This window comes from Gardnerella sp. DNF00497B (assembly GCF_049262725.1).
Classification (GTDB): Bacteria; Actinomycetota; Actinomycetes; order Actinomycetales; family Bifidobacteriaceae; genus Bifidobacterium; species Bifidobacterium leopoldii.
Genome location: NZ_CP058400.1, coordinates 1,440,461 through 1,498,131, shown reverse-complemented (window position 1 = coordinate 1,498,131; position 57,671 = coordinate 1,440,461). Strand labels below are relative to the sequence as shown.

The 57,671-nt window shown below is 42.2% G+C and carries 53 protein-coding genes and 1 tRNA gene (2 of these 54 running past the window's edge); 48 read left to right on the top strand and 6 right to left on the bottom strand.

The window, feature by feature from the left end; genetic code table 11:
• The 5 genes from rmuC to HXT26_RS05915 form a co-directional block, all read left to right on the top strand.
• Positions 1–803 carry the 3' portion of a DNA recombination protein RmuC gene (gene rmuC, locus HXT26_RS05935; RefSeq protein ID WP_004105862.1) on the top strand. Its footprint begins 538 nt before the window's first position, so the window shows 803 of its 1,341 coding nt (coding positions 539–1,341); its start codon lies off the left edge, out of view; the stop codon is at positions 801–803.
• 57 nt (positions 804–860) lie between these two features.
• On the top strand, positions 861–1,790 hold the full coding sequence (locus HXT26_RS05930; protein WP_422111985.1) for a hypothetical protein: 930 nt from the start codon (positions 861–863) through the stop codon (positions 1,788–1,790).
• A 57-nt stretch (positions 1,791–1,847) separates the two neighbouring features.
• Positions 1,848–2,654 carry a TrmH family RNA methyltransferase gene (locus tag HXT26_RS05925; RefSeq protein WP_116971232.1) on the top strand — a complete coding sequence of 269 codons (807 nt, stop codon included), beginning with the start codon at positions 1,848–1,850 and terminating at the stop codon, positions 2,652–2,654.
• Between the two features lie 147 nt (positions 2,655–2,801).
• Positions 2,802–3,794: an ABC transporter ATP-binding protein gene (locus tag HXT26_RS05920; RefSeq protein ID WP_004105867.1), complete on the top strand. Its 993-nt coding sequence runs from the start codon at positions 2,802–2,804 to the stop codon at positions 3,792–3,794.
• Positions 3,791–4,765 carry an ABC transporter permease subunit gene (locus HXT26_RS05915; protein WP_004574206.1) on the top strand — a complete coding sequence of 325 codons (975 nt, stop codon included), beginning with the start codon at positions 3,791–3,793 and terminating at the stop codon, positions 4,763–4,765. The genes HXT26_RS05920 and HXT26_RS05915 overlap by 4 nt, the downstream gene beginning before the upstream one ends.
• A 196-nt stretch (positions 4,766–4,961) precedes the next feature.
• Here the strand turns inward: HXT26_RS05915 and HXT26_RS05910 are convergent, their stop codons facing one another.
• Together HXT26_RS05910 and vly are read right to left on the bottom strand one after the other, a co-directional pair.
• Positions 4,962–7,070, bottom strand: coding sequence for an ATP-binding cassette domain-containing protein (locus tag HXT26_RS05910; protein ID WP_422111984.1), 2,109 nt, complete (start codon positions 7,068–7,070; stop codon positions 4,962–4,964).
• Between the two features lie 138 nt (positions 7,071–7,208).
• Entirely contained in the window at positions 7,209–8,759 is a 1,551-nt protein-coding gene (vly, locus tag HXT26_RS05905) for a cholesterol-dependent cytolysin vaginolysin (protein WP_004574203.1), read from the bottom strand.
• A 500-nt stretch (positions 8,760–9,259) separates the two neighbouring features.
• Here vly and gatC point away from each other — a divergent pair, with 500 nt between their 5' ends.
• The 7 genes from gatC to rho all read left to right on the top strand — a co-directional run bounded on the left by gatC (position 9,260) and on the right by rho (position 18,134).
• Positions 9,260–9,556 (top strand): Asp-tRNA(Asn)/Glu-tRNA(Gln) amidotransferase subunit GatC, encoded by a 297-nt coding sequence (gene gatC / locus HXT26_RS05900; RefSeq protein ID WP_004105888.1) that lies wholly within the window; start codon positions 9,260–9,262, stop codon positions 9,554–9,556.
• Between the two features lie 3 nt (positions 9,557–9,559).
• The gene (gatA, locus tag HXT26_RS05895; RefSeq protein WP_004105890.1) at positions 9,560–11,101 is read left to right on the top strand and encodes an Asp-tRNA(Asn)/Glu-tRNA(Gln) amidotransferase subunit GatA; all 1,542 of its coding nucleotides are present in this window, start codon (positions 9,560–9,562) and stop codon (positions 11,099–11,101) included.
• Between the two features lie 33 nt (positions 11,102–11,134).
• Positions 11,135–12,634: an Asp-tRNA(Asn)/Glu-tRNA(Gln) amidotransferase subunit GatB gene (gene gatB, locus HXT26_RS05890; protein WP_064340578.1), complete on the top strand. Its 1,500-nt coding sequence runs from the start codon at positions 11,135–11,137 to the stop codon at positions 12,632–12,634.
• Between the two features lie 256 nt (positions 12,635–12,890).
• Positions 12,891–13,799, top strand: coding sequence for a GNAT family N-acetyltransferase (locus HXT26_RS05885; RefSeq protein WP_064340577.1), 909 nt, complete (start codon positions 12,891–12,893; stop codon positions 13,797–13,799).
• Positions 13,799–14,113, top strand: coding sequence for a DUF2469 domain-containing protein (locus HXT26_RS05880; protein WP_004105898.1), 315 nt, complete (start codon positions 13,799–13,801; stop codon positions 14,111–14,113). The genes HXT26_RS05885 and HXT26_RS05880 overlap by 1 nt, the downstream gene beginning before the upstream one ends.
• A gap of 91 nt (positions 14,114–14,204) precedes the next feature.
• Entirely contained in the window at positions 14,205–15,824 is a 1,620-nt protein-coding gene (locus tag HXT26_RS05875; protein ID WP_032835339.1) for an NAD(P)/FAD-dependent oxidoreductase, read from the top strand.
• A gap of 339 nt (positions 15,825–16,163) precedes the next feature.
• Complete coding sequence (rho, locus tag HXT26_RS05870; protein WP_004574201.1) at positions 16,164–18,134, top strand: transcription termination factor Rho; 1,971 nt, start codon at positions 16,164–16,166, stop codon at positions 18,132–18,134.
• A 96-nt stretch (positions 18,135–18,230) separates the two neighbouring features.
• Here rho and HXT26_RS05865 read toward each other — a convergent pair whose 3' ends face one another.
• Positions 18,231–19,436 (bottom strand): pyridoxal phosphate-dependent aminotransferase, encoded by a 1,206-nt coding sequence (locus tag HXT26_RS05865; protein ID WP_421789088.1) that lies wholly within the window; start codon positions 19,434–19,436, stop codon positions 18,231–18,233.
• Between the two features lie 282 nt (positions 19,437–19,718).
• Here HXT26_RS05865 and HXT26_RS05860 point away from each other — a divergent pair, with 282 nt between their 5' ends.
• The 24 genes from HXT26_RS05860 (at position 19,719) to nucS (ending at position 42,867) form a co-directional block, all read left to right on the top strand.
• Complete coding sequence (locus HXT26_RS05860) at positions 19,719–20,180, top strand: Lrp/AsnC family transcriptional regulator (RefSeq protein WP_004105907.1); 462 nt, start codon at positions 19,719–19,721, stop codon at positions 20,178–20,180.
• Between the two features lie 5 nt (positions 20,181–20,185).
• The gene (locus HXT26_RS05855) at positions 20,186–20,527 is read left to right on the top strand and encodes a chorismate mutase (protein ID WP_004574199.1); all 342 of its coding nucleotides are present in this window, start codon (positions 20,186–20,188) and stop codon (positions 20,525–20,527) included.
• A gap of 147 nt (positions 20,528–20,674) precedes the next feature.
• A complete protein-coding gene (gene fbaA, locus HXT26_RS05850; RefSeq protein WP_422111983.1) occupies positions 20,675–21,730 on the top strand; it encodes a class II fructose-bisphosphate aldolase in 1,056 nt (351 codons plus the stop codon).
• A 116-nt stretch (positions 21,731–21,846) separates the two neighbouring features.
• On the top strand, positions 21,847–23,148 hold the full coding sequence (locus HXT26_RS05845) for an adenylosuccinate synthase (RefSeq protein ID WP_012913739.1): 1,302 nt from the start codon (positions 21,847–21,849) through the stop codon (positions 23,146–23,148).
• A 179-nt stretch (positions 23,149–23,327) separates the two neighbouring features.
• A complete protein-coding gene (locus HXT26_RS05840; protein ID WP_012913740.1) occupies positions 23,328–23,747 on the top strand; it encodes a fluoride efflux transporter FluC in 420 nt (139 codons plus the stop codon).
• Positions 23,747–24,157, top strand: coding sequence for a fluoride efflux transporter FluC (locus tag HXT26_RS05835; RefSeq protein WP_004574195.1), 411 nt, complete (start codon positions 23,747–23,749; stop codon positions 24,155–24,157). Before HXT26_RS05840 ends, HXT26_RS05835 begins: the two co-directional genes overlap by 1 nt.
• A gap of 39 nt (positions 24,158–24,196) precedes the next feature.
• The gene (locus HXT26_RS05830) at positions 24,197–25,564 is read left to right on the top strand and encodes a ClC family H(+)/Cl(-) exchange transporter (protein WP_012913741.1); all 1,368 of its coding nucleotides are present in this window, start codon (positions 24,197–24,199) and stop codon (positions 25,562–25,564) included.
• A gap of 123 nt (positions 25,565–25,687) precedes the next feature.
• Positions 25,688–26,863 carry an ATPase gene (locus HXT26_RS05825; protein WP_422111982.1) on the top strand — a complete coding sequence of 392 codons (1,176 nt, stop codon included), beginning with the start codon at positions 25,688–25,690 and terminating at the stop codon, positions 26,861–26,863.
• A complete protein-coding gene (locus HXT26_RS05820) occupies positions 26,850–27,926 on the top strand; it encodes a CpaF family protein (RefSeq protein WP_112928849.1) in 1,077 nt (358 codons plus the stop codon). Before HXT26_RS05825 ends, HXT26_RS05820 begins: the two co-directional genes overlap by 14 nt.
• A 29-nt stretch (positions 27,927–27,955) precedes the next feature.
• Complete coding sequence (locus tag HXT26_RS05815; RefSeq protein ID WP_101885838.1) at positions 27,956–28,531, top strand: type II secretion system F family protein; 576 nt, start codon at positions 27,956–27,958, stop codon at positions 28,529–28,531.
• 3 nt (positions 28,532–28,534) lie between these two features.
• A complete protein-coding gene (locus HXT26_RS05810) occupies positions 28,535–29,182 on the top strand; it encodes a type II secretion system F family protein (RefSeq protein WP_064340586.1) in 648 nt (215 codons plus the stop codon).
• A gap of 138 nt (positions 29,183–29,320) precedes the next feature.
• Entirely contained in the window at positions 29,321–29,596 is a 276-nt protein-coding gene (locus HXT26_RS05805) for a DUF4244 domain-containing protein (protein ID WP_004574189.1), read from the top strand.
• 29 nt (positions 29,597–29,625) lie between these two features.
• Positions 29,626–30,006 (top strand): TadE/TadG family type IV pilus assembly protein, encoded by a 381-nt coding sequence (locus HXT26_RS05800; protein ID WP_032835337.1) that lies wholly within the window; start codon positions 29,626–29,628, stop codon positions 30,004–30,006.
• A complete protein-coding gene (locus HXT26_RS05795; protein ID WP_422111981.1) occupies positions 30,003–30,407 on the top strand; it encodes an Rv3654c family TadE-like protein in 405 nt (134 codons plus the stop codon). The genes HXT26_RS05800 and HXT26_RS05795 overlap by 4 nt, the downstream gene beginning before the upstream one ends.
• Positions 30,408–30,513: 106 nt before the next feature.
• Positions 30,514–32,919: a DNA polymerase III subunit gamma and tau gene (locus HXT26_RS05790; protein WP_004574186.1), complete on the top strand. Its 2,406-nt coding sequence runs from the start codon at positions 30,514–30,516 to the stop codon at positions 32,917–32,919.
• Between the two features lie 6 nt (positions 32,920–32,925).
• Positions 32,926–33,534, top strand: a complete 609-nt coding sequence (gene recR, locus HXT26_RS05785; RefSeq protein WP_004105782.1) for a recombination mediator RecR — start codon at positions 32,926–32,928, stop codon at positions 33,532–33,534.
• A 129-nt stretch (positions 33,535–33,663) separates the two neighbouring features.
• The gene (locus HXT26_RS05780; protein ID WP_422111980.1) at positions 33,664–34,428 is read left to right on the top strand and encodes an aspartate kinase; all 765 of its coding nucleotides are present in this window, start codon (positions 33,664–33,666) and stop codon (positions 34,426–34,428) included.
• Positions 34,429–34,491: 63 nt separating this feature from the next.
• Entirely contained in the window at positions 34,492–35,061 is a 570-nt protein-coding gene (locus tag HXT26_RS05775) for an ACT domain-containing protein (RefSeq protein WP_004105778.1), read from the top strand.
• 84 nt (positions 35,062–35,145) lie between these two features.
• Positions 35,146–36,213 (top strand): aspartate-semialdehyde dehydrogenase, encoded by a 1,068-nt coding sequence (locus HXT26_RS05770; protein ID WP_012913747.1) that lies wholly within the window; start codon positions 35,146–35,148, stop codon positions 36,211–36,213.
• Between the two features lie 52 nt (positions 36,214–36,265).
• A complete protein-coding gene (locus HXT26_RS05765; RefSeq protein ID WP_004105772.1) occupies positions 36,266–36,886 on the top strand; it encodes a DUF5701 family protein in 621 nt (206 codons plus the stop codon).
• A 109-nt stretch (positions 36,887–36,995) separates the two neighbouring features.
• Positions 36,996–37,697 carry an ABC transporter ATP-binding protein gene (locus tag HXT26_RS05760; protein WP_004105770.1) on the top strand — a complete coding sequence of 234 codons (702 nt, stop codon included), beginning with the start codon at positions 36,996–36,998 and terminating at the stop codon, positions 37,695–37,697.
• Positions 37,698–37,782: 85 nt separating this feature from the next.
• Positions 37,783–40,464 (top strand): ABC transporter permease, encoded by a 2,682-nt coding sequence (locus HXT26_RS05755; RefSeq protein ID WP_241760345.1) that lies wholly within the window; start codon positions 37,783–37,785, stop codon positions 40,462–40,464.
• Positions 40,465–40,689: 225 nt separating this feature from the next.
• A complete protein-coding gene (locus tag HXT26_RS05750) occupies positions 40,690–42,123 on the top strand; it encodes an amino acid permease (RefSeq protein WP_100066591.1) in 1,434 nt (477 codons plus the stop codon).
• A 36-nt stretch (positions 42,124–42,159) separates the two neighbouring features.
• Positions 42,160–42,867 (top strand): endonuclease NucS, encoded by a 708-nt coding sequence (nucS, locus tag HXT26_RS05745; protein WP_004105764.1) that lies wholly within the window; start codon positions 42,160–42,162, stop codon positions 42,865–42,867.
• 97 nt (positions 42,868–42,964) lie between these two features.
• Here nucS and HXT26_RS05740 read toward each other — a convergent pair whose 3' ends face one another.
• A complete protein-coding gene (locus HXT26_RS05740) occupies positions 42,965–43,951 on the bottom strand; it encodes an FKBP-type peptidyl-prolyl cis-trans isomerase (protein WP_116442573.1) in 987 nt (328 codons plus the stop codon).
• A gap of 79 nt (positions 43,952–44,030) precedes the next feature.
• On the opposite strand from HXT26_RS05740, the gene HXT26_RS05735 reads away from it, so the two are divergent.
• The 3 genes from HXT26_RS05735 to HXT26_RS05725 are packed head-to-tail and all read left to right on the top strand — an operon-like array spanning position 44,031 to position 47,951.
• Positions 44,031–45,827, top strand: coding sequence for a hypothetical protein (locus HXT26_RS05735; protein ID WP_422111979.1), 1,797 nt, complete (start codon positions 44,031–44,033; stop codon positions 45,825–45,827).
• Positions 45,820–46,884, top strand: a complete 1,065-nt coding sequence (locus HXT26_RS05730; RefSeq protein WP_004574176.1) for a hypothetical protein — start codon at positions 45,820–45,822, stop codon at positions 46,882–46,884. The genes HXT26_RS05735 and HXT26_RS05730 overlap by 8 nt, the downstream gene beginning before the upstream one ends.
• A gap of 41 nt (positions 46,885–46,925) precedes the next feature.
• Complete coding sequence (locus HXT26_RS05725; protein ID WP_004574175.1) at positions 46,926–47,951, top strand: tetratricopeptide repeat protein; 1,026 nt, start codon at positions 46,926–46,928, stop codon at positions 47,949–47,951.
• Between the two features lie 99 nt (positions 47,952–48,050).
• On the opposite strand, the gene HXT26_RS05720 is transcribed toward HXT26_RS05725, so the two are convergent.
• Positions 48,051–48,124 (bottom strand) — tRNA-Met (locus HXT26_RS05720).
• A 155-nt stretch (positions 48,125–48,279) separates the two neighbouring features.
• On the opposite strand from HXT26_RS05720, the gene HXT26_RS05715 reads away from it, so the two are divergent.
• The 9 genes from HXT26_RS05715 to HXT26_RS05675 all read left to right on the top strand — a co-directional run bounded on the left by HXT26_RS05715 (position 48,280) and on the right by HXT26_RS05675 (position 56,479).
• Complete coding sequence (locus tag HXT26_RS05715; protein WP_032842366.1) at positions 48,280–49,311, top strand: homoserine O-succinyltransferase; 1,032 nt, start codon at positions 48,280–48,282, stop codon at positions 49,309–49,311.
• Between the two features lie 199 nt (positions 49,312–49,510).
• Complete coding sequence (gene atpB / locus HXT26_RS05710; protein WP_004105753.1) at positions 49,511–50,365, top strand: F0F1 ATP synthase subunit A; 855 nt, start codon at positions 49,511–49,513, stop codon at positions 50,363–50,365.
• A 100-nt stretch (positions 50,366–50,465) separates the two neighbouring features.
• On the top strand, positions 50,466–50,699 hold the full coding sequence (gene atpE, locus HXT26_RS05705; protein ID WP_101885843.1) for an ATP synthase F0 subunit C: 234 nt from the start codon (positions 50,466–50,468) through the stop codon (positions 50,697–50,699).
• A 60-nt stretch (positions 50,700–50,759) separates the two neighbouring features.
• A complete protein-coding gene (locus HXT26_RS05700; RefSeq protein WP_101885844.1) occupies positions 50,760–51,302 on the top strand; it encodes a F0F1 ATP synthase subunit B in 543 nt (180 codons plus the stop codon).
• 98 nt (positions 51,303–51,400) lie between these two features.
• A complete protein-coding gene (locus HXT26_RS05695) occupies positions 51,401–51,982 on the top strand; it encodes a F0F1 ATP synthase subunit delta (RefSeq protein ID WP_004105743.1) in 582 nt (193 codons plus the stop codon).
• Positions 51,983–51,998: 16 nt separating this feature from the next.
• A complete protein-coding gene (atpA, locus tag HXT26_RS05690) occupies positions 51,999–53,660 on the top strand; it encodes a F0F1 ATP synthase subunit alpha (RefSeq protein WP_415707394.1) in 1,662 nt (553 codons plus the stop codon).
• Between the two features lie 3 nt (positions 53,661–53,663).
• Positions 53,664–54,668: a F0F1 ATP synthase subunit gamma gene (locus HXT26_RS05685; protein WP_004574170.1), complete on the top strand. Its 1,005-nt coding sequence runs from the start codon at positions 53,664–53,666 to the stop codon at positions 54,666–54,668.
• A 6-nt stretch (positions 54,669–54,674) separates the two neighbouring features.
• Positions 54,675–56,162, top strand: coding sequence for a F0F1 ATP synthase subunit beta (gene atpD / locus HXT26_RS05680; protein WP_004105740.1), 1,488 nt, complete (start codon positions 54,675–54,677; stop codon positions 56,160–56,162).
• A 2-nt stretch (positions 56,163–56,164) separates the two neighbouring features.
• The gene (locus HXT26_RS05675) at positions 56,165–56,479 is read left to right on the top strand and encodes a F0F1 ATP synthase subunit epsilon (protein WP_032835331.1); all 315 of its coding nucleotides are present in this window, start codon (positions 56,165–56,167) and stop codon (positions 56,477–56,479) included.
• A 567-nt stretch (positions 56,480–57,046) separates the two neighbouring features.
• Here HXT26_RS05675 and HXT26_RS05670 read toward each other — a convergent pair.
• On the bottom strand, positions 57,047–57,671 hold the 3' portion of the coding sequence (locus tag HXT26_RS05670) for an ATP-binding protein (RefSeq protein ID WP_422111978.1). Its footprint extends 659 nt past the window's final position; the window shows 625 of its 1,284 coding nt (coding positions 660–1,284); its start codon lies off the right edge, out of view; it ends in the stop codon at positions 57,047–57,049.

The window sequence follows — 57,671 nt, the reverse complement described above, 5'->3', positions numbered from 1 at the left end:
CATTGCGAAATAATAAGGTTCGCGGAGCTTGGGGTGAGGCTCAACTAAAGAATATTGTGGAATCTGCAGGTTTGCTTGAGCATGTTGATTTTGATACGCAGGTTGTTGTAACGGGAGTAAATGGCGAGCAGCAGAGGCCAGATATGGTTGTGCATCTGCCAGGAGGCAAAACAATTCCAGTTGATGCAAAAGTTCCGTATGCGGATTATCAGCGCGCTTGCGAAATACCAGATAATGCAAGTGACGAAGAATTAGCTAGAAGGAGCGAGCTTCTAAAAGCGCATGCTAAGGCTTTGCGAGAGCATGTTAGAGTATTAGGAGCTAAAGCGTATTGGCAGGCTTTTGAAACAGCACCAGACTTTGTAGTTGCATTTATTCCAAACGAAGCATTGCTTCAGGCGGCTCTTGAAGCGGATCCAACGCTTATGGATGATGCTTTTGCACAAAAAGTAGCACTCACTTCACCAGTTACTTTGTGGGCCGTGCTTAAGTCTGTTGCGTACGCATGGCAGCAGCAAAGTCTTACAGATGATGCAAAAGAACTTTTCGATTTATCTAGAGAATTGTACGATCGCTTTGCGGTTCTTGGAGAAAATGCTTCAAAACTTGGCGTATCTTTGGCAAGAACAGTTGCAGCTTACAATAAGTTTGCTTCCTCACTTGAGTCTAGAGTGTTGGTAACAGCGCGTAAACTTCAGAAGTTAGATCAAAGTAAGGTTATTGCTTCAATAGATCTTATAGATTCCGATAAAGCTGATGTTAAAGAGCTGAGCGCTCCGGAAGTATCAGTAGAAGATCGTTAAACATAAAAACATTAAAGCATCAAAAATTGAAGAACTCTAACGCTAAGGAGTGCAAAAATGGCAGAATTACAAGAGGAACGCGCTGAGCTTAAACGCATGCTTTGTGCAGATATGATTGCGAAACCATTTAGTGAACTGTTTTCTGTTACATTTGCTCAGCGTGGCTCTAAGCTGGTTGGAGATGTTCTTTTTGACGCAATTGAGAAAGCTGGGTATTCGTTAGAACGCGATGTTGACGCTGTTGGCGCGTTAACTGCTGCTGCGGTGCCGATGGTTTTTGCGCTTATTCATGCTGCAGAACGTAAAGGAATTGCACTCGACGGCTTTGTTATGGATTTTGTTTTTCCTGCAACAAAAGGCCCGTCAGTTAAAGGCAAGCGAGTGCTGTTGCTTGACTCTTGGCTTTCTGAAAAATCGTATGTTCAAACTTCTTCGCTTGTTACTTTACGACACGGCAATGAATTAAGTCTTGATTTTGGCATTGTTCATCAGCAAGGCGCGCAAATTCTTGCTATAGTTGCATTAATTGGTGGTGTTGACGCCGACGAACAAGGCATGAGGCATCTTCAATTAGTAAATCCAATAAGTGAGGAGAGTACTAAAATGGCATTTGTTCAAGCTTTCGGTGAAGAAGAATTACGTGCAGATGCAGATCACGAAGATTGCTGCAACGACAATTGCTGTGGCGGCCATTGTGAGGTTAAATGCACGGGAGATTGTGCTAACGATGGTTGCACTGAGCCTTGCTGTGAAGATAACTGCTGCGGTGGCCATTGCAAAGTAGAGTGCACGGGTGATTGCGCTCATGACGGTTGCACTGAGCCTTGCTGTGAAGATAACTGCTGCGGTGGCCATTGCAAAGTAGAGTGCACGGGAGATTGCGCTCATGACGGTTGCACTGAGCCTTGCTGCGAAGACGATTGCTGTGGCGGTCATTGCAAGTCAGGTTGCACAGGCGATTGCGCAACTGACGGCTGCCAAGACTAGTTGTAATTACTAGCTGCCAATACTAAGCAAAAGTATTAAACGGAGCAAAACTCACACATGCACGAACCGAATCCAATTACTTTGGCTGCAAAAGCTTCCGATGAACCAGAATTTCGACCTATAGGAGTTGGCCCGTGGGAAGAAGAGCATCCAGGTGAGCCTCGTCCAGATAATCCAGAATCGCCAAATTACGATGCGCGGTTTAGCGCTGAATTACTAGACGAAGGTGACCAGCGCAACGTCCTAGACCGCTACCGATACTGGAAAGTAGAAGCTATAAAAGCGGATCTCGATTCTAAAGGACGCCACGAGTTTGAAGTAGCTGTAGAAAATTGGACTCACGATTTCAACATAGGCTCTATGGTTCGCACTGCAAATGCGTTTACAGCGAAAAAAGTGTATATTGTAGGGCCTCATAAATGGAATCGTAAAGGCTCGTTAATGACTGAGCTTTACCAATACGTTGAGTGCTGCCCAACTATTGAAACTCTAGTAACTAATTGGCGCGAAAATATAGTACGAGAAGCAGAAGAAGCGCATCAACTTTTGCTTAAAGCACAAGCAGAAGGCAACAAAGAAGCTGAAAAAATCGCAAATATAAAGGAACACGACGCTAAAAACGCGCGCGTTATAGCGCTCGATATTATTCCAGGTGCTGTTGCTATGGAAAACTACAAGTTTCCTAAACGTTGCCTTATGCTTTTTGGTGCAGAAGGTCCGGGTCTTTCTAAAAAAGCGTTAGAAATGGCGGATGACGTTGTTTATATTTCGCAATTTGGCTCTGTTCGCTCGCTAAACGCAGGAGCAGCTGCGGCTGTTTCCATGCACGCATGGATTGCGCAACATGCAGCACCAAATTGCTGAATCTTAATAAAATATTAATTAGAATTTCGGTAGCAGAATTTTGTCAGCAGAATCTCATCAGCAATATTAGTTAAAACGCAGTAGCTTGTACTCATAAACGCTTACATTTGATGTTTATTTTTTTTTTATTTGTGATATTGTTAATTTATGTTAGAATTTCAACATATTACAAAGCGTTTTGGTGCAAAGACAGCGCTTAACGATGTTTCTTTCGTCGCCGAAGACGGTAAAGTCACGGGCTTTTTAGGACCTAATGGCGCTGGTAAATCTACAACCATGCGTTGCGCGTTAAATCTTATTCATGCAAATAGTGGCACTTCTCTTATTGACGGCAAACCTTACGCAAAAATTGCATCCCCAATGACGGAAGTTGGCGCAGTTCTTGATGCAAAGTCTGCTCACAGAGGTCGAACGGCTTACAATCACCTGTATTCATTGGCTTTAACTCACGGAATATCAAAGAAACGTGTCGATGAAGTCATTGATATTACTGGTTTAACTAGCGTAAAAAATCGCAAGGCAGGTTCATTCTCGCTTGGCATGGGTCAGCGTCTTTCCATTGCTGCGGCTCTTTTAGCAGATCCACATAATCTCATACTTGACGAACCGGTTAATGGTTTGGATCCGGAAGGTGTTAAGTGGGTTCGCGAATTATGCAAGTATTATGCAAGCCAAGGTCGTGCAATACTACTTAGTTCTCACTTAATGAGCGAAGTCGCGCTTACTGCAGATAATCTTGTGATTATTGCGCACGGAGAAATTTTGGCGCGCACAACAGTACAAGATTTTGTTAATGCACATTCTCAGCATGCTATACGTTTAGTGACACCTGAAGGCGAAAAACTAAAGTCTGTGCTCACTCAGAATCATCCGGAATGTAAGATTTTGTCTGATAATCGCACACCTCAAGATGTTCAAGAGGGCGAACTTTTTAAGGTAACAGGTTGTGAGCTTAATCAACTTGCTCGCGAAATTGCAGATAATCAAATTATGGTTTACCAGCTAAATCAAGAGCATGCATCGCTTGAGGAAGCATATTTGGCTCTTACGCACGGCCAAGAGCAGTACGTAACAAAAGCATTGCCAAATGCTACTGCTGCGACTGGAACGCAATATGCGGATGGAGGAAATGCAAAATGAGTGAGCAAATTAATCAATCTGTTGATCAATCTGTTAATCAAGAAACAAGCAACTCTTACAAAACCGGCAGAAGCATGAACGCTCAGCATCTACGTCTTACATTTATGCACTCGCTTAAATCTGAGATGGTTAAGTTGCGTGGACTTGCATCAACCTGGTGGTGTATGGCATTGGCCATTGTTTTGCCTGTAATTTTCAGCTTTATTATTGCGATTGTGCAAAAAACAATATCTAAAGTTGACTTTACTAAACATGGTGCGTCTGCTGGCAAATCAAGCGGTGTAGTCACCATGGGGCCGAGCGATAAAAGCAGCCTCATTTCTTCTCAAGAAGGTATTTTCAACTTAGTTATTAGTTTTGCCTCTATATCTTTGATTATTATTGCGATTTTTGCAGTGCTTGCTATAACAGCTGAGCATTCCACAACTTCAATTCAAGCTTCGCTTACGTCTGTACCACGCAGGGGTATGTTCTTTACTGCTAAGTTTGTTGCAATCACAATCTACGTTTTTGTTGTGCAACTTATTGCAATGGCAGTTTCGTTAGTTGCTGCAGAATTAGCATTTATGGGTGAGAATATCTCAGGCTTGTCTGGAAGTAGAACATGGCAATTACCTCTTACTCTGTTCCTTGGCTCACCTGTAATTATGGTTGTTGTGGCAGCAATGGCGTACGGTTTCGGCATGATTTGCAAGTCAACTGCTGGCGGAATTATGTGCGTTATTGGAGCCGTGATGATTTTGCCTACTTTTGTTAGCATTATTATGATTACGAGCAATTTCGCGAAGTGGACTTCAATACTTATGCAGCTTTTGCCAGCCAAGGCTGTGAGCCGATTCTTAGGAACGGGCGAACAACTTCCGCCAGACGCAACTGCTTTCGAATGGTGGCAGTCCGGTTTAGTGGTTCTCGCTTGGGCTGTAGTCATGTACGCAATTGGCTACGTTATTGAAAAGCATCGCGATATTTAAACATAGTAAGTATAAATAAAAAATAAGCCCCGTTCGATTGCAATCATTACTGAGCAAACGAGCGGGGTTTATTTATTGCAACTTTTGCCGATACTAGTTTTAATTCTTTTTGCTAGAAGTAAAGCGCCCACTGCAAATAGCATAACGCCCCGAGCAACCATAGCAATAATAGATGGCACTAATTCTGGCACTAAGCTCATTGTGCATTTTCTTGAGAATCCTGATCGTTTTGTTTCTTTTTAGCAAATTGAGGATGAGCATACTCTGGCCCAATATATGAAGTATCAGGCAATGGTAGCTCGGTAGTAGGCTTAGCATACTGAGGTTGCGCATACTGCTGTTCACAATGCTGTGGTTCAGGATACTGATCTTGTTGCGCATACTGCTGCTCATAGTATGGTTGCTGACTGTATTGCGGATTGTAATATTGTGGCTGCGCGTACGGCTGTTGTCCGTACGGCTGTTGTGCATACGGCTGACCGTATTGGATTTGTTGCGGTTGCTCATATTGTTGTTGCGCATACTGATTTTGTTGCGCGTATGATTGTTGTGCGTACGGCTGCTGTGCGTACGGTTGTTGAGCGTACTGTTGTTGAGCGTACTGCTGTTGAGCGTACTGCTGATCGTATTGTATTTGTTGTGGCTGTTGAGCGTACGGTTGTTGCTCATATTGCTGTTGAGCATACGGTTGCTGTGCGTACGGCTGCTGAGCATACTGATTTTGTAAGTATTGTGGAGTCTCCTGCTGCGGTTGAATAGGTTGTGCCTTTTGAGCTGGCAAGTCAGTTTGAGAGGCTTCCTCTATTACGTTGGCGTGTAGCACAGGTGCAGGTTGTGGTTCAGTCTCAGGCTTGGCTTGAGGCTCAGGCTTGGCTTGTGGTTCAGGTTCAGGTTCAGGTTCAGGTTGTGGCTCAGGTGTTACTTGCACAGCAGGCTCAGGCGCTACCTTTGTTTCATGCTCTGTCATTTGCTGCGTATCAAGCTCAGGAAATACCTGTGCTTCAGGCTCAGTAGTCACATGCGTTTCAACCGCAATTGTTGCCTGAGGTTCAACTGCCTTAGGTTCTGCAACTGCTTGAGGTTCTTCCGCCAGCTGAGGCTTTACTTCTTCCTTTACCGCTGTCTTTACTTCTTCCTTTACTGCTGTCTCTACTTCTGCCTCCACAGTTGTATTCTCTGTTGTTAGTTGAGGTTCAGGAGTCAATTGTGGCTCAGGCTCATTTAACAATTGAGTATCTACTGCCGCATCTTGCGTTAATTGTTGTATTGAATTTAGCTGAGTCGTTTCATTGTTGACATTATTAGGGATGTGTTCCTGAGCATATGCTTCTGTAGAATTTTGGTATTTTTGTACATTGTTATAAACATATGGAGGTTTGGACACATATGCTGCGTTGTCTCCTATTGCCGCCATATACGCATCTTCGAGTGAAACGCATTCTTTACTCAACTGATATGTAAGTAATTGTTTATCGTTAAAGAATTGCGCCAAATCTGCAATATTTGCATTATTTATAACGAAAGCTGCGCCTTCCTGCACGTCTTCGTTTTTGTGCTCAACTTGCATAATAGAGCATTCACTATGCTGCGATTGCATAATGTCAAATAGCTTTTCTGGCTCAGGAGTAATAACTCGTACAGTGTTCTGAGAATATGCAGTAAGCAAATCTGTCACGCTTGTTTTTTGTAGAATTTTACCATGCGCAATAATAACAAGATCGTCTGCAATAAGAGAAAGCTCACTAATGTTATTAGTGCTGATAAGTACCGCACCACCGCGTTCTGCATAGTATTTGCAGATATCGCGCATCCATCTAACTCCTTCAACGTCTAAGCCATAGAATGGATTATCGAGAATAAGATTATGAGGATCTGCGAGAAGTGCTGCAGCAATCTCAAGTCGTTTGCGCATGCCGGTTGACATTTCTTTAATTTTCATATTTTGTATAGAGCTGATTCCGGCAATATCCATAATCTCCGATACGCGCGTTTTTGGAATTTTGCAATACTTCGCGACGAATGTGAGCTTTTTTATAGCACTAGTATTTCTATAATTAGCTTTTAAATCTAATACTGTGCCGACTGTTTCTATTGGGGAATTAAGTTTTTTGTATGGGACGCCGTCGAATAATGCTTCACCTCCATTGGCTTTTATGAGTCCCAATGCGCAATATAGTGCAGTTGATTTTCCGGAACTGTTAGGTCCAACAAAACCTGTAACTTTACCATCTTCTGCTACAAAAGAAATATTATTTAGTACTTGCTGTTTTTTATAGTACTTAGATATATTTTGTATCTCTAACATAACTAAATCCTACTGCTAAAAATGTAATAAAAAAATCCTATTTGTGTAAAAAATTAAGGACTTCATCTCATAACTGGCTATAAGATAAAGTCCTTAATTTTTCAGTTTTATTTATTTATGCTCAATTGCAATATGAGTTCAGTCATTCTTTACAGTTTCAGCAACGCGAGGCCACAAGGTTGTGCCCCAGTTCTTGATTGTGCGCTGGCGAACCAACGGCAAATCAGTACGGTTGTACACTGTACGCCATGGTTCCCATACTAAGCCGGTCTTTTCTTCCAACTTAATGCGAAGATTGCGCACATTGCCCTTGAACTGAATCGTTGTGCTGAAGTGAGCGGTACGATACTTGCCGTTTCCTTCCCAAGCGCGAGAACGTACGTATGGAGTTCCGTCGATATCAGTGCCGTACTCATCCCAGTAGACGTAGTAGCGAGCTACATAAGCCCCACGATGATCCAAGGTCAAATAACCGTCACGGTAAGCAGAAACCTTAGTCTCAACATAATCGCTGTTGCTCTGGAGAGTTGCTACTTCGTTATCTTTTACGAAGGAAGTAGTGTAAGCGATTGGAACAGCTGGGCTAGAGGTGCTCAAATTTGCACCTTCCTGAATCAAAGCCTTTAGCGTATCGATATTGCCGGTAATAACCTTTGCTGCACCGTTAGCGCTGCCGCCGAGAATCACTGCAGTAACAGAAGTATTCTGGAGAATGCGATGGAATTCGGTGTTTGGCTTGATTTCTACGCCCTTAATTGCTGCTTCTACTGCAGCCTGGAAATCAGTGCTCTTGCTGGTGGTATCGAACTTTACGTACATTGAGCGACCATAAGCTACGTTTGACACGTAAACTGGTGGACGTTTGCTGTCAACGCCACGGTTCTTCAAGCTTTCTGGCGTGGTGCATGGAGCAAAGAAATCTGCTGGGCTATCTGGAGCGTCGACGCTTACTGTGTAGTAAGTTTGCTTGAAGTTCACAATTTGAGTCTGCTTCTCACCCTTGTGTACCGCATCGAAATCAATCTTCAGCGGTACGCCAATCTTTGCAAAATCAGCACCAAACTTAGCCTTGAGCTGGTTCATGCTTTGTGCGCTTGCGGAATCATACTGCATACGAGCTGCTACATGATGGCTTGCTGCATATTGTGCATTCCATTTAGAAACTAAACCGTTAACTGCTGAAGTAACGGAGCTCTTGGTTGGATGTTGCACAGTTACAGCACTCTCGCCGCCGTGGAAGCCTGGCAAATCAATGCTCAAAGTTAATGGTGCGCGATTTGCTGAAATCAAGCTTGGCATGTTATCCATCAAATTCTGGTCAGCGCGGAATAATGCACCAGGATACACGCGATCATTGTTGGCCGAAGTTACCGACAAGTTTGACGTTGTATTGGTGATGTTCTTCTTCTGATGCTCAACAACAACGAATTCGCCGTTCTTGTTGAAGCTGTCGCTGGAGAATTTATTGTTAATTGTTTCGCCGTGACGTGCGAGAATATTTGTTTTATCGTAATGCAAATCCCACAAGTAGTTGTTCAGCGAGTCCTTGCTAGCTGCGCAAGATGCAGCTGGTGCAGAAGGCTTTGTGGAAGAATCTGCCATTGCTGGAACTGCTAAGCATTGTGGAATAATAGTCGCGCCCGCGAGCAACAACATTGCTGCATTACGGTAGAACTTTGTGCTCTTCATATGTATCCTTCGATTTTTATTAGATTTTATTTCAAATTATTTTTCAGTGAGATGCCGCAAAATACGTGCTTCAGTGCATATATATGCTTCAGTGCATCAGCTTCAGCTTCTCACATCACATGATTATTACACACTTTTTATTTATGCGATAATTGTTTAAAATAATTTTTTTAAGTTTCAAACAAAAGTTTAAATAATGCTGAAATACCAACACTTTTTGGTTACGTCAGTTTTGTTGTTTCGGCGTGTTGACAGATAAAACGAGCGGATTTTACGTATTTTGATTCGTGATAATTTTGTGAAAATATATGCAAAATATTTGTGCAAGTATTATTTAGTGTTACGCATGCGCAATTTTTAATTGCTTCAGTCTTAAAAAATTAATTTGTAGTACTTTCTCAATAAAACAAAAATAATCAACAAATAACTCTCGTAAAGCTTTTATCCACATTGCTTTTTTCTACTAACGAAGGTCACGTATCACACATATAGTTGAGGTTATGCCTACATTCACACGCGAAGAAATTGAGCATTTGGGCGTTTTGTCCCAGATTGCTTTAAGCGACGAAGAAATCAGTCGCTTGCAAGGCGAATTAAACGTCATTGCAGAATCTATTAATAAAGTGCAGGAAGTTGCTGGCGAAGATGTGCCACCTACTGCAAATCCAGTGCCTTTGGAAGCTTATTTGCGTCCAGATGAGCCTGCTACACCTTTGACTCAAGAAGAAGCTCTTTCGGATGCTCCTAGAAGTGAGTCTGGCATGTTTGTAGCGCCTCGAATTTTGGGGGAGGAATAAAACATGACTAATACTCAAGATTTGGTAAAACTTTCTGCTGCCGATATGGCAAAGGCTGTAAAAGCTAAAGAAGTTTCTAGCCGTGAACTTGTTGAAGCTCACTTGGCAGTCATTGAATCTGCAGAGCCAGAAATTAAGGCATTTTTGCATGTTTCTGCAGATATTGCTCTCGAGCAGGCAGATGCTTTTGATGCTAAGAACGCTAAGGGTGAGACTGAAGGATTGCCTGAGTTGGCTGGTGTGCCAATTGCCATTAAAGACATGATTGTCACTAAGGGCATTCCTACTACTGCAGCATCGAAGATCCTCGAAGGCTGGGTTCCACCTTACGATGCTACTGTTATTGAAAAGCTCAAAGCAGCTGGCATGCCAATTCTCGGCAAGACTAATTTGGATGAGTTTGCTCAAGGTTCTTCTACAGAACATTCTGCTTATCAAACTACTTGCAATCCTTGGGATACTGAGCGTGTTCCTGGTGGTTCCGGCGGCGGTTCAGCTGCAGCTGTTGCTGCATTCGAAGCTCCTATTGCTTTGGGTACAGATACTGGTGGTTCTATTCGCCAGCCAGGTGCTTTAACTGGTACAGTCGGCGCAAAGCCAACTTACGGTGGTGTTAGCCGTTTTGGTGCAATCGCTATGGCAAGCTCTCTCGACCAGATTGGACCTGTTTCTCGTACCGTTCTTGATTCTGCGCTTTTGCAGGAAATTATCGGCGGTAACGATAGGCGCGATTCTACTTCTATTCCAGCTCCTGTTCCTCCAATGGCTCAAGCTGCTCGTGAGGGCGCTCGCCGTGATTTGAAGGGCTTGAAGGTTGGTTTAGTTAAGGAGCTTAGCGGTGAAGGCTTCCAGCCAGGCGTTGAAGCACGCTTTAATGAAGCTGTGCAATTGCTTAAGGATATGGGCGCAGAGGTTACGGAAGTTTCTTGCCCTCACTTCCCTTACTCTTTGGCTGCTTATTACATTATTATGCCTTCAGAAGTTAGCTCTAATTTGGCTCGCTACGACGGTATGCGCTACGGTTTGCGCGTCATGCCACCAGCAGACAAGCCTCAGACTGCTGCAAATATGATGGCTGCAACTCGTGAAGCTGGCTTTGGCGACGAAGTAAAGCGTCGTATTATTCTCGGCACTTACGCACTTTCCGCTGGCTACTACGATGCTTGGTATGGCTCTGCACAAAAAGTTCGTACGCTTATTATTCGCGATTTTGAAGAAGCGTTTAAGAAAGTAGATGTTCTTGTTTCTCCAACAAGCCCTACAACGGCATTTAAGTTTGGCGAGAAGATGGATGATCCACTTTCTATGTACATGAACGATATTGCTACAATTCCTGCAAACATGGCTGGAGTTCCTGCTTTGAGCCTCCCAGCTGGCTTAAGCGACGACGGTTTGCCTGTTGGCATTCAGATTATTGCTCCGCAATGCCACGATGAAAAGATGTACAAGCCTGCAGCAGCGTTGGAAGCAGCGCTCGAAGAGCAGTGGGGCGGTCCAATTTGGAAGTCGCTTAAAGCTGGTTGGCTCGATTCATTGGCTAAGTAAAGTGAAGTAAAGCTTAAGTAAGAAGGATATCTAATGGCTGAAAAACTTATGAAATATGCCGATGCTGTTGAGCAATTCGATCCAGTATTCGGTTTGGAAACTCACGTTGAGCTTTGCACTCGTACGAAGCTGTTCTGCCCAGCAGAAGTATCTTTTGGCGGTGAGCCAAATACTCAGCTAACTCCTGTAAGCCTTGGTTTGCCAGGCTCTTTGCCAGTTGTAAACAAGACTGCAGTTGATTATGCAATTAAGCTTGGTTTGGCTTTACATTGCGAAATTGCTGAGTGGAGCCAGTTCGCTCGTAAGAACTACTTCTACCCAGATATGCCTCGCGATTATCAGATCTCCCAGTACGATAAGCCTACTAATGGCAACGGTTACTTGGATGTTGAGCTGGAAGACGGCACCGTGTTCCGTGTGCCGATTGAACGTGCTCACATTGAGGATGATGCTGGTAAGAATACTCACGTTGGCGGCGCTGACGGCCGTATTGAAGGCGCAAATCACTCTTTGGTTGATTACAATCGTGCAGGTGTGCCTTTAATCGAGATTGTAACTAAGCCAATCGAAGGTGCAGGTAGCCGCGCTCCAGAAATTGCTGGTGCTTATATGCGTGCTATTCGCGATATTGTTCGCGCTCTCAACATCTCTCACGCTCGTATGGAGCAGGGCAATATGCGTGCTGACGTGAACGTTTCGCTCCGTCGCAAGCCAACCGATCCATTTGGTACGCGTTCAGAAACTAAGAATGTGAACACATTCCGCGGTATTGAAAAGACGCTGCAATATGAGATTCGTCGTCAGGCTGCTATTTTGAGCGAAGGCGGCGAGATTTTGCAGGAAACTCGTCACTGGGATGAGGCAACTCAGACCACTGCTGGTGGTCGTGTGAAGTCGGATGCTGACGATTATCGCTACTTCCCAGATCCTGATTTGGTTATGCTTCACATCACTAAAGAGCATATTGAGCGAATGAAGGCGCAAATGCCGGAAATGCCTCGTGAGCGCCGTAACCGTTTGCAAAGCGAATGGGGTATTAGCGATCTTGAAATGCGCGATATTTTGAACGCAGATGCTCTTGATTTGGTTGAAGAAACCGTTAAGGCTGGCGCAAGTGCGGCAGGTGCTAAGAAGTGGTGGCTTGGTGAGCTTGCTCGCGAAGCAAACACTCGTGGCGTGACTTTGGAAGAATTGCCTATTACTCCGCAAGATGTGGCTGAAGTTGAAAAGCTAATTGCAGACGGCAATCTTAACGATAAGCTCGCTAAGCAAACTGTTGCATGCGTTTTGGCTGGCGAGGGTAAGCCTGATGAAGTTGTTAAGAAGCACGGATTTAAGGTTATGAACGACGACGGTGCTTTGGAAGCTGCTGTTGACGCTGCTCTTGCTGCTGATCCTGAAGTTGCAGAAAAGCTTAAGGCTGGAAATATGAAGCCGATGGGTGCAATTATTGGTGCTGTTATGCGTGCAACTAAAGGTCAGGCTGATGCTAAGGCTGTTACTAAGATTGTGATGGCAAAAATCAAAGGCTGAAAAGTGCCGTAAAGGCTGAAAAATTTAATATTTGATAACGCTAATGTATAAACGTAAAAGCGTAATCAATATTCAAAAGTAAGTGCTGCGTACTTGCTGCATACTCAAATCAGATTTGTTTGTGTAGCAGGTGCGCAGAATTTACTATTTATCAACATTGCGAGGCATTTTTCGTCTTCTGGATTATCATATATTATGCGATGTGAGAATTATGCGAAGGGCTTAATTTTCAAAGGCACAATACAAGTAGGTGACTATGCAACAAACCAATGATGGTGTTATTAACTCTCGCGAGTTACCAAAATCTATAGTAATTCCTCAAATTCGTGGAGAGATGGCGCACCTTCGTCCAGCTACGTGCGATGATTTTCAAAGAATGGATGATTTGTGCGCATTTGATGGTGCTGCAGTTATTACTGGAAAGGATGCTAATTCAGAGCGTTCTATGGTTCATTCGTGGGTTGAAAGCTCTATGCAATGGACTAAAGATAGTCTTATTGGCGAAAATCCTTCTGAATCTTGTCGTTTTGCTGGCGATGTTCAGTTGCGTCACACTATTGCGTGGGCGATTGTTCCTGATGTTTTGGATGATTCAAATAACGCTTCCGGCGATATTATCGGCATGATTTTCCTTATAGATATTGACGGATGGTCTCGCAGTGCTCGAATTCAAGTTGTTTTAGGCAAAAATTATCGAGGAAGAGGCTATTCGCGCGACGCAATGCCTAGGGTTATGACTTATGCTTTTGCATCAGAGCCGACTGGTCTAGGGTTGCATAGAATTTGGGTAGGAGTTCCGGCAACTAATACTCGCTCACTTTCTGTATATCAATCTCTTGGATTTGTAAAAACCGGCACTGCGCGCGACGCATTATGGGATGCTCAAAATCAAAAATATCAAGATTTTGTTGTAATGGACACTCTTGTAGATGAATATGATGCCATTCGTTCGCTGGATGCGTTTGGTCTACACGTTATTGAAGAAAATCCTGGTGTAATCGAAGCTTTGAGCGCGCATGAACATTCTGTGGCTATACCTGTGCATCGTGATAATCTTGATGAAGCATGGCCGTACAATGCAAACGTCTCTGAAGGAAGTTCATCAAAAAAAGCTTGGTGGCGCATTATAGGTCGTGGACGCAAACGTAATACGGAAGGTAAGTAATGAGCGCCGAAGATCTCGACAACTATGAAACCGATGCAGAACTTGCGTTATATAAAGAATACCGTGATGTTATTAAGCTTTTTACTTATGTCGTAGAAACAGAGCGACGATTTTATTTAGCCAATAAAGTCGATTTTAATGTGCGTTCAGCAGGTCAGGATGTTTATTTTGATGTTCAACTTACAGACGCTTGGGTATGGGATGTTTACCGCCCTTCGCGTTTTGTTAAAAATGTCCGAATAGTAACTTTTAAAGATGTAAATGTTGAAGAAGTACAGAAAACAGACATTGACATTCCTGAATCTATCGCGTGATGCGCGTATGCTCAATAAGGATATATAGAAATTGCTTACCTAGCACGCAAAGTGTTTTCGTAAAAATTTGATGTATTAAGATGGAGGACAAGTGACGGATACACAATCCCCAAAGGAATCTGTGGTAATTATTGGTGGCGGTCCGGCAGGGTTGACGGCAGCCTGGGAACTCGTTAAGGATGGTGGATCTAGCCGCTACGACGTAACAGTGCTCGAAGCCACGCGTGAATTTGGCGGTATTTCGCGTACTGTGAAGTATAACGGCAATCGTATGGACATCGGCGGTCATCGTTTCTTCTCAAAAGATGACCGTATTATGCAATGGTGGCGTGAAATGCTGCCTCTCCAGGGTGCGCCTTCATATGATGATAAAAAGCTTGGTCGTCATCACGATTTGGAAGCAGGTGGACCTGATCCTGAAGTTGAAGATGAAGTGATGTTGAAGCGTCATCGCGTTTCTCGTATTTTCTGGAATCATCATTTCTTTGATTATCCAATTTCTCTTTCTGCAGCAACCTTGCGCTCTATGGGCTTTATTTTGACAATGAAAGTTGGCTTCAGCTATTTGTGGTCTATGATTCACAAATTGCCAGAAACTAATCTTGAGAATTTCTACATTAATCGTTTCGGCAAGAAACTTTATTCCATGTTCTTTGAGGGCTATACAGAGAAGCTTTGGGGTAGGCATCCAAGCCAGATTTCTGCCGATTGGGGTGCTCAGCGCGTTAAGGGTTTGAGCATTGTGGAAGTGTTGAAGAATGCTTTTTCCAAGCTTTTCCCTAAGAAAAAAGGCAAGAAGAAGGAAGTAGAGACCTCATTAATTGAGGAATTCTGGTATCCAAAGCTTGGTCCTGGTCAGTTATGGGAAACAGTTGAGCGCCGTTGCCGCGAAAACGGTGCTACTGTGCGCACAGACGCAAAGGTAGTTGCTATTAAGCAAGCAGACGGAAAGATTTCCAGTGTTGTAGTTGAAGATGCAAATGGAGAGCGTTCAGAATTGCACGCCGACCAGTTTATATCTTCTATGCCAATTAAGGATTTGGTAGCTGCTCTTGAGCAGGGTGCAGATGGTGACGAAAAGGCTGAAGTTCCAGCAGAAATGCAACGCGTTGCCAAGGGTTTGCCTTATCGCGATTTTGTGACTGTAGGCTTGCTTGTTAAGCGCGTGCGTCTGCGTAATACTACCACTATTCCAACGCTTGGTAATCCTCCTATTGTTCCTGATTGCTGGATTTACGTGCAGGATCCTGGATATAAAGTCGGACGTTTGCAAATCTTCAACAACTGGAGCCCATATCTCGTTAAGGATGTTGATAACACTGTTTGGATCGGTCTTGAGTACTTCTGCGAAGAAGGCGACGACTTCTGGAATATGAGTGATGATGATGCTCGTAAGATGGCTATTGACGAGTTGACTCGTATGCAGGTTATCAATGGTGAGGAAGACGTTCTTGATTCTCATCGTGAGCGAGTGCCAAAGGCATATCCTGCTTACTTTGACACATACGCTCAGATGCCTGAATTGATTGATTATCTTGATGGCTTCGGTAATTTGTATTGTGTTGGTCGCAATGGACAGCATCGTTATAATAACCAAGATCATTCAATGGCAACTGCTATTGAGGCTGTAGAAGATATCCGAACTGGAGAAACTTCTAAGAAGAACGTGTGGTCTGTTAACACTGAAAAGTCGTATCACGAAAAGAAGTAGTAATTAATTCTCGTATAAATTTGAGCGTTTGATTTTAAAGCGCAAATAATTTAGCGATATAGCGTCAATAATACTGGGTGTTACCCATATTATTGGCGCTTTTTGTTTATTCTAATATCGCTTTAAAAGCTTTATAAAAATTGTAATAAAAAATACTAAATACTATGGCGCGTCGCGTTGTACAGCGTCGTATAGCTGTAGTAGCATACATAATGTTCGTTGTTATGTACATATGAATTGTTATGAAATGGCAGCGAGTTCGTGACGGATTTTTCCGTAATCTTCCATGTAAAGACTTGCCGGGGCTCTATTCCGTGTGAGTTAAGGAAAGGTAAAATTGTGGCAACAGGCCAGAATCTTGAAAAAATGAAGCTTTCAGAATTGAAAGATCTTGCAAAACAGATGGGTTTGCGCGGAACATCTACAATGCGTAAGCCTGAGTTGGTGGCTACACTGACGGCTGCTCGTAATGGGGGAGAAGCGCCTGCAGGTGTAAGTGTTCGTGTTCCTCGTGATGTTGTAAATCCTAATAAAACTGCAGATACTAGTACAGATATAGAAGATGCTGGATCATCGAAAGACAATAGTGATTTAGAAGCATTAGAAGTTTTGGTTCCCAATGCTACTTCAGATCGTCGCTATAGAGACGAAGAAGATTTTGGGAATAAAAATTATCGACGCGATGCGAATCGTAATAATACATTCCAGCGTCGTCGTTCCTCAGAAGATCGTAATGATAATCGTGATCGTAGAGAAGATGGTATGGACTCGCATGAGTTGGATCAAATTTTGGCAACATTGCCTGGTGAAGATTCTCATGCAGAGGGTGAGCCGCGTCGTCAGCGTGTAGCTTCTCGTGACTTTGATAGAGAAGAACAACAAAATCGTGCTGATCGTTTCCAGCGTCGTATGCGCGGTCGTGCACGTGATTACGATGAGTCTCGTTCAGATTATTCAGATCGGCAGAATCGTTCAGAACGCATGGATCGAGTAGAACGTGAAGATCGTGATGAACGTCGTGCTGAGCGTGGAGAACGTCAAGATCGAAACGATCGCAATGTTCGTCTTGATCGCGATGCACGTGATGCGCGCGATGCTCGCGAAGAGCATGATTTACGCGAGCCTCGTCGTGAAGAGCCTCAGGAAGAGCTCGTGCCAGTAGCTGGAATTGTTGATGTCTTAGAATCTTACGCATTCGTGCGCACTTCTGGTTATTTGCCTGGTCCTAACGATGTTTATGTTTCAATGAGCCAAATTAAAAAATATGGCTTACGCAAGGGTGATGCAGTTCAAGGCTCCATTCGTGCTCCTCGCGAAGGCGATCGTCGAAATCAGCGTCAAAAGTTTGTTCCTTTGCAAACAATCGATAGCATTAATGGAATGAGCGTTGAAGAAGCTCAGTCCCGCCCGCAATTTGCTAAGTTAACGCCGTTATATCCGCAGGAGCGTTTGAAGCAAGAAACTACTCCGAATCGCATGTTGGGGCGTGTTATTGATTTAGTTGCCCCAATTGGTAAAGGCCAGCGCGGTTTGATTGTGTCGCCACCAAAGGCTGGTAAAACCATTACTCTTCAGAATATTGCAAATGCAATTACTACAAATAATCCTGAAGTGCATCTTATGGTTGTGCTTGTAGATGAGCGTCCAGAAGAAGTTACCGACATGGAACGTACTGTGCAAGGCGAAGTGATTTCTTCTACATTCGATCGTCCTGCAACAGATCACACTACTGTTGCTGAGCTTGCTATTGAGCGCGCTAAGCGTTTGGTTGAGCTTGGCCAGGATGTTGTGGTTTTGCTTGATTCTATGACTCGTTTGGCTAGAGCCTACAATATTGCAGCTCCTGCTTCTGGTCGTATTCTTTCCGGTGGTGTTGATGCTCAGGCGTTGTACCCACCAAAGAAGTTCTTCGGTGCTGCTCGAAATATTGAAGACGGCGGCTCTTTGACGATTATTTCTTCTGCATTGGTTGAAACTGGCTCTAAGATGGATGAAGTAATCTTCGAAGAGTTTAAGGGCACTGGAAATATGGAATTGCGCTTGAGTAGAGATTTGGCTGATAAGCGTCTCTTCCCAGCGGTAGATATTAATGCTTCTGGAACTCGTCGCGAGGAGTTAATTACTCCAGCTGCAGATTTGCCAGTTATTTATCGTTTGCGCCGTCTCTTTGGCGGTCTTGAGGCAGAGCAAGCGTATCAGACTTTGATTCCTCGATTGAAGAAAACTGCTTCGAACCGTGATTTCTTAGCTGCTATAACTCAACAAACTGGCACTGCTACGAATAATTCTTCTTCTACGACTATTGCGTAGTTCTTATTTCGTAAGGAATTAAAATTATTGCCCTTTGGATTATCTACCAAGGGGCAATAATTTTATTTATATTTATATTTATTAATAACTAATATTTTATGCAGCATGTAAAGCTTGTTGCGCAAGTGCAAATTTGCTTATGCGCGCTACGCCTTCTTTAAGTTCTTCTGCTTTCCCAGCGTAAGAGAGTCGCACGAATCCGCTTCCTTCTGCGCCAAAGGCTTCTCCTGGTACAACAGCAACTTTTTCTTCATCTAAAAGTTTTTTGCTAAATTCTTCTGAACTTAAACCAGTTGGTCGAACGTCAACAAAAACGTAGAATGCACCTTGAGGCTCTATAAGACGCAATGCATTGCAATTTGCCAATCCGTCTATAACAAGCTGACGTTTTGTACGATACTCTTCTCTCATTTCACGCACGTGATCTTGTGGACCTGTTAATGCAGCCACGCCGCCATATTGTGCGGTAGAATTTACAGAAGAATGCATCATTTCTGCAATTTTGCTGGTTTGCTCAATAACTTGACTTGGTGCAAGAATATATCCAATTCTCCAGCCTGTCATTGCGTAAGTTTTCGATAGACTTTCTACAATAATGGTTCGTTCGTGCATTCCTTCAGCTGCTGCAATAGATGGTGCTACAGCATTTCCGCAAGGTTCAGTTTCTGGATTGCTTGCGAATACGAATGGATGGTAGACTTCGTCAGAAATTACCCAAAGATCAAATTCTTGGCATAATTTTGCAATTTTTTCGAGTTCTTCTGCGGTGGTTACAGCACCGGTTGGGTTGCATGGAGAATTGATAATGATGGCTTTAGTGCGTGGTGATATAGCTTTGCGTATTTCTTCTGCATTAATATGCATTCCATGTTCTGGCTTAAGGGCTACAGTTACTGGAATTCCTTCGCACATTAGCACTTCTGCATCGTATGATGTGAAGTATGGAGACGGAATAATAACCTCATCTCCCGGATCTATTACTGATTTAATAGCTAAATATAATCCAATAGTAGCGCCGTCAACGGCTTGAATTTCTGTGTCTGCGTTGTAGTTTAAGCCTTTTACCCTATTCGTATAATTTGCAGCTGCCTCGCGGAATTCCGGTATGCCTAAAACGTCTGTGTATTTTGTTTTTCCCTCTCGTAATGAGTTGCACGCGGCTTCAACAATGTGTGAGGAAGCAGTTTCGCCTGGTTCTCCTAGGCATAGTGAAATAGCGTCTGGTATTTGTTCTACACGGTCAAATACATCTCTAATACCTGAACGAGGTATTGAAATTGCATGTTTCGCTACTTTTGCCATGCTGTGCTCCTTTTTGATTGTTGGTTTTGATTTTATAAGAATAATCTTTAAAGGTTATAGGTTTCGTTTATACGCTTATTATGCGAATTGTACAACACTATTACGGCTGATGTTAAAAGAAAAAATTATTTTTAACGTAATAATTTGTATTTTTTATTATTTTTTGAATAAATTTGTTCTTTTTCTGTAAAAAATACTGTACCATAAAAGAGACTGCAATGTGGCGCTACATAGATTCGTTTTAGATTCTCAATTCAGCGTCGACTGGAGAATGGAGGACGTATGGCTGGAAATCCTCATAAAGCTGAAACTAGTATAGCTATGGATTCAACTGATGCAATCATTGTTGATATTCTCGAGCATGATGGTCGAGCGACGTTAACTCGTTTGGCTAAGGCTTCGGGTTTGTCTGTTTCTGCGGTTCAATCTCGAGTGCAAAAGCTTGAGCGTAAAGGTGTTATTACCGGTTATCGCGCGTTAATTGACTATGAGCGTCGTGGTTTACCTGTAAGTGCATTTGTGTCTGTTACGCCACTTGATTTTGGGCAGGAAGCTACAATACCTAACAAATTGCGTGATATTTCTGGTATTGAAGCTTGCTATTCGATTACTGGTAGTCCAAGTTTTATGCTGGTAGTGCGTGTTGCTACGCCAAGCAAATTGGAAGAACTTATTAATACCATTCATCGCATAGTCCCTGTCAGTACAGAAACAACTATGGTTCTGCAAACATATTTCGATTAAATAATATGTGTGATTTTTCTGAAACAACGGTTGACGCGCGCGATACATCTCTTACGACATGTTGCAAAGTTGCTGCCGAGGAGATTATTGTGTTGCGTCAATCTGTTGATAATTTTGATAATGCAATAATTGCGCTGCTTGCTGAGCGGTTTAAAACTACGAAACGAATTGGTGAGTTGAAGGCTGAAGCTGGATTTGCTCCTGAGGATTCTAAAAGAGAGCAGCAGCAAATAGAAAGTTTGCTAAATATTGCGGAAAATGCCGGATTAGATTCTTCGATTGCGTTGAAATATCACGAGTTTGTTGTTACTGAGGCTAAAAAACGTCATCAGCAAATGCAGTTTTGAGATTAGATGTTTCTGTTATTTTAATTGAGCTGAACTATAGAATCACAATCAGTTTGTAGATTTTGAAGATAGATTTTCGCATACCAGTATGTAATGTTTTTGTGCATATGCATAGCTATCTGAGTAATAAAGGCGGATAATACAAGTATGACTATTGCAACTGTTGAACGTTATGCGCATATGCTTGATGCTGCAAGTCGAGGTGGCTACGCATACCCTGCTATCAATGTTACTAGTACGCAAACTCTTAATGCAGCTTTGCAGGGGTTCGCTCAAGCTGAATCTGATGGCATTATTCAAGTTTCTGTCGGTGGTTCTGCTTATTTTTCAGGTCAATCTCTCAATAATCGTGTTGTTGGTTCAATAGCATTTGCAAAGTTTGCGCACGAAGTGGCAGCTCAATACCCTAATATTACTATTGCGCTTCATACAGATCATTGTGCTGAGCGATATTTAGATGGTTGGATTAAACCACTAATTTCTTATGAAACAGAACAAGTCAAAAAAGGCGAAGAGCCGTTATTCCAGTCGCATATGTGGGATGGTTCAACAGTGCCTTTGCAACATAATCTAGACGTTGCAGAACAGTTGCTTGACGCTTCGCAAAAATCTCGCACAATTCTTGAAATTGAGATTGGTGCTGTTGGCGGAGAAGAAGACGGGCATCGTGCTGATATTGACGAGAGATTGTATTCTACGCCTGAAGATGCTTTGCGTGTTGTAGATAAGCTTGGCTTGGGTGAACGTGGCAGGTATATGGCAGCGTTTACTTTTGGCAACGTTCATGGAGCCTATAAGCCTGGCGTTGTAAAACTGCATCCTAAATTATTGCAAGAAATCCAAAAAACTGTATATCAGAACTATCAAAATATTTGTGATACTCGCACCTTTGGCGCTTCTAAAAAGCCGTTCCTGCTGGTATTTCATGGCGGATCTGGTTCTACTGCTCAAGAAATTGCTGAAGCTGTGCGCTACGGCGTAATTAAAATGAATATAGATACTGACACTCAATATGCTTTTACTCGTGCAATTGCTGGTCACATGTTCAGTAATTATGACTCTGTTCTTAAAATAGACGGAGAAGTTGGCGAAAAGAAGTTATATGATCCTCGATCTTGGGGTCGTGAAGCCGAAAAAGCCATGGCTCAGCGTGTAGTAGAAGCTTGTGTGCAGTTAGGTTCTGCTGGTAAAGCACTGAAATAGTAAATTTTTTAATTTTATATATTTCTTTTTCTTATTCGGTAGTGGCATAGAGATAGTCTTAACAGGTAAGAATTGTGCTTATTTGAGCAGCGTTAGCTCAAAAATGGAGGTGCGGCATGCCTGGTATTGTGCTTATTGGAGCTCAATGGGGTGACGAAGGTAAAGGCAAAGCAACAGATTTAATTGGTTCAAAGGTTGATATTGTCGCACGTTTTAATGGCGGTAATAATGCCGGACACACTGTTGTTGTTGGCGATAAATCTTATGCATTACATTTACTTCCAAGCGGAATTATCAGCCCTAATGTTACGCCTGTAATTGGTAATGGTGTTGTTGTTGACCCAGAGGTATTGCTTGAAGAAATTGACGCTTTGGAATCTCGCGGTGTAGATTGCTCGCGCTTGCTTGTGAGCGAAGCCGCGCATGTTATTACTCCGTATCATCGAGTTATTGATAAAGTAACTGAGCGTTTCCTTGGTAAACACAAGATCGGCACGACTGGTCGTGGTATTGGACCTACTTACGCGGATAAAATTAATCGTGTTGGTATTCGAGTGCATGATTTATTTAATGCTGATCACTTGCGCGACAAAGTTGAAGCAAGTTTGCATCAAAAGAATCAAATGCTTGTAAAACTTTATAATCAACATCCTATTGATATTGATGCAGTTACCGCTCAACTTGTGGAGCTTGGCAAACGCTTGAAGAAATATGTTGCTGATACTTCATTAGTATTGAATGAAGCAATGGATGAAGGCAAAACTGTGCTGTTTGAAGGTGGACAAGCCACAATGCTTGACGTCGATCATGGCACTTATCCGTTTGTAACTTCTTCAAACCCTACTGCTGGTGGCGCTTGCACGGGTACTGGTGTTGGTCCTACTCGTATTACGCGCGTAATTGGAGTAGCGAAAGCGTATATTACTCGTGTTGGTGAAGGTCCATTCCCAACTGAACTTTTGGATGAGCAGGGTGACTGGTTGCGTGAGCAAGGCCATGAATATGGTGTTACAACTGGTCGTCCTCGTCGTTGTGGATGGTTTGATTCTGTAGTAAGCCGTTATGCAACTCGCGTAAATGGTTTGACGGATATTGTTCTTACTAAGCTTGACGTTTTGACTGGTTTGAAGGAAATCCCAGTTTGCGTGGCTTATGATGTGGCTTTGTCTGATGGAACAGTTCAGCGTATGGAAGAAATGCCTGTAGATCAATCACTATTTGCTTCTGCGAAACCAGTATACGAGATGCTTCCAGGCTGGAATGAGGATATTTCTCAAATCCATAAGTTTGAAGATTTGCCTCAAAATACGCAAAGTTATGTAAAGCGTTTGGAAGAGCTTTCTCATTGCCGTATTTCTGCTATTGGAACTGGTCCGCAGCGTGATCATATCATTAGTGTTCACTCACTAACTGACTGAAATTGTTTATTATTTTATGATCAACTTAGCAAAACGGCACTTCTCGATTGGGAGTGTCGTTTTGGTTTATGACGATAATTTCAAAAAGAGTGAAAATGAGTAAAATAAGCGGAAAAAATAAAAAAAATAATTGTCGATTATACTTTTTAGTTTTTATTGGTGGTACATGTGGAGCTTTCGTGCGCGCAGTAATTTCTTCTTATGCGCACACGATTCACCAAGTAGACGGACAATCATTTATATTTGGCCAGCTTACTTTAGGGACTTTTTTGTCAAATATGATTGCATGCTTTATTTTTGCTCTTGTTACTGCAATATCTGTTAAAGCTTTAACGCAAGAAAAGCAAACTTTGTATAAATATGCGCTAGGAACAGGCTTTTGTGGCGGATTGTCGACTATGTCTACTTTCGCGTTTGAAAGTGCAATGTCTTTTATGGCTCCACGCATGACGCTTGTTGTTTTGGGTATGCTTTTTTCGCTGCTTTTTGGCGTTTTTATGGCTTTTGTTGGTAATTGGGTTGGAGCAGGAATTGCGAATTGCATGAATAAAAAGCAAAGTCGATCTGTTGCAGAAGCTAATACTAAGGTGATGAAGTGATGAATTCTTTATACGTTTTTATTATGTTTATTTTGCCTTGCTTTTTTGGCGGTTTAGGTGCTGTTTTAAGATGCGCAATGACTAAAAAAATTTCAGCTGCTCATAAAAGCGAAGTTCCAGTTGCAACGCTATTTATCAATTGCGTTGCTTCATTTGCTATAGGTGTTGTGTCTAATGTTTTCATGGTTGCAGCTGCAATATGTGGAGTACGTTTTGCTTATTTGATGATTTTGGGATTTTTGGGTGGATTTTCCACGTTTTCTACTGCAATTTTTGAAGGTGTGGATCTTATTCAAAGAAAGCGCATAAAAGATGGAGTGTTCTTGCTTTTTGCAGAACTTATTGTTCCATTCTTTGCTGCTTCTGTTGGGTATATTGTTTCGCAAATATTGTTACTGCACGTAATTTAGTATTTAGAAGTTAAGTGTTGTGCGCAGAATCGAGTTGTAGTGAAGTTTAAGAATGCATTGAGCTTTTTAAGCAATAAGTTAAAGCAAATATCAAAAACTTTTTGCCAGCTTCGTTGGAAAGTAATATTAGCTGGGATATTTGTCGGCGCTGTTTCTGGTTCATTAGTAGCTTCTTACAGGCTTGGTATTGAATACGGTACGGATTTTGCGCGTTGGATGTATTTACAAATCCGGCATAACGCATGGTGGATTTTGCCATGTTTAATTTTTGCTGTAATTGCAGGTCTAATTATTGGCTGGATGAGTCGTAAAGAAAGTATGGCTTCTGGAAGTGGTATTCCTCAAGTCGTGGGGTATGTTAATCGCGGTTTGAATATGCGATGGCACACGATTCTGCCAGTGCGTTTTGTTGGCGGTTTACTTGGTTCTTTATTTGGATTGTCTCTTGGACGTGAAGGTCCATCTATTCAAATAGGTGCATGTGGTGCTCAGATGTTGTCTCGAATTTTCCGTAAAGGTAGGCGTGACGATATTAAAGAGCATTATGTGGTAACTGCTGGAGCTGCAGCCGGCTTATCTGCTGCGTTTTCTGCGCCACTTTCTGGAGTTATGTTTGCTATGGAGGAGATTCAGCACGGCTTAACTTCAATTGTTCTTATAGGAGCTGCTGCAGCTGCTTTATGTGCTGATTTTGTTTCGCAAACTTGTTTCGGATTGCGTCCAGTTCTTGATTTTGGTCAGATTCCAGATTTGCCGATGAACTTGCATATTTGGATTATTCCTCTTGGTATTTTTGCAGGTTTTGTAGGCTCGATAATGAATCGTTCGTTACTTGGTTTGCAAACATTATACGGATATTTGCCAAAGTGGATGCCTGTTGCTATTGCTTGCTTAATTGCAATACCAGTTGGCTTGTTCCTGCCTGAAGTTCTTGGTGGCGGATCTAATTTAGTGCGACTTTCTGAATATGGAAAAGCAAGTCTTGCAATGCTTTGTTTGCTATTTGTGGCAAAAATGTTGTTTACTTCTACAAGTTTTGGCTGTGGTGCTCCTGGCGGTATTTTTATGCCTATTCTTGCAGTAGGTGCGCTCGCAGGTGGTGTTGCTGCGCGCTGGATTACTAGCGTTTCAGCATTTGGCATTGATACAAAATTTGTATCTGTGTTTGCAGTTTGCGTTATGGCTGGTACGTTGTCTGCATCTGTAAAAGCTCCACTCACTTCGATTTTGCTTACTGTTGAAATGTCTGGAACTATGATTCATACGCTCCCAGTTGCAGCTTCTGCATTTATCGCATTGCTTATTTCAGATATTCTAAAAACTAAGCCAATTTATGGTGAGTTACTTGAACGCTATATGAAAGTTAATAAAGATTTAGTATTGCCATCTGTAAATTCTGTAAAATAGATGTTTTTATAGATAATTTTTGTGCAATATTTGCTTATTCTTAATATTTCCTGAGCTTTTAACCACATTGCATGAATATTGTTGAAAACTCATTGCTATATGCGTTTCAATAGGCGCATGAGTATGAATATGAGTGTAAACAATAAATCAATTGGCGTTAAGCAGATTGATAAGAATTATAACAATGGCGAAGCTGTAGGCGCATTTAGAGATGTTAAACGTTATGTTTATCCTCCTCAAGTTGCAGATAAATCTATATACGAATCTGTGTCTAATGGTATAAAAATTGCGCCATGTATAGCTGACGATCATACTGTGATGACTCTTTTTCCTAAGAGTTCTCAAGATGTGGAGAGTTTTCAAAATACTGAACGCTCGCAAGATATTTCTATTAAGCATAAATCTCGTATGTTTAATAATGCTGAAGAAGATAATCTTATTGCGCGTGATTCTTTAGATCCATTGCCTAAAAATATTTTGGTTGGAATGTCTGCTGCAGATGGCATTGGGCTAAGCACTTCTCTATCTATTCTTTCTCGCTATATAAGTGAACAAGGCCATAGTGTTGCTCTTGTAGATGCTGATTTGACTCATGGCGGTTTAGACGTTCTGCTTGGTTTGGAATCAGATGAAGGTCGCAGGTTGCAAGAAGTTGATGCTCCCTTAGGTAGATGCGATGGCTATGTGTTGCGCAATGAGCTATTGCATTGGGATAATGTGGATGTTTTAGCATTTTCTCCATGGCATGGTAAATATCCTGAACCTTGGGTTTTAGAGGCTGCTATTAGAGGTCTAGCTGATGCTGTTGATGTAGTTATTGTAGATATAGGTTCTGGCGAGACTGCTATGAAGTCTTACCGTAATATTCCGCAATTTATTGACAGTGCGACTCTTGCTGCGGTTGAGCTATCTGTGCTTGATTTAGCAAGGTTTAGAGCGTTGCTACAAAAATTAGATACTTTGTGTGATTCTGGCGTAAAGTTCAACAAATTTGCTGTTGTGGGATTGCCTCCTCGTGGTTTAACGCAAAAATCTTATGTTTTAAGTATCGATGAAGCTTCTGAATATCTATCAACTACATTTCTTGGTTCTTTGCAACACGATGCTCGCATGTACACCGACATTATAGGGGGCTACGGTATTCGAAATGTGCCATCTTCAATGAAGGAAACCATGAAACGCATAAATAATTGGCTTATCGGAGATGTTATATCAAATACAAAAAATGCTGTAACTAAATATCGTCGTTCGCAATATCGTCGTTCGAAATACTCAAGAGGTAAATATGATCGTAAATAATATTCGTGATATCGATTTTGGAATTCTGCAGGAATTTGCCAATGACGTAAGAGTCACAGACATGGTTGTAAGCGAGTCTGGTCGTGTGTGGGTAGATTGTGGACAAGGTCTTAAGGAACGCGCAACTCGAGTTCCGCTTAACAACCCTGCTTTGTTAAGAGAATATGCTGTATGGCTTTGTGCACAATTAGGCAAAAGACTGGATGATGCGTGTCCTATTGCTGATGCTTCAAGTACTTCTGGCATTCGCATACATGCTGTTTTAGCGCCACTTGTATCTCAAGGAGCAGCATTGTCAATTCGTTTTCCTTCAATTAATCGTTATGATCTTGTTTCTTTGAGTGATCAAGGCATGTTTCCAAAAGAATTGTCTTGTATTCTAAGCGTTCTAGTTAAAAAGCGAGCAAATATAATGATCACTGGAAGTACTGGATCTGGGAAAACCACACTTATGAAGGCTTTGTTGGCTGCTGCTGATTGCGAAGATCGTATTGTATCTGTTGAAGAAATTAGAGAGCTTGGCGAGTTGACACAAAATCATGTTTCGTTAAGTGCGCGAGAAGCTAATGTAGAAGGTGTAGGAGAAATTGGCTTATCTCAATTAGTAAAAGCAACATTGAGAATGCGTCCGGATCGCATTATTCTTGGTGAATGTCGTGGGGAAGAAATTGCTGATTTGTTGAGAGTGTTTACTTCCGGGCATAAGGGTGGAATGACAACTCTTCATGCAGATGAAATAGAAAAAGTTCCCGCTCGTCTTATGGCATTAGGGTTATTGGCTGGGTTGGAGCCTGCAGCTTTATGTGCTTTAGCTGCTGGAGCATTCGATGTTGTTATTCATGTAGAGAGATCCTCTAACGGGCGTCGAATGATCAAAGAACTCGGTATTTTGCAATACGCTTCTAGCGCTTCGTTGCTGTGCGGCGTTCCCGTTTTGCAATTATCTTGTGGAATTGACGGCAGTATTGTCATGAAATTTTTGCCTGCATGGGTTAAGTTTTCAAATTATTGGAATCTTCCCGAAAATATGACCAGCATATGTGTTGACAGTTCAAATAATTAGTAGTCGATTGTGTTGCTTGGAGCGTAAAAATGGATATTGAAGAAGTTCTTGCTGGAATGATTGCTGCATTACGTTCTGGTTCTACTTTTGCAATGATTGTTCACAGTGACTCTAAGTCTCAACAATGTATTTGCAGTAATGCAGTTAATACAAAAATTATTTATAAATGGCTTTATGAACGTTGTTTTCCAAAGAAGCGCAATATGAATAAGACTCAACGTCGTCAGCTTGAAAAACATATGCATACTGTTTCTGAAAGTCTTATGGCTTCATATGAATTGAGTAATACTCTTGGTTGCGCTATGGCAGAATGTGTGGAAGCTACGGCAGCGTCATATCATGCTCAGAAGCGTGCAGAAGATTTACGTGCTGACGTAGCTGCAATGCCAAAAGCAACAATAAAATTACTTACTGCTCTACCTATTTTGGCTCTTTTTGCTGGTGAATTACTAGGTGGTCACCCTATTTTGATGTTAATTACAACAGTAAATGGATGGATTTTATTAACAATAGGTGGAATATGTTATGGATTGGGTTTGGCGTGGGTTAGTTCTATGTTGCAAATATCTCAGCATGCAATGGATGCTGCTTCGCTGGAAGGATGATTTATGGAATCCACAAAGCAGCTTTTGTTTATCATCCCATTGTTTGTTGTAATTGTTTGGCAATGGGTGAGTTTGAAATTAGAGTGCGATTCATTAGATAATCGTATGCGCTTTAACAGTAAAATTATGCTATTTAAATACGAATGGCGTAATTCAAAAGTTTCATATGTAGATCCTCTTCTTGGTTTACATATGATTATTGTTTCACTTCGTAGTGGTGTTGCTATTACTAGGGCTCTTAGTGCTGTTGGGCAAGTGTTTCCTTGCGGTCAAGGCATGTGGCTTTGCTCTGTTTCCAATGCTTTACTTGCAGGAGATACGTGGCATGAAGCATGGTCTTCTACTTATACTAGACAAGATGATTTTGAATTAGAAAATAAATCAAAATTTACTAATCGTAAAAACTTAGATTCTTCAGAAATATTAGCTAGATGGTTAATGACATCTTTAAAAGAATCATGGTGTTATGGTTCATCTCCAGTTCCTGTATTGTCTGCACTTGCTCAACATTATGAGAGAAATATGGCCAATATTGCTAGACAAGAAAGTTCTAGGTTGTCTGTGCGATTGCTGCTTCCTGTTGGATTATGTTTTTTGCCATCTTTTATATGCATAGGAATTTTGCCAACAGTTATGTCACTTATGCGCTAGCTTTTTAAAAATAAATTTCTAGAAAAATAAATTAGCTTTTATCCACAATGCAATTTTTTTATTTTCATTCGCAAAACAAGTTGTAATAATATTTCTATCCGAAAATTTCGGATAGTTTGAAGTGAAAGGTACAAGATGATGGTTGGGATAATGCAAAAACTTGTTGCACGATGCTCTGTGTCTATGCTTCAAGTAAATGAACAATTAGTGAATATTGAGTCATGTTTGTGTCAAAAAAGGAAATTGTACGCTGACGGTCTTAAAAATAAGGATTCTGGAGCTGTAACAGCTGAATATGCAGTAGTTATTATTGCTGCCACTGGTTTTGCTGCACTGCTAGTTGCTATTTTGAAATCAGATACGGTTCGCACAACGTTGACAGATTTAGTTAAAAAAGCATTGAAAATCGGCTAACGGCATGCTTTAGCGGATGAAATGAGCTTATGATGCGGAAAGTTATTGTGTGCAAAAGGTTGTTGCGCAAAATTAGTGATTATGACAGAGGGACGGTAACTGCTGAATTTTCTATTGTTTTGCCTTGTGCATTAATACTGTTATTTGTATTGATTGGCATAGGTAGAGCAGTTGTATGTACTATGAATTGTCATGATGCTGCTGCGCAAGTTGCGTATTATCTTGTGACTCATAAGGACGATAAAGCTGCCGCAAGTATCGTGCAGTCGGTCGCAGGTCAAGGAGCGTCGGTGAAAATAAGTCGTAGCAATAATATGGCGAATATTGTTGTTAAATGTCCTCTTATTCCTGATCCTCTTCATATTTTGCCGCCTCTAGTGGAAAGTCATGTAAGCCAGGTTTTAGTATGAGTAGGCGCAAGAATTTTGTGAAGCATTCAATAAATTTCATTCATAAGCGATGTAAGGGCATCGACTGCGGTTCTGGCACTATGCTTGGCATTATGCTAGTGATCGCAGTCTGCTCAATACTAGTGCTTTCTGCTATTTTATGTAATGTTCTCGGAGCTAAACATCAAGCTTATGCTGTTGCAACTTCTGCTGCTTTATCTGGTGCTTCTGCGTTGCAAAGGATGGAGGATAATGCGTGTGAGGTTGTTGCGCGTACTGTTGCTTCAAGCAATGCTTTTTTGAAATCTTGCAACTCTACTAGTAATGATGTAACTGTTCGTATTTCTGTTGGGCTGAATATTCCATTTGCTTCTAACGTGGAAGTTTCTGCTAGAGCAGGACTAGAAGATTGCAATAAGTAGTAAGTAGCAAAAAACGAATATAAATATCAGCAGTCGGGTGGCGGCTGCTGATAGTCTTAACTAAGATATATCGGGGAAATAGTTAGGTCGCGGTAGGTTAGGAAACATGGCACTTGCACTGTATCGTAGATATCGTCCTGACACGTTTGATGGTGTTATTGGGCAGGATCAGGTTACCATACCTTTGTCTAGAGCATTAGACCAAGGGAAAATAACGCATGCATATTTATTTTCTGGACCACGTGGATGCGGTAAAACAAGTTCTGCGCGAATTTTAGCTCGCTGCATTAATTGCGAAAAAGGACCAACTTCGCACCCATGCGGAGAGTGCCAAAGCTGTAAAGATTTAGCTACTGGCGGTGCAGGTTCTATCGACGTTGTAGAGATTGATGCTGCAAGCCATAACGGTGTCGATGATGCTAGAGAGTTGCGTGAGCGTGCTGGTTTCGCTCCTGCTCGTGACCGTTATAAGATTTTCATTCTCGACGAAGCTCATATGGTTACACAGCAAGGTTTTAATGCTTTGCTTAAGATTGTAGAAGAGCCGCCTGAGCATGTAATGTTTATTTTTGCTACCACTGAGCCGGATAAAGTTATTGGCACTATTCGCTCGCGTACACACCATTATCCTTTCAGACTTGTGCCTCCAGAGGTAATGTCTCCATATCTTGAAGATATTTGCAAAAAGGAAGGTATTCTGCCGCAGCCGGGAGTTCTTCGCCTTGTTATGCGCGCTGGTGCGGGATCAATGCGAGATACGTTATCTGTGCTCGATCAGCTTATGGTGGGTGCTGTTGATGGTTCAATTTCTTTGGATTCTGCGGTTGCTTTATTAGGTTTTACGCCTAATTCATTGATTAGCGAATTCATTGACGATCTTATTAATCATGATGGTGCTTCGATATACGATGTAGTTCGTCGCGTTATTGTTGGAGGTTACGATACTCGTAAGTTTGTAGAAGATTTATTAGGTAGAGTTCGTGATTTGTTGCTTATGGTATCTGCAGGTCCTAAAGCGGCTTCAAGCTTACTTAATGATGTTTCTCCAGAAGATTTGGAAATATTGAATAAGCAATCTGCAAGCATGACATTGCATGATTTAGCACGTATGGCTCAAACAATTAATGATGCTTTAAGTGCAATGGCTAGTGCAATTTCTCCTCGCATGAATTTGGAAATTTTAGTTGCTCGTTTGCTTGCAGACAGCGAAACTTCAAATACTGTTGCAACTAATTTGCGCATCAATAACGTGCAACAACAAAATATTTCCACTTCTACGCAGAATATTCAAAATAAAGTATCTTCTGGTGCTCATTTCGTAGGTTCTACAAGCAATAAGAAATATGTTTCTGCAGATAGTGAGAATAATAGTACTTCAAATTCTTCACTACCTTCTGAAACTACAGCATCTCCTATTGCTAAAGCAGAAACGCAATCTGCTACAAACACAAAAGAAACGGAATCTAAAAAAGTGTTTTTGAACGATGCGCATAATGCTAATTCAAAGAATGATTCCATGGATACTGATGCAATGTGGGATAAAGTAGTTTCAAAATTGCCTGATGACGTACGTGAGTATGTAACTCGTGAGTATGTTCCTACAGTGCAACTTACTTCAGCACAATCAGGTCGACAGCGTCTTATTTTGACTTTTAATGAGCCTATGAGTCAACATGCGTTTGCGCTCGCAGTATGCACTACTTCTCCATATGATGGACAAAAAGTGCCAAAAGTAGTAATGAATGAAGTGCATGAGATATTTGGCACGCAAGTAATGATTGCTCCTGCACCAGTTGCTGCTAATGGTGAACAAGTAGAATCTGTTGCTCGAATGGATCCGCAGAAGCTTGCAAAAGTTAAGCGCGATATTTTATTGCGTAAAACAGGTATATCTGCTGGTTTTAGTAATAAAACTGATTCTGATAGCAGCGGAATAAATAAAAATCCTACTAAAAAAGAATCTTCGGGTTTTAGTGGCGCTGATGGCTCCGCAGCATCAGTAGCTTCTGAAAATACTGCGGATGAGTTAAGTGATGTTGCGAATGCGGATGATGATGTTTGGGCAGACATGTCGTCTATGCCTATGTCGGATGTGATTGCAATGCCAGAAAACTCTTCTTCTGAAGAGTCTTCTTCTAAAGGCTCTTCTATTGAAGATGAGCCTATGAATCATGATGACGAGATTACAATACAGAAGAGTTCGCATTCTCATAACCAAGATGAAGCTATTTCTGGTGTCTTGGATCAAGATAAACTACAGTCTCAAGTTCAGAATGCAACTAATACTTCAGAATTGTCTGCTGAATCAATTCAGACTACTGTTTCTCCTACGAATGGAGCTACTGCTGACGAATGTTCAATGGACGATGCTTCATTAGAATCAGCAACATCTGTAAGCACTGATGAGCTTAAACAAATTTTTGAAGTTAAATCTGTTGAAGAATTTGCTTCTACTGATCCTAAAAATCCTAAAAATGCGATTATGAGCGTTAAGAAAAAGCAAGAGGAGTAGTTTACAGTGCATAATTCATCGTCATATGATGGAGCAATTGGTCGCTTAATTGAAGCATTTTCAAAGCTTCCAGGGATTGGACCTAAAGGCGCTCAGCGTATTGCGTTTTACTTACTTTCTTCCTCGGATAAAGATGTTCAAGAGCTAATAGACGCAATTAATAACATGAAAGAAAGTGTGCGTTTTTGTGATGTATGCGGAAACGTATGCGAGCAGAGTCCTTGCATAGTATGCGCAGATCCTCGGCGTGATCATAGCAAAATTTGCGTAGTTGAAGAACCTAAAGACATTATGAGTATTGAGCGAACTCATGAGTATTCAGGTGTTTATCATGTTCTTGGTGGTGCAATTAACCCAATGGCAAATGTTGGGCCTGGGGACTTAGCAATTACGCAATTACTTGAACGTCTTAAAGATGCAAAAGTTCAAGAAATTATTCTTGCGCTTGATCCTGATATAGAAGGTGAAGCGACTGTTACGTATTTGGCTCGATTGCTCGATCCTCTAGGAATTAAAGTTACTCGCTTGGCAAGTGGATTGCCTGTTGGTGGAGATTTAGAGTATGCGGATGAGATCACTTTAGGTCGTGCATTTTCTGGTCGTCAATCTGTGTAATTTTGAATATTGTTTTTATGCGCACAAGTCATTATCAATAAATAGGGCATAGTTGGTAGTCTGATATCGAAGCCATTATTCGGCATATCCTGTGCGTTTATCAATATTGACATGAGCAAGGGGTAAAAATTGGCGCTTATCGTACAGAAATACGGTGGTTCTTCTGTAGCGGATACGGATTCCATACAACGTGTTGCCAAACGCATTCTTTCTACAAAAGCAGAAGGCAATGATGTTGCTGTTGTAGTTTCAGCGATGGGAGATACAACTGACGATTTAATTGATCAAGCAATGAGTGTAAATACTCATCCTCCTGCTCGCGAAATGGATATGCTTATGACAGCAGGCGAACGAATTTCTATGAGTTTGCTTGCAATGGCTATTCATGCTCAAGGATCGCATGCTTATTCTTTTACTGGTTCTCAAGCTGGATTTATGACAGATGCTCAGTTTGGAGCTGCGCATATTCGTGCGGTTAAGCCTGATCGTGTCAGAAGAGCTCTTAGCAAAGGCAGTGTTGCAATTGTTGCCGGGTTCCAAGGAATTAACGAAGTTGGAGATGACACGACTCTCGGTAGAGGTGGTTCGGATACTTCAGCTGTAGCTCTTGCGGTTGCTTTAGGTGCTGATATATGTGAGATTTACACGGATGTAGATGGAGTATTTACTGCAGACCCACGTATTGTACCAACTGCAAAACGTATTCCTGTAATCGATTATGATTCGATGCTTGAAATGTCATCTTGCGGTTCGCGCGTACTTGCGTTGCGTTGTGTTGAGTACGCGCAGCGTTTTGGTATGCCTCTTCATGTTAGAAGTTCATTCTCACATAGGAACGGAACGCTTATAGTTCCAAATAATATTAATCCGAACGATTTGCCTAATCTGAGTTAGAAAATACGAAACTAAATATTAATAGATAATGTCAAATAATCTTCGAGCTTAAAGGCGGTAACAATGGTAAACCACGATATTCTTTCGACTATGGGCGATTTATTTCCTGATTTAGGTCCGGAAACTCCTGTTATTTCTGGCGTTGCTCATGATCGCAGTGAGGCAATGATTACGGTTCGTGGTATTCCAGATATTCCTGGTATGGCTGCGAAAGTATTTACAACTCTTGCAAAAGCAAATGTAAATATTGACATGATTGCGCAAGCAAGTGCTTCTACTGGTACAGCAGATATTTCTATTACTGCTCCAGGAGCGTCAATGGAAGCAGTCCGTAAAGTTCTAGAAGAAGCGCATGATGAATTGAAATTTACTTCTATGGATGTCGTTCCAGTAGTAGGAAAAGTAGCTGTTGTTGGCGTTGGTATGAAAACACATTCAGGTCTAGCTGCTACCTTCTTCACTGCGCTAAGTGAACATGGTATAAATACTTTGATGATTTCTACTTCGGAAATTCGTATTGCTGCCATGGTTCCTGTTGAACAAATTGATGAAGCTGTTCGTGCTTTGCATACTGCTTACGGTTTGGACGCAAGCCAGGTTGAAGCAGTAGTGTACGGCGGAAGCGGGCGCTGAAGCAATTTAAATTATTAAATTAACTAAATTGTAGAATTGTAAAAACTGTAGAAATTATACGTACTTACTTTTAGGGGAGTCTCGATGACAATTATCAACGAAAAAGGCGTGAACGTGGCAGTACTTGGCGCAACTGGCCAAGTTGGTATGGTAATGCGTCGAGTGCTTGACGAGCGCGATTTTCCAATAAAAGATTTACGTTTTATGGCTTCCGCTCATTCTGCTGGCACAGTTTTGCAATATCGTGGCAAAGACGTAGTCGTAGAAGATGTAGAAAAAGCAGATTTGCACGGAATTGACATAGCTATTTTTTCTGCAGGCGGCGGAACTTCAAAAATTTGGGCTCCGAAATTCGCTGAAGCTGGCGCAATTGTAGTAGATAATTCTTCGCAATGGCGTATGCATAACGATGTGCCTTTGGTAGTTGCGGAAGTAAACCCTGAAGATTTAGATACTATTCCAAGAGGAATAGTAGCAAATCCAAATTGCACAACTATGGCTTGCATGCCTGTATTAAAGCCGCTTGCTGATGCTTTTGGATTAAAACGTTTAATTGTTTCGTCTTACCAAGCTGTTTCTGGCGCCGGTCGAGCCGGTGCTTTGCAACTCATGAATGAGGCTCAAGCTGCATTAAACCAAGGAGCAGATAAACTCGTTTTCGACGGTAGTGCAATAGATTTCCCTGAACCTACAAAAGTTGCTTGTACTATTGCTTTTAATGTAGTGCCTTTTATCGGTTCAATAGTTGATGACGGTTCTGAAGAAACTGACGAAGAACAAAAATTGCGCAATGAAAGCCGTAAGATTTTGCATTTGCCAAATCTTGCAGCCTCATGTACTTGTGTGCGCGTAGGTGTTTTCACTGGTCACGGCATGAGTGTAAACGCTGAGTTTGAGCATGATGTAACTCCAGACATGGCTCGCGAAGTATTAAGCAAGGCTGAAGGAGTTGAGCTTAACGATATTCCTACTCCTCAGCTAGCGGCAGGAAAGTCTGCAAGTTATGTTGGTAGAATTAGGCAAGACCAAGCGATCGATGGAAATAAGGGATTGGCACTTTTCATCACTAACGATAATTTGCGAAAAGGTGCTGCACTAAATGCTGTGCAATTGGCTGAAATTATTGCTAAAAAGCGTAATTTCCTAAACTAATTATGGTTATATTGCGCTCGCGATTATGTAAGATTTTGCGTAAACTGGAATTATGTCAATAGCATCTGAAGAAATACAGCAGCAACTCGATCGTATAGTGGCACTTGGGTATCCAGATGTGGCTGATATGAGTGCCGATGCTTTTCGTAAGTTGGCAAATCCTATATTGTGTGCGCTTGAAAATAGTAGTTTAGGTGCGAATATTTTATTGGTTCCTACGCGTGAATTAGTTTCGCCTGAATCGTTGATTTCTCGTACGAGTATTAATCGCATGGCTGGATTCACCACTATGCCTCCGCGAGATATCATAAGTTTTCTTCCCAAAGACGGGTATGAGTTTCCTAAAGGCCCGTTCTATATAGTCGTCGATCCACATACTGGCTCATCGTATTTGAATCGAGAGCCTGATGTCGCTCGTAAGCTTATTGATTCTGATGAACGTTTGCCTCTTACTCTTGAGGAAGGGCTTGCTATTGCAACACAGCATCCAGATTGGCTTGAAAGCAAGAATGGATTTAATTTGCTTGGTTCGCAAAGCGCAGATGGGCGTGTGCCAAGTATATGGATGAGTCAGTGTGCTCCGCGTTTAGGTGCTGTTTGGCCAAATTCTCGTCATACTTGGCTTGGTAATGCATATTGCATGGAAAGATGTGGAGTGTCGTCGCTGAAGTAAGTTAGCGAATTTTGCGCTCATTTAGTAAAATAGTACGAAATATAACGGTAGATAATACAAATAAAGAGAAGTTGAATTTTTATAGTTTCTCATATTGTGAAGGTGCATTGTGGCATATATAACTTTTGATCATGTAGTGAAAGAATACCCATCAGGTTCTGGTGCTGTGCGAGCTTTAGATGATGCCAGTTTTACTGCACAAAGCGGTGAGCTTACAGTAATCTTAGGTGCATCTGGCGCTGGAAAAACTACAGCATTAAATATTTTGGGCGGTATGGATACTGCGACAAGCGGTCGTGTTGTTGTTGGCGATTGCGATGTTACTAAGCTAAAAGGTCGTAATTTGGTTCGCTACCGCAGAGAAGACATTGGTTTTGTTTTTCAATTTTATAATTTAGTTCCAAATTTAACTGCTCTTGAAAACGTAGAGCTAGCTTCGCAAATTTGTGCAGATCATTTTGACCCTGCTCAAACGCTTATTGATGTTGGCTTGAAAGAAAGGCTTCATAATTTCCCAGCGCAACTTTCTGGCGGTGAGCAGCAACGCGTATCTATTGCGCGCGCTCTTGCTAAAAAACCTAAACTATTGCTATGTGACGAGCCTACTGGTGCTTTGGATTATGAAACAGGTAAGGCAGTATTGCAATTATTGCAAGATATTTGCCGAACTGAAGGCATGACAGTGCTGATTATTACTCATAATGCTGCCATTGCTCCGATGGCTCACAAAGTTGTTCGTTTCCGTTCTGGAAAAGTTGTAGACGAAACTGTGCAAGAACATCCTATGGCTATAGCCGATATTGAGTGGTGATTAGGTGGTTGTTATGCGGAAAGTAGCAGCAGTTTCAAAGCAATCTGATAATAAAAATGCCAATAATGGTGGTGAAGTTAAGCGCATGCATTCGTTGCTGCCAATAGTATTTATTAGCGCAATTAGAATGTGGGTTCGCGAATGGCGCCGCTTTTGCGTTCTTGCGGTTATTGCAATGCTTGGCGTTGCTGTTATGACTGGTATTTATGCAGGATGCAACGACATGTTTCTCGCTACTAACGATATGTATGCGAAATTGCATGCTTATGATTTGCAAATCGTATCTACTCTTGGTTTAACTAAAGACGATGTTGCAGCATTACGCGCGTTGCCAAGTGTGAGTGAAGTTGAAGCAGAGCGTTCTTGGAAAGCAACAGCGCACGCAACAGATGATGCAAAGTCTTCATACGCAATGAATTTCGTGCATTATGTAGAATCACAAAAAAATCTTAATCGCTTGCATTTGCTTAAGGGCAACATGCCTAAAAATAATAGTGAAGCTGTTGTAACTCAGCGATTTTTACACGATAGTGGATTGAGCATTGGCAATGTGATAGTAGTCAACGTGCAGCAAAATGCGGGCGTTGGAAGTCTTGGTTCTTCTAATTCAAAGTCTAAAACTTATCGTTTGCGCATAACTGGTAGCGTGCTAGATAGCAACGATTTAAACAATCCTGATGGCTATCAATCTAAAGCATTTCGTAACTCTGTGACGTCTAGATACCCAATATTTACTTCTGCTGCTCCTGATAACGTGACTAGCTTGCCGTATACAGCAATGTCGGTGCGTTTGAATGATGCTCAACGTGTCAATGTTTTTTCTAAAGATTATCGTGGCATTGTTGACGATGCATCTGAACAGATTCAGGAACTCGTGCAATCTAAACGCGAAAAAGCTCGACGTAATCAAATTATCGACAAACAAGTTAATTTAGAATTAAAAAATATTATTGCAAATGATCCTAGGCTTCAGCGCGCTCCAAATTTTGTTAAAGAGCAAGCAAAAAAGCAAATTTGTAAACAAATTAAGTCAGAGATTCAAAAACGTGTTCCTCAAGCTCAATGGCATATATCTACTCGCATAGCTAACGATAGTTATGCAAGTTTGCGTTCTGACGTTGCTTCAATACAGTCACTTGGATACGCTTTCCCAGCGGTATTTCTTGTTGTAGCAATGATGATGAGTTTAACTGCTATGGCTCGTATGGTTGAAGAAGAGCGAGGGCTTATTGGTACATACTTAAGTTTGGGATACGGTCGTTCTACTGCAGTAACAAGACATGCTTTCTTCGCGATATTTGCGTGCTTTGTTGGCGGCGGAATTGGCGATATTATGGGTTTTCTTGCAATCCCTTCACTTTTACTAAAAATCTTGCGTGGTTTATACGCTGTGCCAGACGTTAGGTTGAAGTATGACTGGCTATATGGCTCTTTGTGTGTGCTAGCATTTGTGATTCCTGTTGCAATATGCACAATCGTTGTTAGTTGGCGAGAAACAAAGCAAGTTCCTGCAGCTTTGTTAAGACCAAAAGCTCCAAAAGCTGGTTCTCGCGTTCTTCTTGAAAGGTTGCCTTGGATTTGGAAGCGAATGAGTTTCTTAAATAAGGTTACCGTTCGCAATTTGGCGCGATTTAAAGGCAGATTGTGCATGACTATTGGTGGAGTTGCTGGTTGCACAGCGCTTATTGTTTGCGGTCTTGCTTTGAACGATACTGTTGCGACCTTGGGTATTCGCCAATACGAGGGAATTTATCGATACGATATGATTTCTATCTCGGCTCCAGGATCTTTCCAAAATATGAAGAAAAGCGTTGAGCAAGACAAGTCAAACAATAAAGTAGAAACTATACTTCCGGCTTATGTGGGCTCTGGAGAAATAGCTAAAAGCCAATCAAATAAGTCGAATAGTCGTCATGTTGAGGATGCGGAAAGCGTGCAGTTGATTGTTGTAAAAGACACAAAAGCTTTGTCTCATCTTGTAAATTTGCAGGATGTGAACAATAATTTGCAAACTATTAAACTTACGGATGAAGGTCCGTTGCTTTCTCAAAGCGCTGCTGCATCTCTGGACATTACTCGTGGTAGCGAAATTAATGTGACGAATACTAGTTTTAAACGTGCGAAGGTTAAAGTTAAAGCTATTGTTCGTAATCTTATCGGTTCTAATATTTACATGACTGAACGTTGCTACGAACGCTTATTTAATGGTGAAAACAGTAAGCTTCTGAAACATAATGCGTTAATTTTGCGTTTGCGCGGTAGCGATAATAATAAAATTAAATATGCTGACAAGGTTTCTGAACGTGACGGTGTGCTTGCTGTTATGAATATTACGCGTATGAAGCATGCTTTTAGTTTTGATCTTATGAATGCTGTTGTTGCTTTAATCGTAACTTTGGCTGCTGGCTTAGCTTTAGCTGTGCTTTTTACTCTTGCAAGTACTAATATTTCGGAACGTACTCGCGAAATGGCTACGCTGAAAGTTCTTGGTTTTTATCGTAGAGAAGTTCATTCCTATGTGCATAAAGAAATGCTTACCTTAACTGTTATCGGCATTGCAGTTGGATTGCCATTAGGAAGGCTTATTGCAGGATTGTTGACTAGCGCGCTTCGTATGCCGTCTTTGTATTTTGAAGTTGAAGTAGCTCCTTTAAGCTATTGCATTGCTGGCGTTGCAACACTAATTTTTGCGTTAATTGTGCAATGGGCTACCAACCCAGCTTTGGATCGCATAGATCCAGTAAGCTCACTTAAAAGTGTGGAATAGTTGCGCGAATTGTGGAATGCGTAATGAATAGTTAAGGGTTCCTATAAAATTAGAAATTCGTGGCTATTAAGGAACGGAGTTGTAATAATGAGTGAGACTGTGAATAGTGACATTAATGTAGGTTCTAAACAAACAGAATCTACAGAGACGCACAATAGCACATCTTCTCATAATCAATCTTCTAGCGTATCTGCGCAAGAAAATGCAAGTAGCAATACAAACCAAATGGAGCGTAGTCTTACCAAGCGTCATGTGCAATTTATTGCTATTGGCGGCACAATTGGAACAGGTTTGTTCCTTGGTTCTGGAAAATCAATTAGCTTAACAGGTCCGAGTATTGTATTCGTTTACATTATTGTGGGCTTGATTATGTTCCTGCTGATGCGTGGTATTGGTGAGCTAATGTACAAGGATCCAAACCAGCATACTTTTATTAGTTTTATTACGCGTTATCTTGGCAGAGGTTGGGGTAATTTTGCTGGATGGTCGTATTGGTTTGTGCTTGTACTTATTGGTATGAGCGAAATTACGGCAGTTAGTACGTATTGCGTCACATTCTTCCAAACTTTCGATATTGACGTAAGTCATTGGAAATGGCTTATAGAAGTAGTATTTTTAGCGGCTTTAGTGTGCATAAATTTGGTAGCTGTAAAGCTATTTGGGGAAACTGAGTTTTGGTTCTCAATGATTAAAATCACGCTAATTGTTGCTCTTATTGTTACAGCCGTAGTTATGGCTTTAGTTGGTTACCATTACTCTGCAGCTCCTTTGCATGGTGGCGTAATAAGTCCTGCTGGTCACGCTGGATTAGATAATATTTTCAACAATTTTTCGCTTATGCCAAACGGATGGCTTTCTTTCTTAATGAGCTTCCAAATGGTGTTTTATGCGTACCAGCTTATTGAGTTTGTTGGTGTGACTGTTTCGGAAACTAAGAATCCTCGTCAGGTTTTACCAAAGGCTATTAACGAGATTATTGTGCGCGTACTAGTTTTCTATGTTGGCGCTCTTATAGCGATTATGCTTATTGTGCCGTGGCAACAGTTTAAAGCTACGAATGCGGAAGGCGTATTTATGTCACCATTCATTATGGTGTTCCAATACGCAGGATTGCATTGGGCTTCTGCGCTTGTGTTCTTTGTGGTTATTACAGCTGCTTCTTCTGCGCTTAATTCTTTGCTGTATTCTGCTGGTCGCCACATGTATCAGATTGCGCTTGAGTCACCTTCGCCTCTTTTGGGTAAGTTGCGTAAGGTTTCACGCACGAAGGTTCCTGCTCGCGCGATTTTGTTCTCGTCTGCTTTGATTCTTCTTTCGCCAATTATTAATTCGATCCCTGGCATTCATGGTGCGTTTATTTTGTTTGCTTCGGCTTCTTCTGCAGTGATAATCATGATTTATATTTTGATTATGGTTACGCATCGTAAGTACCGTGAATCTGCTGATTTTATGCCAGACGGTTTCGTTATGCCGCATTATAAGCTTTTGAATTCTATTACTATAGCGTTCTTTGCTTTTGTGTATGTGACTTTGTTTATTAGTGACGATACACGAGCTTCTGCAATTGGTGGACTAGTGTGGCTCGTATTGTTCGGCGGATACTGCGCCTTACATCAGCATTGGCAGAATCGCGATTTAGCTGAAGCTTTGGGGAAGTAGGGTACTTCTTTACTTGATTTCTGTTATGCTTGCTGTGTGCGAATTATTGTTGCAGATTGCAGTGCAGAGTATACAGGTAGGTTAAATGCCACGCTTCCTTTAGCTAAGCGAGTGTTGCTTATTAAAGCAGATGGCAGCGTACTTATTTTTTCTGAGCTTGGTGCGTATAAACCTCTTAATTGGATGGTAGCTCCTTGTACTATGCGTGTTTTACGTAAAGAAGATAGCGGCGAATCCGATGCTGGCATTGTTGTAGATGGCTGTATTTTGCGTGTTGCTGCTGCTAAAAGCGATGATTTGCTTATGATTTCGCTTGAGCATGTTTATAGTGATAATACTTACGATTTGGGTGAGGATCCTGGCTTAGTTAAAGATGGTGTTGAGGATCATTTGCAACGTTACTTGGCTGAGCAGATTGAACGAATCGGCGATGGTGCCACGTTGGTGCGCCGTGAATATCCTACGGCTATCGGCCCAGTGGATATTATGGCTCAGGACGCGGATGGTGTACATGTCGCTATTGAGATTAAGCGGCATGGCGGTATCGACGGCGTTGAGCAACTTACGCGTTATTGTGAGTTGCTGAATAGAGATCCGTTACTTAAGCCGGTTAGAGGTATTTTTGCTGCGCAAACTATTAGTCCACAAGCCCGTGTTTTGGCTGAGGATCGTGGATTTACTTGCTTAATATTGGATTACGATGAAATGCGTGGAGTCGAGTCCAACGATCTTCGTCTGTTCTAAATATGTGTTCTAAATATGTAAAAACCCCTCGGGAAGGAGGGGTTTATTATTTATGAATCGCTAGTTAATTTTGTAACAGTTTGCAAAATTACAAATCTCACGAAGCATAAAGAATATCGACTACAAAGTACAGTGTGGCATTTGCAGGAATAGTTACGTTTCCGCGCGCATCCTTCTTTTCTTCTTTACCGTAGCCATCTTCTGGTGGAATTACCAAAAGAACTTGGGAACCGACTTTCTTGCCAGTTAAGCCTTTAGTCCAACCAGGGATTACTCCTCCCGCAAGTTGGAAGTCTGCAGGTATGCCACGCAGCCAAGAAGAATCAAACTGATGGAGTTTGCCGTCTTTATCGGCAGTCCAACCAGTGTAATGAGCGGAAACTGTGTCTTTTGCAGTTACTTTTTTGCCGGTTCCTTCAATCAAAGTCTGAGAAACAAGCTTTCCGTCTGGAACGTAGTTATTTTTATCTAAGGTTGGTGCTCCAGATTTATCAAGAGTTACCTTCGGCAAATTTGCGGGAATATTCGTAACAGCTTTGCCTGTTGCTCTAGTTAGAGATTTTGATCGCGAAACCATTGTAAGAACCATAATATATGAAGGATTTTTGGCTCCTCCGCTTACGCCCAAAGCAATAGTCGTATTAATTTTTTTGCCCTTAATTAAAGCGTAATATGGTCGGCTTGTAGAGTTTTTATTAATGGAAATTGAGCAATCAACTTTGCCTTCTTTCCAAGTATTCATAAGCTCTTTGCCGGTTTTGGAGTCGAACACAATGCCCTGAGAGCATACGCGATCGCCTTCTTTAATTGTTTCTCCGTTGCCTCGTTGCAAAACGGCATAAGTATTTTGCTTTACTTTTACAGGCGTTTTCAGCGTTATTTTAGGCTTTTTGCCCAGCTCTCCTGATGCGCTTATGCCTTCCAGCAACTGCATTCCAGCTTTTTGAGCGTTTTCATCAGTTAAATTGTTATTGTCAGAATTTTCTCCGCATGAAGCAAGCACTACGCACATTGCTACTGCGCTAATAGTTGCGAAAGCGCGAAGTAAAAGAGATTTTTGTCCTAATGTTTTGATTTTTTTCATAGCCTCACATTACCGCTTGACGCTGATTTTTACATCAAAACATGCAAGTAATATTAAAAGACTGTAGAATGGTATCGTTATGACAAATATAGAAGATGCTTCTGATACAGAAGGACGACCAATGCGACGACCAATGCGACGGCTCACTTTGCGCAGTAAAATCATGCGCGGCGTTGTAGCTCCATTTTTTGCTTTGCTTGCAGTATTAAGTGTTGTTCTTGGTGTTGCCAACTCAACATTTTGGAAGCCTAGTAATGTGGTTATTGCGTACGCTAAAGTATCTGGAACTCGTTATATTGTCACTGACCCTGGTGTTTTGAATCTTGTAGATAACAGGGTTCGTATTAGTGTTGCTGCTTTGCATACGCGTAAGCCTATTTGTGTTGCTGTAGGTTTAACGAAAGACGTAAGAGGCTGGGTGGCAGGTTCTCCAGTACAAAGAATTACCGGTTTGCGTGATTGGAATAATCTTTCAGTTTCTGAAGTGTCTGGTAGAACCTCTGTGCAAGCGGGTGACTCTGTGGACATTAAGGATCCTGACGTAAAATTCCAAGAATCTAATTTATGGCCTATAGTTACATGCCAGCTTGGTTTAGCGAAATTGGCAATAAATACTGCAGATTATGTTCAATCTTCTGGTTCTGCGTCATACGATCATGCTGTTGCAAACGGCACAATGTCTAAATCAGGTACTCGCTCTAGTAAGTCAAATAGCTCTGATACTGCTTCTTCTGCACTGCGTTCGCAGGCTGCTAGACGTGTTTTGCTAATTGATTTGGGGGATAATATACCGGAAGCTTCCATAGAATTGCGGTGGCGTCGTAATCAAATTCCAGATTTTGCAACGCCTTTATATTTTGTAGGAGCACTTTTTGCAGTATTAGCTATACTTTCTGCAACTATTTTTGCAATGGCTCCGCATCGTCGTCGTAATAAGCAATTAATAGCTAGCCGTTCAGGAGCGTTGGCAGTAAAGTCTGCACAGCGTGACGAAGTCACCTTTGCTGAGGCGATTTCTGGAACCATGTCTGGTATTTTTGGTCACAAACGACACAAGAAGGATTCTGGAAGCCACGCAAGGCATGGGGATCATGCGCGTCGTCGCAAAGATCCAATGCAAAGCGGCGACTCAAATGGTATGCAAACTCGAATTGCGTCTGCTTCTACAGCGGTTGCATCTACTGATTCTTTGGCTGAAACTACTGTTATTGCACAAGATGAAATGCTTGCGTTTGCCGCGCGCTTTATGCAGCAACATGACGATAATTCTTATTTAGATGACTTAGGCAATGCTGATGATGAATTTAATGATTTGCACAATCAGGATGCTGCGGCAAACGGGGAAGATTTAGCAAATGCGGAAGATATAGGGAATGCGAAATATTCTGGAAATTCAGCGGAATCAGCAAATTCAGAAAATAAGCAATATAAGCGGAATTCTCAGAATATTAAGACTCCGCGAAATAAGAAAAAATCTTACGCAAGCGCGTCGGATGGCAATAGTCTGAACGATCATAAGGATAAGCATCAGCAGCAAAATAAGTATGCACAGCAGAATAACAAGAGGCGTAACCGTCAGAACGATAGAAACAATGCTAATAATTCTGAAAAGTTTGCAAAGAAACGTTTAGAAACGGTCAAGCCTTCAGATAGTAATAGCAAGATTTCACATGAATCTAGTAAGAAAAAGCTTAATGATCACGAAAACTATCGCAACTCAGAATCAAACAAGCGTCAAAATTCGTCTAAAAATAGCAACGATAAGCAGTCTCGCATAAAACGAAATGGGTTTAGAGGAGACGGTGGTAACGGTCGTTACAGAAAAAATGGGAAAGGCTACCGCGGTAATTCTTCAAGTGAGCGAGGAAATGAATAAAATGCGTAATACTAATGTCGATATTCACCGCGTAAACAGTAAAAATAGAGGCGTATTGCGCAACAACATAGTCACATTAATAGCATGTGTTGTATCAACGGTTATGGTAACTGGATTATCTGCTTGCGATGGGCAGGTGCCGAAACCTGCTGAAGCGCGTAGTAATCAAGAGTTGCCTAATGTGACTATGCTCCAAGAAAAAGATATCCGCTTGGGGTTGCTTCGCACTCTAGAAAAGGCAAATGACGAAAAAGATGTGGATTCATTATCTCAAGCAGTTTCTGGACCTGCTCTCGATATTCGCACGAGCGAGCTTACGATTGCAAACAAAACTGGAAACTTAGATCCTAAGACCACTATTCCGCGTGAAGCCGCGCAAACTATTGTGCCAACTAATTCTGGTTGGCCAAGAGATTTAATGACTATTACAACTACTACTAAAGATCAACAGTCAAAACGTTTGCTGGTTTTACGTCAACAGAGAGCGCGTTCGAATTATAAACTTTGGGCTGTTGCGCGCTTATTCCCTGGAGTGCATCTTCCTAAATTTGCTGTGCCAAGTATTGGTTCTTCAATGGGTAAATCTAATGATACTGGTTTGGTGATGACTCCAGATGAAGCGGTAGCTGCGTATGCAGACGTTTTACAAAATGGTGAAAACAGCAAGTACGCGAAGCATTTTGCTGACGATTATTTGCGTAAAAAGTTAGTTGAACTTTCTAAAGCAGTGCAAGCTGGAATGGAGCGAAATAAAGGCTCTCAAGAACAAATCTTTACACCAAATCTCAAACAAATAAGCATTATGCGTTCAAGCGATGGAAGCGATTTGGTTGTTGCGCGCATAGATTCTGTGTGGACTCGTAAAGCTGGTGAAGGGCGTGAATCTCGTCCTGCTTCTGATGAAGAAAAAGCATTATTTGGCGATGGTAAAGCAAAAGGTACTATGCGAGTAACTTACGTAAATGTTATTGCTCTAGTAGTTCCTCCAGCTAGTTCTCATATGAAGATTATTCCTGTTGGTGCTGAGCGTCAGCCTATTAAGGTAGAAGCTTTATAAATTTTGTAAGTACAATTTAGTGTGCTTGGAAAAGAGGAAAAATGGTGAGTAGTAAAGCGCAAGGCATGAATCCTGGCGGATTTTCGCTTGCTGGGGCTGTAGATTTAGAAGGCGTAAAGCGTCGCGTAGAAGCTCAAGCTAAGCAAGCTGCTAAAGCTGCATCGGGCTCTACTGGTTCTTCTGCTCCAAAAGCTGGCGGCTATGTAATCGATGTTAATGAGCAGTCTTTTCAGGCGATGGTGCAAACGTCTGTAAGTTTCCCAATTGTTATTTTGCTTTGGCAAGCTAATGACGAGGCCTATTATGATGTGGCACAGAAATTAGCGGATGCTGTTAACGCGCTTGACGGTCGTATGCAGTTAGCTCGTATCGACTCTGATGAAAGCCCAAGTATTGCTCAAGCATTGCAAGCGCAGCAGCTTCCTGCAATTTACGGTTTAATTGGCGGACGTCCTATGCCTATTGCGCAAGGTTTACCTAGCGACGAGGAATTACAGCAGATTTGTGGCACTATTTTGCCGCAATTGGTTCAGGTTGCTGAACGCTCTGGTGTTGCTGGAACTGCTCCTTTTGTGGAATCCTCGGTTGAGAAAAAGTCTGAAATGTCTAAAGACTCAGATCAAGATAGTTCCGGGAATAACTCTGTTGAGAATGTTCCGCCTGCTCATGAGCAAGCTCATTCGCTTGCTATGAAGGGTGATTATGAAGGTGCTGCACGCGAGTATGCAAAAGTAATGGAAGCAGATCCTCATGATGTGCTTGCATCGCGTGAACATGCAAAAGCTTTGTTGCTTTCGCGTAATACTAATACTGATGTTGCTGCGGTTAGAAAGGCTGCTGGCGATAATAAGGATGATTTAGATTCGCAGCTTGCAGTAGCAGATGTAGATATGATTGACGGTCATATTGATGACGCTTTTGGGCGACTGCTTGACTTCCTTGCATCTGGTCATAAGAGTGATGCGGATGCTATTCGTTCTCGTATGCTTGAGTATTTTGCCATACTTCCTGCAGATGATGAGCGTCTTGCGCGCGCTCGTCGCCGTCTTGCAATTCTTCTTTATTGATTATTGCGCGATGACGCTTTTGGGCGACTTATGTAGTATTAAACAAAAAAGCCAAGAACCACAACAATCGTGAGAAATTTGTGTGATTCTTGGCTTTAGTAGCGGGGCATGGATTTGAACCATGGACCTCTGGGTTATGAGCCCAGCGAGCTACCGAGCTGCTCCACCCCGCGTCGGCTACTTTTAGCAGCTCTATCTACGATAGGTGCAAATTTAGATTTGTCAACTTTCGGGCGTGTCTCGCTGTATTTGGTTAGAATTTTACGATTCGTGTACATGAGTGACATAGACATAATAAACATAAACAAGTGTGGAGTATAATAAACACATGCCTATTAAGATTCCTGAAGGATTGCCAGCGCGAAGCATATTAGATGCTGAGCGAATTTTTGCATTGGAACGCCCAGAAGCAGAACAGCAGGATGTTCGACCACTTCGTTTGTTGATTTTGAATCTTATGCCCAAAAAAATCGAGACAGAAACTCAGCTTTTGAGACTCATCTCTAAGTCTCCTTTGCAAGTTGACGTCGATTTTATGAAAACTTCTACGCATGTATCGACACATGTTAGCGCTGATCATTTAGTAAAATTCTATGAAAATCTTGACGCACTTCGTAACAACTATTACGACGGATTCGTTGTGACGGGCGCTCCTGTTGAGCATATGGAATTTGAAGAAGTCGACTACTGGCACGAATTTACGCAAATTCTTGACTGGGCATCAACACACGTTTTCTCAACAATGTATTTGTGCTGGGGCGCAATGGGTGCGCTTTACTATCGATATGGCGTAAAAAAGCATGTTCTCAGCAAAAAAGTTTTTGGCGTGTTCCCGCAATATTTGCAGGATGAGTACTGTTTTCTTACAAATGGTTTTGATGAAATCGCTTTACAACCGCATTCTAGAATAGCGAGTGTTGATGTTGACAGCATTTCTGCAGATCAGCGTTTACAAATTCTTACGTATGGTCCCGAATCTGGTCCGGGATTAGTTGCTACGCGTGATTTTTCTGAAGTTTTTGCGCTAGGACATTGGGAATATGGCAAAATGACTCTTGCGCAGGAATATGAGCGTGACATGTTAAAAGGTTTGAGCAACGTGCCATTCCCTTACAACTATTTCCCTCATGACGATCCAAAATTAGAGCCACTATTTTCTTGGCGTGCGCACGCGAATTTGCTTTGGCGCAACTGGCTTAATTGGGTGTACGAAACTACGCCTTACAATCTTTCTGATATTCCTCATTTAAGAGCTGCTGGAAGGCTTGGAACTGAACGTTCTATAAGGCATGAGCCGGCTTCTCCGCGCTCCGATAATTTTTATCCATTTGACGGCATTAAGTACGGTATGAACAAATAAATTTTGAAGTTGCGTAATTATGTACAAGCAAAGAGTACAATCAGCAATTAGATATATTTTTCGTTTCGTGCCCCGCGCCTTACGAAATATGAAACATATGATCTAGTTGATATATATGCCGCGAGAATGATTGAATTGAGTATGTGAGTGAGCGGCACTGAATTGAGGCGTGTGAACGGATTGCTATAAGGAGGCACTTATGGATGTGATGGTTGATGTTTTACAGAAGACCACGACTGTAGCTTCTACTGTAGCTTCGAATAAACCAGAGCTACCTGATATTAGTGAGTTTTTGCCTCCAGAGATTTTGTTCCAAGGCACTCCATTTGCCATGAACCGAATTGTTATGGTGCGTATTATTATGGCCGTAATCGTTATGATTATTTTTGGCATTGGAGCAGCTCGCGCAAAAGTGGTTCCAGGAAGATTCCAAAGCGTGCTAGAAATTCTAATGGACTTTGTGCGATTTAACATTGTGTACGAAATGATTGGCGAAGAGCGCGGCAAGCGTTATGTGCCAATGATAACAACTCTTTTTATAACAATATTTTTCTTTAATCTTTGCTCAGTTATTCCAGGCTTAAATATGGCTGCAACAGCAACTATTACAGGGCCATTAGTGTTTGCTCTTTGGGTTGTATGCCAATACTTAATAACTGGAATTAGAGAAAAAGGATTCCTAACGTTCTTCCGCGAATCCTTGTTCCCAGCAGGCGTGCCATGGCCAATTTACTTTATTCTTACGCCATTGCAGCTTCTGGAATTGTTGATTGTGCGACCACTTTCGCTTACAATTCGTTTGTTTGCGAATATGATTGCTGGCCATTTGCTGGTGGCCACTTGTCTAGTATTCACCAACTTCTTTGTGGTGGATTCCAGCAATAAACTCCTTGCCTTAGGCGGTGCATTATGGCTGCTTGGTGGCATTCTGTTTACAGTATTCGAAGTAATAGTCGCAGGCTTGCAGGCGTTTATTTTTACCGTTCTTGCATCTGTGTATATTTCGGAAAGTTACCCCGAGAAAGAAGAAAAATCTGCTGTTGCTATTGCATAAATAGGTAAAACTAATTAAAGCTAGTTAAAGCAAACAGATAAAACAGGTTTGATAATCTTAGGGTTTATAACTGGTTACTGTTCCTAAAGAAAGGAAACCAATGAATAGTATCATCGCTCTCGCAGGATTGACGGGCAACCTTAGCATTCTAGGCTTTGCTGTTGCTACTCTTTCCCCTGCTATCGGAATGGCAATGGTTGTAGCCAAGGCTATGGAATCCACTGCACGCCAGCCAGAAGTTGGCAACCGTATTCAGTTGTTCATGTTTATTGGCTTGGCATTCATTGAGGTTCTGGGCTTGCTCGGATTCGTTGCCTACATTATGGGAAGCTGAACCGAACGAAACAACTCGTTCCAACGCATACAAGTGTTGAAAGAATAGAAAGGACAAGCCATGGCATATGCAGCCGAAACTAATAAACTGGCGTTGTTCTTGCCGGAGCCTTACGACGTTATATGGTCGCTGGTTGTTTTAGTTGTTCTTGCAGCGTTTTTCTACAAGTTCGTTATGCCTAAATTCCAGGCAATTCTTGATGAGCGTGCAGAAAAAATTGAAGGCGGAATGGCTAAGGCTGCTAATGTGCAGCGTGAAGCAGACGAGTTGAAGAGCCAGATTGAAAACGAACTTTCTCAAGCTCAAACTGATGCTGCAAATACTCGTGAAGAGGCTCGATCGGAAGCTTCAAAAATTATTGGCGAAGCTAGACAACGCGCTGAAAAGGATGCTGCGAAGATTATCAGTGAAGCACAGCATTCTATTGAGGCTCAGCATAAGCATGCCATGTCCAGCCTCCAAGGAGAAGTATCGGTTCTTGCAGCAGCTTTAGCTGGCAAGATTCTTGCATCCAAATTGGATGACGATACCGTCAGTTCCAAGATTATTGATCATGTGATCGATGAAGTTGGAGACACTAAAAATTCGGATCAAAGCAAGTAAAGTAATGTGCAAAACTGAATAATCGCAAAATAAAATTACGGTTATTTCGTTTTGTATTATTTGCGTTACTTCGTTTTTACAGAAACGAGGAGGTAAGAATGCCAGAAAAGGCAGCGCGAGTAAACGATAGTTTGTCGCGTTCTTCGCTTGCTCAGGCCATCTCAGATGCGCACGATGAAGCGCAGCGCATTTCGGACGAGCTTTCGTCAATGATGGACATGATTGATAAGTATCCTGAGCTTTCTGATGCGATTACTGATCCGAATAGGTCTTCGGAAGATAAGTCTCGCCTTATTGACGAGCTTATTGGAGGTAAGGCGCACCCTGTTGTATTGCGCATTATGCATTATCTAGTAGGAACTTGGCACGGAGGTGCCGAAAGCGGTAAAACAGGTAGCTTCGGCGGCGCTTGGTCAGGATTTGAGCGTGAAGCTGGAGAAACATTGGTTACAGTCACTACTGCTCAGCCGCTTACAGATAAGCAAATTAAGCGTTTGATTGAAATCTACAGCGATAAGTTGGGTCATCGTGCATACATTAACCCAATTGTGGATCCAAATGTGCTTGGTGGTATGCGTATACAAATCGGTGATCAAATAACCGATCGCACCATGTTGATGCAGCTTAAGCAGTTGCAGCGTTCTGCGCGAAATGGTGCTTGGACACAGGCAGTGAAGTAGTAAATTAAGGAGAATTATGGCGGAACTATCTATTGATCCCGCCCTGATACGCAAGGCACTCGACGGGTTCGTTGACTCGTATAAGCCTGCAGACATGCCAACGCAAGAAGTTGGCTATGTTGTTACGGCTGGTGACGGCATTGCGCACGTAGCTGGATTGTCCGGCTGCATGGCAAACGAGCTGCTCACATTCGAGAACGATACCTTGGGTCTTGCGTTCAACCTTGATGCACACGAAATCGGCGTTGTTATTCTCGGCGATTTTACAGGCATTGAGGAAGGGCAGGAAGTATACCGCACAGGCGAGGTGTTGTCTGTGCCGGTTGGTGACGCTTATCTTGGTCGTACCGTTGATCCGTTGGGTAATCCAATCGATGGTTTGGGTACGATTGAGTGCAATGAGCGTCGTATTCTTGAAGCCCAGGCTCCAGACGTTATTCACCGTCATCCAGTCGATGAACCATTGTCTACTGGTTTGAAGGCTATTGACGCAATGACGCCAATAGGTCGTGGTCAGCGCCAGTTGATTATTGGTGATCGTCAAACAGGTAAGACTGCAATCGCAATAGATACGATTATTAACCAGCGGGCTAACTGGGAAACTGGAGATCCAAAGAAACAGGTTCGCTGCATTTATGTAGCAATCGGTCAAAAGGGTTCCACTATTGCTTCAGTGCGTCAAAGCCTTGAAGAAGCAGGAGCTATGAAGTACACCACAATCGTGGCAAGCCCAGCTTCTGATTCTGCAGGTTTTAAATACATTGCACCTTACACTGGTTCTGCAATCGGTCAGCACTGGATGTACAACGGCAAACACGTTTTGATTGTTTTCGATGATTTGTCGAAACAAGCAGAAGCATACCGTTCAATTTCCCTGCTTTTGCGTCGTCCACCTGGGCGTGAAGCTTACCCAGGCGACGTGTTCTACTTGCACTCTCGTCTGCTTGAACGTTGTGCTAAGCTTTCTGACGATTTGGGTGGCGGTTCTATGACCGGTCTTCCAATTATCGAAACCAAGGCAAACGATGTTTCTGCATACATTCCAACCAACGTGATTTCTATCACCGATGGTCAGATCTTCTTGCAGTCTGATTTGTTCAACGCAGGTCAGCGTCCAGCAGTAGACGTTGGTATTTCCGTGTCTCGTGTTGGTGGCGCAGCTCAGGCTAAGGCTTTGAAGAAAGTCTCCGGCATGTTGAAGATTTCCTTGGCTCGTTACAAGTCTTTGGAATCCTTCGCAATGTTCGCTTCTGATTTGGATGCAGCCTCAAAGGCACAGCTTACTCGCGGCGCTCGTTTGACTGAGCTACTTAAGCAGAAGCAGTTCTCTCCTCGAGCAATGGAGCAAGAAGTTGTTTCTGTGTGGGCTGGTACTCATGGAAAGCTTGACGATATTCCTGTGAAGGATGTGTTGCGTTTTGAAAGCGAATTGTTGGATTACTTGGATAAAGGAACCGACATTTTGCAAGTAATTCGCGATACTGAAGACTTCACTAAGGAAACTGAAGCTAAGCTTGATGCAGCCATTGATGATTTCCGTAGGACGTTTAAGACATCTGCTGGCAAGCCTTTGATTGTAAAGGATTCTTTGCCGCCGGCTGAAAACCCTGCTCCTGTTGAGAAGGAACAGCTTGTAGCTAAGCCAAAAGCAGACAGTCGCGAGCCTGAGGGGAAGTAGCGTATGTCCTCCCAACTTGCATTGAAATCGAGAATTATTTCCACACAGTCTTTGGGTAAAATCTTTAAGGCTCAGGAAATGATTGCGTCTTCTCATATCGCTAAAGCGCGAGATATTGCGCTTAATGCTAAGCCTTATAGTGACGCAATTTTCGATGCCGTGCAGGCGTTGGTAGCTCATCACGAAGCAAATATTAAGCATCCTATTTTTGGTAAAGAGCATGCCGGCAATCGCGTAGCAGTTTTGGCTCTTACTTCTGATCGTGGTATGGCAGGTGCGTTTACGTCTTCGATTATTCGTGAGACTGAAGCACTTCTTGCAAAACTCGATGCAGAAGGTAAACATGCAGAACTGTACGTGTACGGTCGACGTGGTGCAACTTACTACAAGTATCGCAATCGCGATGTGGCAGGTACTTGGGAAGGTTCTACTGACCATCCTGACGTTACTATTGCTGAAAAGATTTCCGATACTTTAATGGACGCTTATATGACGCCGGAAGCAGAAGGCGGAGTTTCGGAACTGTATATTGTGTTCACTGAATTTATAAATATGGTGAGGCAAAAAGTTCGTACGTTACGCATGCTGCCAGTTGAGCTGGTTCCTTTGAAGGACGGTGAAGAGTTTTCTATGCATCGTCCTGACTATGAAGCAGCATCTGGTCCTTCAGCAGCGTTGTCGTCTACGAGCGCAGTTTCGGCTCGTGAAGAAGCAGTTAGCCGCAGCAATCCAGAAGCTGTGGAGTATTGCTTCGAACCAAGCCCGGATGAAGTATTGGATGCTGTTTTGCCGAAGTATATTCAGTCTCGTATTCACGAGTGCTTACTTACTTCTGCTGCTTCCGAAACGGCAAGCAGACAGAACGCTATGCATACGGCTACAGATAACGCCCGCAATTTGGTGGATGATTTGACAAGAAAGCTTAATGCTTCTCGTCAGGCATCCATTACTCAAGAACTTACCGAGATTATCGGCAGCGCTGATGCGCTGAATAATGAGGAGGATTAGGAGCATATGGCTGAAAATCAGACCACAGCGCCTCCAGAAGCTGAGCAGGAGGTCGATCCAACAGCTGGTCGCGTAACCCGCGTTCAGGGTTCCGTGATTGACGTTGAATTCCCAGTCGGCTATCTGCCGGATATTTACAATGCTCTCAAAGTCGATATTGCTACCGTTGGTAACACGGAAGGTGATACCGTTCACGAGATCACGCTGGAAGTTGAGCAGCACCTTGGTGATTCGACTGTGCGTGCAGTTGCTTTAAAGCCTACTGACGGTTTGGTTCGTGGTGCTTTAGTGCGAGATACTGGCGGTCCAATCTCTGTACCTGTTGGTGACGTTACTAAGGGTCACGTGTTCGATGTTACAGGCAACATTTTGAATGCTAAGCCTGGCGAGCATATTGAAGTAACTGAGCGTTGGCCAATTCACCGTAACCCACCTGCTTTTGATCAGCTTGAGTCTAAGACTCAGATGTTCGAAACTGGTATTAAGGTTATCGATTTGCTTACCCCTTACGTTCAGGGCGGTAAAATTGGTCTGTTCGGTGGTGCAGGCGTTGGTAAAACTGTGTTGATTCAGGAAATGATTCAGCGCGTTGCACAGAATCACGGTGGTGTGTCTGTGTTTGCTGGCGTTGGCGAACGTACCCGTGAAGGTAACGATTTGATTGGCGAAATGGCTGATGCTGGCGTTTTGGAGAAAACAGCGCTTGTCTTTGGTCAGATGGATGAGCCTCCTGGGACTCGTCTTCGTGTGCCTCTTACCGCTTTGACTATGGCTGAGTACTTCCGCGATGTGCAGAATCAGGATGTGTTGCTGTTCATCGATAACATATTCCGCTTTACTCAGGCTGGTTCTGAGGTGTCCACTTTGCTGGGTCGTATGCCTTCCGCAGTTGGTTACCAGCCAAACTTGGCAGATGAAATGGGTGCATTGCAGGAGCGTATTACTTCTACACGCGGCCATTCCATTACGTCACTTCAGGCTATTTACGTTCCTGCAGATGATTACACTGATCCTGCACCTGCAACAACCTTTACGCACTTGGATGCAACTACTGAGCTTTCACGTGATATTGCAGCTAAGGGTATTTACCCAGCTGTGGATCCTTTGACTTCTACTTCTAGAATTTTGGATCCGCGTTACGTTGGTCAGGCTCATTATGATTGCGCAAACCGCGTTAAGGCTATTTTGCAGCGTAACAAGGAGCTTCAGGACATCATCGCTTTGATTGGTATCGATGAGCTTGGTGAGGAAGATAAGACTACTGTGAGCCGCGCTCGTAAGATTGAGCAGTTCCTTGGTCAGAACTTCTATGTGGCTGAAAAGTTCACTGGTCGTCCAGGTTCTTATGTGCCAGCAGACGAAACCATTGAGGCATTCACTCGCATTTGCGATGGTGTTTACGATGAGATTCCTGAGCAGGCATTCTCTGGTATCGGTGGCATTGATGATCTTGAGCGTCGTTGGCACGATATGCAGCAAGAGTTTGGTGCGTGATTATGTCGGAGAAGCAAGTAAAATCGCTGCACGTTAGTGTGGTGGCAGCCAGGCATCCTGTTTGGGAAGGTGACGCCAAGTTCGTGGTTATTCCTTCTGTGAATGGCGCTATGGGCGTGCTTCCTGGACATGAGGCTGTGCTTGCGTTGATTGATCACGGTTTTGTGAAGGTTGACGATTTGAAGGGTGTGCGTCACGTTTTTAAAGTGACAGACGGCTTCTTCTCTGTTGATTCTGATCATATTACTATTGCTGTTGAGCATAGTTGTAACGTTGATAAAGACGGCAACGTGCTGCCTAACGCTAAGGTGATTTAGGCTTACGTATAAGTGAAGTAAGCGAAAAGGCAGGAGTTTGGGTATCCCGAGCTCCTGCCTTTTGTTTTTGGCGCGCGTTGTAAAGTTTCTGACGTTTTTTGGTGTGTAGACGACTTTTTCTTTACTCGCGTGTAAAGTTTCTGCCGTTTTTCTGCTATTTCGCGACTGTTTCTTTACATGACTGTAAAGTTTCTGACGTTTTACAGCCTTAATCCGACCGAAACTTTACGCCGCTGTAAAGTTTCTGCCGCGCAGTGGTGCGAGGTTTGTTATGAGCTTTGGTTTGGGTTTTGGGATTGTGTTGGCGATAGTAGCAGTATCGCGCTCCAATTTGGAATCATCGTTAATTTTGTTTTCAGAATCGCAGTATGTAGTATTTTTCACTTTTGAAAATAGATGCGTATTTTCACTTTCAAAACTGTAATATTTTTTCACTTTTGAAAGTGAGTGCCTATTTGTGTTCGCGTTCGCTTGTTTGTTTTCTTGCTTGCGCTCGCGCGAAGGCTCTTTTCTTTTGTGTTTTGCGGATTTTTGTGTGAGCTACATGTAATATCATTCACGTTGTGCTCAGTTTGCGTTAAGCAGCCATTGTGCTATGTCTATTACGCGGATTCCTTCAATGTCATAAGAATCGTGACGCGTATTTGCAAGCAGGATTTTAGGGTAAGCGTCTTTTATTGCTTTTAGTGGCGCAAGTTCGCGCTCCAACGTTGCGTTGTCACTAATATTGTCTGAAACTTGAATATAAAGCTTTTCGCTCGCCTTTATTGCCACAAAATCTACTTCTTTTTGATAAAGTTTACCAACGTAAATTGAGTATCCTCTTCGCATAAGCTCAAGTGCCACAATATTTTCGTATGCTCTTCCGTAATCCATGTTGCGAGTGCCCAGAATTGCGTAGCGAAGTGCAGTATCTGCTAAATAGTATTTTTCGTTTGTTTCTAAGTATTTTTTGCCGCGAATATCGTAGCGTTTTACTTTATAAAACATGAATGCATTACATAGATATTTTAGATAATTGCCAACAGTTATGTGAGTTGTTTCAATCTGATTCTGCTTAAGTATTGAGCTTACATTATTTGCGGTTGTGAGATTTGCAATATTATCCATTAAAAATTCGCATATTGAGTCAAGAAGTGACACTTCCGATATTGCGTATTTGTCTACTAAATCGCGTTTAACAAGAGTTGTA

What these genes read in the sequence shown, in the direction of transcription:
- HXT26_RS05930 (WP_422111985.1), top strand. Translation starts at nt 861, where the DNA reads ATGGCAGAATTACAAGAGGAACGCGCTGAGCTTAAACGCATGCTTTGT.
- HXT26_RS05925 (WP_116971232.1), top strand. Translation starts at nt 1,848, where the DNA reads ATGCACGAACCGAATCCAATTACTTTGGCTGCAAAAGCTTCCGATGAA.
- HXT26_RS05920 (WP_004105867.1), top strand. Translation starts at nt 2,802, where the DNA reads ATGTTAGAATTTCAACATATTACAAAGCGTTTTGGTGCAAAGACAGCG.
- HXT26_RS05915 (WP_004574206.1), top strand. Translation starts at nt 3,791, where the DNA reads ATGAGTGAGCAAATTAATCAATCTGTTGATCAATCTGTTAATCAAGAA.
- HXT26_RS05910 (WP_422111984.1), bottom strand. Translation starts at nt 7,070, where the DNA reads ATGTTAGAGATACAAAATATATCTAAGTACTATAAAAAACAGCAAGTA.
- vly (WP_004574203.1), bottom strand. Translation starts at nt 8,759, where the DNA reads ATGAAGAGCACAAAGTTCTACCGTAATGCAGCAATGTTGTTGCTCGCG.
- gatC (WP_004105888.1), top strand. Translation starts at nt 9,260, where the DNA reads ATGCCTACATTCACACGCGAAGAAATTGAGCATTTGGGCGTTTTGTCC.
- gatA (WP_004105890.1), top strand. Translation starts at nt 9,560, where the DNA reads ATGACTAATACTCAAGATTTGGTAAAACTTTCTGCTGCCGATATGGCA.
- gatB (WP_064340578.1), top strand. Translation starts at nt 11,135, where the DNA reads ATGGCTGAAAAACTTATGAAATATGCCGATGCTGTTGAGCAATTCGAT.
- HXT26_RS05885 (WP_064340577.1), top strand. Translation starts at nt 12,891, where the DNA reads ATGCAACAAACCAATGATGGTGTTATTAACTCTCGCGAGTTACCAAAA.
- HXT26_RS05880 (WP_004105898.1), top strand. Translation starts at nt 13,799, where the DNA reads ATGAGCGCCGAAGATCTCGACAACTATGAAACCGATGCAGAACTTGCG.
- HXT26_RS05865 (WP_421789088.1), bottom strand. Translation starts at nt 19,436, where the DNA reads ATGGCAAAAGTAGCGAAACATGCAATTTCAATACCTCGTTCAGGTATT.
- HXT26_RS05860 (WP_004105907.1), top strand. Translation starts at nt 19,719, where the DNA reads ATGGCTGGAAATCCTCATAAAGCTGAAACTAGTATAGCTATGGATTCA.
- HXT26_RS05855 (WP_004574199.1), top strand. Translation starts at nt 20,186, where the DNA reads ATGTGTGATTTTTCTGAAACAACGGTTGACGCGCGCGATACATCTCTT.
- fbaA (WP_422111983.1), top strand. Translation starts at nt 20,675, where the DNA reads ATGACTATTGCAACTGTTGAACGTTATGCGCATATGCTTGATGCTGCA.
- HXT26_RS05845 (WP_012913739.1), top strand. Translation starts at nt 21,847, where the DNA reads ATGCCTGGTATTGTGCTTATTGGAGCTCAATGGGGTGACGAAGGTAAA.
- HXT26_RS05835 (WP_004574195.1), top strand. Translation starts at nt 23,747, where the DNA reads ATGAATTCTTTATACGTTTTTATTATGTTTATTTTGCCTTGCTTTTTT.
- HXT26_RS05825 (WP_422111982.1), top strand. Translation starts at nt 25,688, where the DNA reads ATGAATATGAGTGTAAACAATAAATCAATTGGCGTTAAGCAGATTGAT.
- HXT26_RS05820 (WP_112928849.1), top strand. Translation starts at nt 26,850, where the DNA reads ATGATCGTAAATAATATTCGTGATATCGATTTTGGAATTCTGCAGGAA.
- HXT26_RS05815 (WP_101885838.1), top strand. Translation starts at nt 27,956, where the DNA reads ATGGATATTGAAGAAGTTCTTGCTGGAATGATTGCTGCATTACGTTCT.
- HXT26_RS05810 (WP_064340586.1), top strand. Translation starts at nt 28,535, where the DNA reads ATGGAATCCACAAAGCAGCTTTTGTTTATCATCCCATTGTTTGTTGTA.
- HXT26_RS05805 (WP_004574189.1), top strand. Translation starts at nt 29,321, where the DNA reads ATGGTTGGGATAATGCAAAAACTTGTTGCACGATGCTCTGTGTCTATG.
- HXT26_RS05800 (WP_032835337.1), top strand. Translation starts at nt 29,626, where the DNA reads ATGATGCGGAAAGTTATTGTGTGCAAAAGGTTGTTGCGCAAAATTAGT.
- HXT26_RS05795 (WP_422111981.1), top strand. Translation starts at nt 30,003, where the DNA reads ATGAGTAGGCGCAAGAATTTTGTGAAGCATTCAATAAATTTCATTCAT.
- HXT26_RS05790 (WP_004574186.1), top strand. Translation starts at nt 30,514, where the DNA reads ATGGCACTTGCACTGTATCGTAGATATCGTCCTGACACGTTTGATGGT.
- HXT26_RS05775 (WP_004105778.1), top strand. Translation starts at nt 34,492, where the DNA reads ATGGTAAACCACGATATTCTTTCGACTATGGGCGATTTATTTCCTGAT.
- HXT26_RS05770 (WP_012913747.1), top strand. Translation starts at nt 35,146, where the DNA reads ATGACAATTATCAACGAAAAAGGCGTGAACGTGGCAGTACTTGGCGCA.
- HXT26_RS05765 (WP_004105772.1), top strand. Translation starts at nt 36,266, where the DNA reads ATGTCAATAGCATCTGAAGAAATACAGCAGCAACTCGATCGTATAGTG.
- HXT26_RS05755 (WP_241760345.1), top strand. Translation starts at nt 37,783, where the DNA reads ATGCATTCGTTGCTGCCAATAGTATTTATTAGCGCAATTAGAATGTGG.
- HXT26_RS05750 (WP_100066591.1), top strand. Translation starts at nt 40,690, where the DNA reads ATGGAGCGTAGTCTTACCAAGCGTCATGTGCAATTTATTGCTATTGGC.
- HXT26_RS05740 (WP_116442573.1), bottom strand. Translation starts at nt 43,951, where the DNA reads ATGAAAAAAATCAAAACATTAGGACAAAAATCTCTTTTACTTCGCGCT.
- HXT26_RS05735 (WP_422111979.1), top strand. Translation starts at nt 44,031, where the DNA reads ATGACAAATATAGAAGATGCTTCTGATACAGAAGGACGACCAATGCGA.
- HXT26_RS05730 (WP_004574176.1), top strand. Translation starts at nt 45,820, where the DNA reads ATGAATAAAATGCGTAATACTAATGTCGATATTCACCGCGTAAACAGT.
- HXT26_RS05725 (WP_004574175.1), top strand. Translation starts at nt 46,926, where the DNA reads ATGGTGAGTAGTAAAGCGCAAGGCATGAATCCTGGCGGATTTTCGCTT.
- HXT26_RS05715 (WP_032842366.1), top strand. Translation starts at nt 48,280, where the DNA reads ATGCCTATTAAGATTCCTGAAGGATTGCCAGCGCGAAGCATATTAGAT.
- atpB (WP_004105753.1), top strand. Translation starts at nt 49,511, where the DNA reads ATGGATGTGATGGTTGATGTTTTACAGAAGACCACGACTGTAGCTTCT.
- atpE (WP_101885843.1), top strand. Translation starts at nt 50,466, where the DNA reads ATGAATAGTATCATCGCTCTCGCAGGATTGACGGGCAACCTTAGCATT.
- HXT26_RS05700 (WP_101885844.1), top strand. Translation starts at nt 50,760, where the DNA reads ATGGCATATGCAGCCGAAACTAATAAACTGGCGTTGTTCTTGCCGGAG.
- HXT26_RS05695 (WP_004105743.1), top strand. Translation starts at nt 51,401, where the DNA reads ATGCCAGAAAAGGCAGCGCGAGTAAACGATAGTTTGTCGCGTTCTTCG.
- atpA (WP_415707394.1), top strand. Translation starts at nt 51,999, where the DNA reads ATGGCGGAACTATCTATTGATCCCGCCCTGATACGCAAGGCACTCGAC.
- HXT26_RS05685 (WP_004574170.1), top strand. Translation starts at nt 53,664, where the DNA reads ATGTCCTCCCAACTTGCATTGAAATCGAGAATTATTTCCACACAGTCT.
- atpD (WP_004105740.1), top strand. Translation starts at nt 54,675, where the DNA reads ATGGCTGAAAATCAGACCACAGCGCCTCCAGAAGCTGAGCAGGAGGTC.
- HXT26_RS05675 (WP_032835331.1), top strand. Translation starts at nt 56,165, where the DNA reads ATGTCGGAGAAGCAAGTAAAATCGCTGCACGTTAGTGTGGTGGCAGCC.